51 protein-coding genes and 1 pseudogene (1 of these 52 running past the window's edge) are annotated in these 56921 nt (G+C 67.5%); 32 read left to right on the top strand and 20 right to left on the bottom strand.

Annotated elements, in window-relative coordinates:
• The 5 genes from metH to BCO18175_RS39335 form a co-directional block, all read right to left on the bottom strand.
• Positions 1-1381, bottom strand: the 5' portion of a protein-coding gene (metH, locus tag BCO18175_RS39355; RefSeq protein WP_174989069.1) for a methionine synthase. The gene continues 1337 nt to the left of window position 1, outside the view; only the first 1381 of its 2718 coding nucleotides appear in the window; its start codon is at positions 1379-1381; its stop codon lies off the left edge, out of view.
• Between the two features lie 42 nt (positions 1382-1423).
• A complete protein-coding gene (locus tag BCO18175_RS39350; protein ID WP_174989067.1) occupies positions 1424-2494 on the bottom strand; it encodes a homocysteine S-methyltransferase family protein in 1071 nt (356 codons plus the stop codon).
• A 201-nt stretch (positions 2495-2695) separates the two neighbouring features.
• On the bottom strand, positions 2696-2953 hold the full coding sequence (locus BCO18175_RS39345; RefSeq protein ID WP_006477667.1) for a BTH_I0359 family protein: 258 nt from the start codon (positions 2951-2953) through the stop codon (positions 2696-2698).
• Positions 2954-3207: 254 nt separating this feature from the next.
• Complete coding sequence (locus BCO18175_RS39340; RefSeq protein WP_174989065.1) at positions 3208-4500, bottom strand: DUF3108 domain-containing protein; 1293 nt, start codon at positions 4498-4500, stop codon at positions 3208-3210.
• 114 nt (positions 4501-4614) lie between these two features.
• On the bottom strand, positions 4615-5481 hold the full coding sequence (locus BCO18175_RS39335; RefSeq protein WP_174989063.1) for an IclR family transcriptional regulator: 867 nt from the start codon (positions 5479-5481) through the stop codon (positions 4615-4617).
• Between the two features lie 155 nt (positions 5482-5636).
• On the opposite strand from BCO18175_RS39335, the gene BCO18175_RS39330 reads away from it, so the two are divergent.
• The 6 genes from BCO18175_RS39330 (at position 5637) to rfaE2 (ending at position 11703) form a co-directional block, all read left to right on the top strand.
• On the top strand, positions 5637-6629 hold the full coding sequence (locus tag BCO18175_RS39330; RefSeq protein WP_174974717.1) for a fumarylacetoacetate hydrolase family protein: 993 nt from the start codon (positions 5637-5639) through the stop codon (positions 6627-6629).
• 137 nt (positions 6630-6766) lie between these two features.
• Entirely contained in the window at positions 6767-7594 is an 828-nt protein-coding gene (locus BCO18175_RS39325) for an enoyl-CoA hydratase/isomerase family protein (RefSeq protein WP_085042695.1), read from the top strand.
• 88 nt (positions 7595-7682) lie between these two features.
• Positions 7683-8435 (top strand): PhaM family polyhydroxyalkanoate granule multifunctional regulatory protein, encoded by a 753-nt coding sequence (locus BCO18175_RS39320; RefSeq protein WP_174989061.1) that lies wholly within the window; start codon positions 7683-7685, stop codon positions 8433-8435.
• 24 nt (positions 8436-8459) lie between these two features.
• Positions 8460-9686, top strand: coding sequence for a patatin-like phospholipase family protein (locus tag BCO18175_RS39315; protein WP_174989058.1), 1227 nt, complete (start codon positions 8460-8462; stop codon positions 9684-9686).
• Between the two features lie 465 nt (positions 9687-10151).
• Positions 10152-11030: a diiron oxygenase gene (locus BCO18175_RS39310; RefSeq protein ID WP_011353352.1), complete on the top strand. Its 879-nt coding sequence runs from the start codon at positions 10152-10154 to the stop codon at positions 11028-11030.
• A gap of 187 nt (positions 11031-11217) precedes the next feature.
• Positions 11218-11703: a D-glycero-beta-D-manno-heptose 1-phosphate adenylyltransferase gene (rfaE2, locus tag BCO18175_RS39305; protein ID WP_129513070.1), complete on the top strand. Its 486-nt coding sequence runs from the start codon at positions 11218-11220 to the stop codon at positions 11701-11703.
• 16 nt (positions 11704-11719) lie between these two features.
• On the opposite strand, the gene BCO18175_RS39300 is transcribed toward rfaE2, so the two are convergent.
• From BCO18175_RS39300 to BCO18175_RS39275, 6 genes are all read right to left on the bottom strand, one after another.
• A complete protein-coding gene (locus BCO18175_RS39300; protein ID WP_174989057.1) occupies positions 11720-11962 on the bottom strand; it encodes a hypothetical protein in 243 nt (80 codons plus the stop codon).
• A gap of 203 nt (positions 11963-12165) precedes the next feature.
• Complete coding sequence (locus BCO18175_RS39295) at positions 12166-12966, bottom strand: type III pantothenate kinase (protein ID WP_174989054.1); 801 nt, start codon at positions 12964-12966, stop codon at positions 12166-12168.
• On the bottom strand, positions 12963-13883 hold the full coding sequence (locus BCO18175_RS39290) for a biotin--[acetyl-CoA-carboxylase] ligase (RefSeq protein WP_174989053.1): 921 nt from the start codon (positions 13881-13883) through the stop codon (positions 12963-12965). The genes BCO18175_RS39295 and BCO18175_RS39290 overlap by 4 nt, the downstream gene beginning before the upstream one ends.
• Before the next feature lie 110 nt (positions 13884-13993).
• The gene (locus BCO18175_RS39285; protein ID WP_174989051.1) at positions 13994-14539 is read right to left on the bottom strand and encodes a hypothetical protein; all 546 of its coding nucleotides are present in this window, start codon (positions 14537-14539) and stop codon (positions 13994-13996) included.
• 228 nt (positions 14540-14767) lie between these two features.
• The gene (locus tag BCO18175_RS39280; RefSeq protein WP_174989049.1) at positions 14768-15613 is read right to left on the bottom strand and encodes a tetratricopeptide repeat protein; all 846 of its coding nucleotides are present in this window, start codon (positions 15611-15613) and stop codon (positions 14768-14770) included.
• An 8-nt stretch (positions 15614-15621) separates the two neighbouring features.
• The gene (locus tag BCO18175_RS39275) at positions 15622-17691 is read right to left on the bottom strand and encodes a bifunctional 2',3'-cyclic-nucleotide 2'-phosphodiesterase/3'-nucleotidase (protein WP_174989047.1); all 2070 of its coding nucleotides are present in this window, start codon (positions 17689-17691) and stop codon (positions 15622-15624) included.
• A gap of 290 nt (positions 17692-17981) precedes the next feature.
• On the opposite strand from BCO18175_RS39275, the gene BCO18175_RS39270 reads away from it, so the two are divergent.
• The 10 genes from BCO18175_RS39270 (at position 17982) to BCO18175_RS39225 (ending at position 27003) form a co-directional block, all read left to right on the top strand.
• Complete coding sequence (locus tag BCO18175_RS39270; RefSeq protein ID WP_174916234.1) at positions 17982-19106, top strand: MlaE family ABC transporter permease; 1125 nt, start codon at positions 17982-17984, stop codon at positions 19104-19106.
• Complete coding sequence (locus BCO18175_RS39265) at positions 19103-20017, top strand: ABC transporter ATP-binding protein (protein ID WP_174916233.1); 915 nt, start codon at positions 19103-19105, stop codon at positions 20015-20017. The genes BCO18175_RS39270 and BCO18175_RS39265 overlap by 4 nt, the downstream gene beginning before the upstream one ends.
• 18 nt (positions 20018-20035) lie before the next feature.
• On the top strand, positions 20036-20965 hold the full coding sequence (locus BCO18175_RS39260; protein WP_174974776.1) for an MlaD family protein: 930 nt from the start codon (positions 20036-20038) through the stop codon (positions 20963-20965).
• A 23-nt stretch (positions 20966-20988) separates the two neighbouring features.
• On the top strand, positions 20989-21627 hold the full coding sequence (locus BCO18175_RS39255) for an ABC-type transport auxiliary lipoprotein family protein (RefSeq protein WP_425128738.1): 639 nt from the start codon (positions 20989-20991) through the stop codon (positions 21625-21627).
• A gap of 19 nt (positions 21628-21646) precedes the next feature.
• On the top strand, positions 21647-22798 hold the full coding sequence (locus BCO18175_RS39250) for a VanZ family protein (protein WP_174989046.1): 1152 nt from the start codon (positions 21647-21649) through the stop codon (positions 22796-22798).
• A gap of 143 nt (positions 22799-22941) precedes the next feature.
• On the top strand, positions 22942-23259 hold the full coding sequence (locus BCO18175_RS39245) for a (2Fe-2S) ferredoxin domain-containing protein (RefSeq protein WP_006485233.1): 318 nt from the start codon (positions 22942-22944) through the stop codon (positions 23257-23259).
• 13 nt (positions 23260-23272) lie between these two features.
• Positions 23273-23917, top strand: a complete 645-nt coding sequence (locus tag BCO18175_RS39240; RefSeq protein WP_034198940.1) for an alpha/beta hydrolase — start codon at positions 23273-23275, stop codon at positions 23915-23917.
• A 489-nt stretch (positions 23918-24406) separates the two neighbouring features.
• Entirely contained in the window at positions 24407-25720 is a 1314-nt protein-coding gene (locus BCO18175_RS39235) for a D-alanyl-D-alanine carboxypeptidase family protein (protein ID WP_174989044.1), read from the top strand.
• Positions 25721-25768: 48 nt separating this feature from the next.
• Positions 25769-26695: a D-amino acid aminotransferase gene (locus BCO18175_RS39230; RefSeq protein WP_174989042.1), complete on the top strand. Its 927-nt coding sequence runs from the start codon at positions 25769-25771 to the stop codon at positions 26693-26695.
• Positions 26695-27003: an HP0495 family protein gene (locus BCO18175_RS39225; protein ID WP_011353335.1), complete on the top strand. Its 309-nt coding sequence runs from the start codon at positions 26695-26697 to the stop codon at positions 27001-27003. Before BCO18175_RS39230 ends, BCO18175_RS39225 begins: the two co-directional genes overlap by 1 nt.
• Here BCO18175_RS39225 and BCO18175_RS39220 read toward each other — a convergent pair.
• Positions 26987-27973, bottom strand: coding sequence for a transcriptional regulator GcvA (locus BCO18175_RS39220; RefSeq protein ID WP_174989040.1), 987 nt, complete (start codon positions 27971-27973; stop codon positions 26987-26989). The genes BCO18175_RS39225 and BCO18175_RS39220 overlap by 17 nt on opposite strands.
• Positions 27974-28075: 102 nt before the next feature.
• Here BCO18175_RS39220 and BCO18175_RS39215 point away from each other — a divergent pair, with 102 nt between their 5' ends.
• From BCO18175_RS39215 to BCO18175_RS39190, 6 genes are all read left to right on the top strand, one after another.
• Positions 28076-28402 (top strand): DUF2917 domain-containing protein, encoded by a 327-nt coding sequence (locus BCO18175_RS39215; protein ID WP_122946777.1) that lies wholly within the window; start codon positions 28076-28078, stop codon positions 28400-28402.
• 84 nt (positions 28403-28486) lie between these two features.
• The gene (lipB, locus tag BCO18175_RS39210) at positions 28487-29242 is read left to right on the top strand and encodes a lipoyl(octanoyl) transferase LipB (RefSeq protein ID WP_174989038.1); all 756 of its coding nucleotides are present in this window, start codon (positions 28487-28489) and stop codon (positions 29240-29242) included.
• Positions 29235-30227: a lipoyl synthase gene (gene lipA, locus BCO18175_RS39205; RefSeq protein WP_039346279.1), complete on the top strand. Its 993-nt coding sequence runs from the start codon at positions 29235-29237 to the stop codon at positions 30225-30227. The genes lipB and lipA overlap by 8 nt, the downstream gene beginning before the upstream one ends.
• A gap of 252 nt (positions 30228-30479) precedes the next feature.
• Positions 30480-31496, top strand: coding sequence for a taurine ABC transporter substrate-binding protein (tauA, locus tag BCO18175_RS39200; RefSeq protein ID WP_174916224.1), 1017 nt, complete (start codon positions 30480-30482; stop codon positions 31494-31496).
• Positions 31497-31522: 26 nt separating this feature from the next.
• Complete coding sequence (locus BCO18175_RS39195) at positions 31523-32320, top strand: taurine ABC transporter ATP-binding protein (RefSeq protein WP_174989036.1); 798 nt, start codon at positions 31523-31525, stop codon at positions 32318-32320.
• Positions 32320-33282: an ABC transporter permease subunit gene (locus tag BCO18175_RS39190; RefSeq protein WP_174989078.1), complete on the top strand. Its 963-nt coding sequence runs from the start codon at positions 32320-32322 to the stop codon at positions 33280-33282. Before BCO18175_RS39195 ends, BCO18175_RS39190 begins: the two co-directional genes overlap by 1 nt.
• Positions 33283-33336: 54 nt before the next feature.
• Here the strand turns inward: BCO18175_RS39190 and ggt are convergent, their stop codons facing one another.
• Together ggt and BCO18175_RS39180 are read right to left on the bottom strand one after the other, a co-directional pair.
• Positions 33337-35214: a gamma-glutamyltransferase gene (gene ggt / locus BCO18175_RS39185; protein WP_174989034.1), complete on the bottom strand. Its 1878-nt coding sequence runs from the start codon at positions 35212-35214 to the stop codon at positions 33337-33339.
• Positions 35215-35286: 72 nt separating this feature from the next.
• Entirely contained in the window at positions 35287-36249 is a 963-nt protein-coding gene (locus BCO18175_RS39180; RefSeq protein ID WP_011353323.1) for a LysR family transcriptional regulator, read from the bottom strand.
• Positions 36250-36499: 250 nt separating this feature from the next.
• Here BCO18175_RS39180 and BCO18175_RS39175 point away from each other — a divergent pair, with 250 nt between their 5' ends.
• The 9 genes from BCO18175_RS39175 (at position 36500) to BCO18175_RS39135 (ending at position 49475) form a co-directional block, all read left to right on the top strand.
• Positions 36500-38632 carry a 3-hydroxyacyl-CoA dehydrogenase NAD-binding domain-containing protein gene (locus BCO18175_RS39175; RefSeq protein ID WP_174989032.1) on the top strand — a complete coding sequence of 711 codons (2133 nt, stop codon included), beginning with the start codon at positions 36500-36502 and terminating at the stop codon, positions 38630-38632.
• Positions 38633-38661: 29 nt separating this feature from the next.
• The gene (locus tag BCO18175_RS39170; protein ID WP_174989030.1) at positions 38662-39870 is read left to right on the top strand and encodes an acyl-CoA dehydrogenase family protein; all 1209 of its coding nucleotides are present in this window, start codon (positions 38662-38664) and stop codon (positions 39868-39870) included.
• A 14-nt stretch (positions 39871-39884) separates the two neighbouring features.
• Positions 39885-41021, top strand: a complete 1137-nt coding sequence (locus tag BCO18175_RS39165) for an acyl-CoA dehydrogenase family protein (RefSeq protein WP_174989028.1) — start codon at positions 39885-39887, stop codon at positions 41019-41021.
• 30 nt (positions 41022-41051) lie between these two features.
• Positions 41052-42257, top strand: coding sequence for a CaiB/BaiF CoA transferase family protein (locus BCO18175_RS39160; RefSeq protein WP_174989026.1), 1206 nt, complete (start codon positions 41052-41054; stop codon positions 42255-42257).
• A 95-nt stretch (positions 42258-42352) separates the two neighbouring features.
• The gene (locus BCO18175_RS39155; RefSeq protein ID WP_174916216.1) at positions 42353-42658 is read left to right on the top strand and encodes a DUF485 domain-containing protein; all 306 of its coding nucleotides are present in this window, start codon (positions 42353-42355) and stop codon (positions 42656-42658) included.
• 11 nt (positions 42659-42669) lie between these two features.
• Positions 42670-44364: a cation acetate symporter gene (locus BCO18175_RS39150; protein WP_174989024.1), complete on the top strand. Its 1695-nt coding sequence runs from the start codon at positions 42670-42672 to the stop codon at positions 44362-44364.
• A 357-nt stretch (positions 44365-44721) separates the two neighbouring features.
• A complete protein-coding gene (locus BCO18175_RS39145; RefSeq protein ID WP_174989023.1) occupies positions 44722-46011 on the top strand; it encodes a dicarboxylate/amino acid:cation symporter in 1290 nt (429 codons plus the stop codon).
• A gap of 4 nt (positions 46012-46015) precedes the next feature.
• Positions 46016-48025, top strand: coding sequence for a sensor histidine kinase (locus tag BCO18175_RS39140; protein ID WP_174989021.1), 2010 nt, complete (start codon positions 46016-46018; stop codon positions 48023-48025).
• Positions 48026-48119: 94 nt separating this feature from the next.
• Positions 48120-49475, top strand: a complete 1356-nt coding sequence (locus tag BCO18175_RS39135; RefSeq protein ID WP_174989076.1) for a sigma-54-dependent transcriptional regulator — start codon at positions 48120-48122, stop codon at positions 49473-49475.
• A 97-nt stretch (positions 49476-49572) separates the two neighbouring features.
• On the opposite strand, the gene BCO18175_RS39130 is transcribed toward BCO18175_RS39135, so the two are convergent.
• Complete coding sequence (locus tag BCO18175_RS39130; RefSeq protein WP_174971544.1) at positions 49573-50109, bottom strand: TlpA disulfide reductase family protein; 537 nt, start codon at positions 50107-50109, stop codon at positions 49573-49575.
• A 160-nt stretch (positions 50110-50269) separates the two neighbouring features.
• Between BCO18175_RS39130 and BCO18175_RS39125 the strand changes: the two genes are divergently transcribed.
• On the top strand, positions 50270-50842 hold the full coding sequence (locus tag BCO18175_RS39125) for a hypothetical protein (RefSeq protein ID WP_174989019.1): 573 nt from the start codon (positions 50270-50272) through the stop codon (positions 50840-50842).
• A 333-nt stretch (positions 50843-51175) separates the two neighbouring features.
• Here BCO18175_RS39125 and BCO18175_RS39120 read toward each other — a convergent pair.
• From BCO18175_RS39120 to BCO18175_RS39100, 5 genes and pseudogenes are all read right to left on the bottom strand, one after another.
• A pseudogene (locus tag BCO18175_RS39120) lies at positions 51176-51781 on the bottom strand (ATP-binding protein); the annotation flags it as partial.
• 256 nt (positions 51782-52037) lie between these two features.
• The gene (gene drt4, locus BCO18175_RS39115) at positions 52038-53693 is read right to left on the bottom strand and encodes an antiviral reverse transcriptase Drt4 (RefSeq protein ID WP_174989017.1); all 1656 of its coding nucleotides are present in this window, start codon (positions 53691-53693) and stop codon (positions 52038-52040) included.
• Positions 53694-53813: 120 nt separating this feature from the next.
• On the bottom strand, positions 53814-54593 hold the full coding sequence (locus BCO18175_RS39110; protein WP_174989015.1) for a hypothetical protein: 780 nt from the start codon (positions 54591-54593) through the stop codon (positions 53814-53816).
• Positions 54594-54601: 8 nt separating this feature from the next.
• Positions 54602-55471, bottom strand: a complete 870-nt coding sequence (locus tag BCO18175_RS39105; protein WP_174989013.1) for a hypothetical protein — start codon at positions 55469-55471, stop codon at positions 54602-54604.
• Positions 55472-55640: 169 nt separating this feature from the next.
• Complete coding sequence (locus BCO18175_RS39100; protein WP_174989011.1) at positions 55641-56858, bottom strand: UvrD-helicase domain-containing protein; 1218 nt, start codon at positions 56856-56858, stop codon at positions 55641-55643.
• Positions 56859-56921: the final 63 nt, after the last annotated feature.

Genomic DNA, 56921 nt, shown 5'->3' with positions numbered 1-56921 from the left:
TGCACGGGACCATCACGCCCATGTTGACGACTTCGAAGTTGTTGCACTGGAGCACGACCGACACGATGTTCTTGCCGATGTCGTGCACGTCGCCCTTCACGGTCGCGATGACGATCTTGCCCTTCGCGCGCACGTCGCCGCCCGCTTCCGCGAGCAGGCGCTTTTCTTCCTCGATGAACGGGATCAGGTGCGCGACCGCCTGCTTCATCACGCGCGCCGATTTCACCACCTGCGGCAGGAACATCTTGCCCTGGCCGAACAGGTCGCCGACGATGTTCATCCCGTCCATCAGCGGCCCTTCGATCACGTTGATCGGCCGGCCGCCGGCCGCGTCGATCTTCGCGCGCACTTCTTCGGTATCCTCGACGATGAAGTTCGTGATGCCGTGCACGAGCGCATGCGAGAGCCGCTTCTCGACCGGCTGGTTGCGCCACTCGAGGTTCTCTTCCTTCTTCGCGCCCCCCGCCTTGAACTTGTCGGCGATTTCGAGGAGCCGGTCGGTCGAATCGTCGCGGCGGTTCAGGATCACGTCCTCGACGCGCTCGCGCAGCTCGGCGTCGAGATCGGCGTACACGCCGAGCTGGCCCGCATTGACGATGCCCATGTCCATCCCCGCCTGGATCGCGTGGTACAGGAACACGGTGTGGATCGCCTCGCGCACCGGGTCGTTGCCGCGGAACGAGAACGACACGTTCGACACGCCACCGCTCACCTTCGCGTACGGCAGGTTCTGCTTGATCCAGCGGGTCGCCTCGATGAAGTCGACCGCGTAGTTGTTGTGCTCCTCGATGCCGGTCGCGACCGCGAAGATGTTCGGGTCGAAGATGATGTCTTCCGGCGGGAAGCCGACTTCGTTCACGAGGAAGTCGTACGAGCGCTTGCAGATCTCGGTCTTGCGCGCGTAGGTGTCTGCCTGGCCGGTTTCGTCGAACGCCATCACGACGGCCGCCGCACCGTAGCGGCGGATCAGGTTCGCGTGGTGGCGGAATGCGTCCTCGCCTTCCTTCAGCGAGATCGAGTTGACGATCGCCTTGCCCTGCACGCACTTCAGGCCCGCCTCGATCACCTCCCACTTCGACGAGTCGATCATGATCGGCACGCGCGCGATGTCCGGCTCCGACGCGATCAGATTCAGGAAGCGCACCATCGCCGCCTTCGAATCGAGCATCGCCTCGTCCATGTTGATGTCGATCACCTGCGCGCCGTTCTCGACCTGCTGGCGCGCGACGGCGAGCGCCTCGTCGAACTGGCCGTTGAGGATCATGCGTGCGAACGCCTTCGAGCCGGTGACGTTGGTGCGCTCACCGACGTTGATGAAGAGCGTCCCGGACGTGACGTTGAACGGCTCGAGGCCGGCGAGGCGCATCATGTGATCGGTCATGGCGGTGCGAATTCTGGTGATGAAGGGCGTGGGGCGGTCGGGTCAGGCGTTGTCGCTGTACTGGTTCGGCCAGCGGCGGCGCGGCTTCACGTCGGCGAGCGCCTTCGCGATCTCGGCGATGTGCTCGGGCGTCGTGCCGCAGCAGCCGCCGGCGAGGTTCACGAGCCCGGCCTGCGCGAATTCCTTCAGGAGGCCCGACGTGACGTCCGGCGTCTCGTCGAAGCCCGTCTCGGCCATCGGGTTCGGCAGGCCCGCGTTCGGGTAGCACGACACGTAGGTATCGCACAGCTTCGCGAGCTCGGCGATGTACGGGCGCATCAGCGCCGCGCCGAGCGCGCAGTTCAGGCCGAACGTGAGCGGCTTCGCATGGCGCAGCGAATTCCAGAACGCCTCGACCGTCTGGCCCGACAGGATCCGGCCCGACGCATCGGTGACGGTGCCCGAGATCATGATCGGCAGGCGCTCGCCGGTGTCCTCGAACAGCTCGTCGAGCGCGAACAGCGCGGCTTTTGCGTTCAGCGTATCGAAGATCGTTTCGACGAGGAACAGGTCGACGCCGCCGTCGAGCAGCGCCTTCGCCTGCTGGTAGTACGACGCGCGCAGCTCGTCGAACGTGACGTTGCGTGCGCCCGGGTCGTTGACGTCCGGCGAGATGCTGGCCGTCTTCGGCGTCGGCCCGATCGCGCCCGCGACGAAGCGCGGCTTTTCCGGCGTCGCGTATTTCTCGGCCGCTTCGCGTGCGAGTTTCGCCGATTCGATGTTCATCTCGACGACGAGATCTTCCATCTCGTAGTCGGCCTGCGCGACGGTCGTCGCGCCGAACGTGTTGGTCTCGACGATGTCGGCGCCGGCCGCGAAGTACTGGTCGTGGATCTCGCGGATGATCTGCGGCTGCGTGATCGACAGCAGTTCGTTGTTGCCCTTGATGTCGCGCGGGAAATCCTTGAAGCGCTCGCCGCGATACGCGGCTTCGTCGAGCTTGTAGCGCTGGATCATCGTGCCCATCGCGCCGTCGAGGATCAGGATGCGCGATTTCAGCAGCGCGGGCAGAGCGGCGCCGCGCGTGTAGGGTGCGTCGAGCGGGACGGAAGCGGCGAGAGGAGTCGCAGACATGGGCGAAAGACCGGCGAAGACGGGAAAACCGTCATTGTAGCCGGTGCGCATGGGCGCCGCCCGGCCTTGCGCCGCGCCGGCCGGCCCGCCAAATGAAAACCCCCGCCGGCGAACCGGACGGGGGCATGATCGGAGTGCTCGCGGCGCCGCATCGATGCGCGGCGAATGGCCCGGCCGCGTGAGGCGCCGGGCCGCGGGTCGTCAGTGCAGCACGACCGGCATCATCATCAGGCTGTCGAATTGTCCGAGGAATTCGTCGACTTCGTCGAGCGACGGCTCATCCTCGATCAACTGCTTCACGTGCGCGCGGAATCGTTCGGCAAGTTCGCCGTCGATGAAGATTTCGCGCTGCGCGTTCTTGTCGACGATTTCGTATCCGCCGGCATTCATCAGGTGGTGGCCGGCCTGCGGCGCGAATTCGACGACGCAGTAGTTGGGGCTGTTGTAGATCATTTGCATGGCGGCACTCCTCTTCGCAGTGGCATCTGGCCTTGTTGTCCCCTAGGTGGGGCGAGCCTTGCCGGTTTCAAGGGGCTTGCGCTGCACACCCCGTTCCCGTTTGCGTGGGGTGTATCGGTTAGAAGCCGATGTCTATGAAACGTTTCCCATTGTCTGCCGGTGGACTGAAATAGTTGTTAAAGAGTGTCATCGGCCATTTCACGGAAATCTGTAATCGGTCGAAATTGCCGAATCGCGTGCGTTCGCGCGCGAGTTCACTGTGTGACAGGCGATGTGACAGGCGGTGACGCGGGCGGTGCAGCCGGTACTGCGGCCGGTTGTGCCGGCGGTTGCACGGTGGCCGGCGGCGCGGGTTGTGCCGGTTCCGTGGTCGGTGCGCCCGATGTATCGGGCGTCGGTGTACCGGCGGGCGCACGCGTGGTGGCGCCTGCCGGCTCTTCGTCGGACGGCGCGCCCGGCGCCGCGAGCCGGCCATGCCACAACAGCTCGATCTGCGCGCCGTTCGGTTCGGACTGCACGAGCCGCGCGGGCAGCCAGCCGAGCGACGGCGCGAGCCACATGTCGATGCGGCGCGTGTCGCCGTCGCGCCGCGGCAGGCGCATGAAGTGCCGTGCGCCGATGATGCCGGCCTGCGTCTGCACCTGCTCGTCGCCGATCACGGTGATCGGCCAGGTCTCGCCGCTGTTGTTGTCGATCACGAAGAACTGCTGTGTGACGCCCGGCTTGTACGCCGACGGATTGCCGCGCACGAGCCCCGACAGCTGCATCAGCATGCTGAAGCGATCCTGTACGCCGTCGGGCAGCGGCGCGTTGTTCGGCGTGCGGGTGAACACGACCTGCCGGATCTCGCGGTTGAAGATCGCGATGTCTTCCGGCCGCTTGCCGCGCTTCTCGACGTAGCGGTCGGGCGCGACGCCGAACGCGTCGATGCGGCCTTCGCTGCGATAGGTGAACGGGCCGACGAACGGCACGGGCATCGACACCGACAGGTCGTAGGTGCGCCCGTCGGTGCGCCAGTGGATCGTGCCGATCATGTTCTGCATGCCGTTGTAGAACGTGTCGTACTGCAGGTCGCCGGAGGGCGGCGCGGTGAACTTCACGCCGTTCGTCGCGGGGCCCGGCGTCGCGGCACTGGCGGCGCCGGCGGCCGACGCGGCATGTGCGCCCGACGCGTCCGGCACGCCGCTCGCCGCGGACGCGGCGGCCGGCGGCTCGCCGTGTTCGGCCGTTTGCGTCGATGTGAGGACCGGCTCAGGCGCGGGTTTCGGTGCGGCGGCCTTCGGGGCAGCCGGGGCGGGCGCGTCCGGCTGCTCGACGGGCGTCGGCGCAGGCGGCGCGGGCTGGCGCTCGATCGGCTGCGGTTTCAGCAGCTCGATCTGCACGGGGACTTCGGCGGGCGCGGGCGGCGTGAACGCGTCGCGGTTGCGCATCAGCCAGAACGCGGCGAGCGCGTGCAGCACCAGCACGATGACGAGCGCAACGCCCACGCGCAGCCAGTGGCGGGGCAAAGCGTGACTCGGGCGGGTGTCGGCAGGCTGCATGGGCATCGGAACAGGATCGGGGCGCTCGCATGACGTCGGGCGCGCGGCGCACGCCACAGGAATCGGACTGTCGAATGCGCCGCGCGTTCGCGCTGCGTGACGTGGCGGGTACCGGATGCGTCAGGCGTCGCGCGCGTCCGGACTATAGCCGAGTTCGTAAGACAGTTTCTGCGCGTATGCGCGCAGCGCGGTGTCGATCTCGCCGCCCCATGCAATGTCGAACGAGCCTTCCTGGCCGAGCGCGACGATCGCGAGCGCGAGTTCGCCGACCGCATCGAACACGGGCATGCAGAACGCGTGGATCGTCGGCAGCAGCATCCCCTCGACGCGCGCGGCCTCGTGCTTGCGCACGTCGGCGAGCACCGTGTCGACCTCGTCGAGCGTGCGCGGGCCGCCGTGGTGCGGCGAGCGGCGCGTATCGGCGAGTTCGCGCTCGAGCATCGCGGCGGTCTTGCTGCGCGGCAGGTACGCGGCGAACAGCAGCCCCGTCGCGGAGCCGAGCAGCGGCATCACGTCGCCGAGCTTCAGCGACGCCTTCGCCGGGTGGCTCGATTCCATCCAGTGCACGATCGTCGGCCCCTGGTTGCCCCACACGGCGATGCCTACCGTCTGGTCGAGGCGGTCGCGGAATTCGGTCAGCGCGATCCGCGCGAGCTTCACGCCGTCGACGCGCGCGAGCCGCGCGAGCCCCATCTGCAGCGCGAAGCCGCCGAGCTCGTAGCGGCCCGAGACGGGATCCTGCGACACCACGCCGAGCCGCGAGAAGCTGACCAGGTAACGGTGCGCCTTCGCGGGACTCATTCCCGCTCGTTGCGCGAGGTCGCGCAACATCATCGCGCGCGGCTCGCTCGTCAGCACGTCGAGCAGGCGGAAGCCGACCTCGATCGACTGGATGCCGGAACGGACCTTCTCGCCGTTCTCGCCGGAAGCGGCGTCGTCGGTGTCGGAGTCGGCGAGATCGTCGTCGGGAAGCGGGCTGGCAGGCATGGGCGGCAGGTGCGCGAAAATGCGGCAGGGATCGGTCTGAAAATCGGGCCGAAAAATCGGGGCGAAAACGGCGCGCATAATCGCGGCGCGCCGCAGGGATTCACCATCGTAAAATAGATTCCCTCCATCGTCACTACAACGGCAGAGTCCCCCTTATGAAACTTGCTTCGCTGAAGGACGGCACGCGCGACGGCCAGCTGATCGTCGTGTCGCGCGACCTGCACACCGCGGCGATCGCCGACGCGATCGCGCCGACGCTGCAGCGCGTCCTCGACGACTGGGCGTTCTACGCGCCGCAGCTGCGCGACCTGTACGACGCGCTGAACCATGGCCGCGCGCGCAATGCCTTCGCGTTCGATCCGGCCAACTGCATGGCGCCGCTGCCGCGCGCGTTCCAGTGGGCCGACGGTTCCGCGTACGTGAACCACGTCGAGCTCGTGCGCCGCGCGCGCGGCGCGGAGATGCCGCCCGAATTCTGGACCGACCCGCTGATGTACCAGGGGGGTAGCGACGATTTCCTTGGGGCCCGCGACGACGTCGTGTGCCCGTCCGAGGAATGGGGCATCGATTTCGAGGCGGAAGTCGCGGTGATCACCGGCGACGTGCGGATGAGCGCGACGCCCGACGAAGCGCTGAAGGCCGTGCGGCTCGTCACGCTCGTGAACGACGTGTCGCTGCGCAACCTGATCCCGGCCGAGCTCGCGAAGGGCTTCGGCTTCTTCCAGAGCAAGCCGGCCACCGCGTTCGCGCCGGTCGCCGTGACGCCCGACGAGCTCGGTGACGAATGGCGCGAAGGCCGCGTGCACCGGCCGATGATCGTCCACTGGAACGGCAAGAAGGTCGGCCAGCCCGATGCGGGCACCGATATGGTGTTCCACTTCGGCCAGCTCGTTGCGCATGCGGCGAAGACGCGCAACCTGCGCGCCGGCTCGATCGTCGGCTCGGGCACGGTGTCGAACAAGGATGCGAAGCGGGGCTACTGCTGCATCGCCGAGAAGCGCTGCCTCGAGACGATCGAGCACGGCGCGCCGCAAACCGAGTTCATGCGCTACGGCGATACCGTGCGCATCGAGATGTTCGACACGGCCGGCAAGTCGATCTTCGGCGCGATCGAGCAGTCGGTCGCGCCGCCCGACGGCGCGGCGTAAGTCACGCGGAGCACGCAGCGCTCCGCTTTCGCGAAACCCGGGCACGGCCCGCGCGCCGGGTTTCGCCTGATGTTTGCCCGCGCGGGCTTGGCTACACTCGATTCAGGGGTTCGAGAACCTCGAGCAAGGAGCAGCGCATGGCCAATCTCGCCGCGTACGGCGGTTACGAAGCACTGAAGGTGACGCGCCGCGATCATGGCGTGCTCGACATCGTGATGAGCGGCGAGGGCGCGAACCGCAGCGGCCTCGCGACCGCGAACGCACGCATGCATCGCGAGCTCGCCGATATCTGGCGCGACGTCGACCGCGATCCCGACACGCGTGTCGCGGTGATCCGCGGCGAAGGCAAGGGCTTCTCGGCGGGCGGCGACCTCGCGCTCGTCGAGGACATGGCGAACGACTTCGACGTGCGCGCCCGCGTGTGGCGCGAGGCGCGCGACCTCGTCTACAACGTGATCAACTGCAGCAAGCCGATCGTCTCGGCGATGCATGGCCCGGCCGTCGGCGCGGGGCTCGTCGCCGGGCTGCTCGCCGACATCTCGATTGCCGCAAAGGATGCGCGCATCATCGACGGTCACACGCGGCTCGGCGTCGCGGCCGGCGACCACGCGGCGATCGTGTGGCCGCTGCTGTGCGGGATGGCGAAGGCGAAGTACTACCTGATGCTGTGCGAGCCCGTGAGCGGCGAGGAGGCCGAGCGGATCGGGCTGGTATCGCTCGCGGTCGAGCCGGCCGACCTGCTGCCGAAGGCCTACGAAGTGGCCGAGCGGCTCGCGCACGGTTCGCAGTCGGCGATCCGCTGGACCAAGTACGCATTGAACAACTGGCTGCGCACGGCCGGGCCGACCTTCGATACGTCGCTTGCGCTCGAATTCATGGGATTTGCCGGGCCCGATGTGCAGGAGGGCATCCGCTCGCTGCGCGAGCGGCGCCCGCCCGAGTTTCCCGGCGACGCGCCGTTCTGACACGCGCCGGCGCTATGATCGATCCAGGCGCGGCTCGCGCGACGCATGGCGGCCGCCTCGCTCTCACCCAGTCAACCAGGATGCCCGTATGACCACCGATGCCTCCGGCTCCAACCCTTTCGCCGGCTTTGCCGGCTTCAAGCCCGCCGACATGATGGACCGCATGTGGGACATGATGCGGATGTCGCCGTTCGGCGGGATGACGTCGTTTCCTGGCGCTACGCAAGGGCTGCCGCCGTCGCTGTCGAGCATGTCCGACATGATGGCGCCGCTCACGAGCGTCGAGGAGCTCGACAAGCGGATCACCGATCTGCGCGCGGTCGAGCAGTGGCTGAAGCTCAATCTCGGAATGCTGCAGTCCGCAATCCAGGCGCTCGAGGTGCAGCGCGCGACGCTCGCGACGCTGCGTGCGTTCGGCGCGTTCGCGCAAAGCTCGATGTCGGCGGCCGAGGAAGCGGCCGTCGCGGCCGCGCACGCGGCGAAACACGCGTCGGGCGACGCATCGCCGGCACCGGATGCCGGCGCGTCGGATGCGGCGGCGGGCGACGCCGCGCAGCAGGCCTTCGACCCATCGGGCTGGTGGAACCTGCTGCAGTCGCAGTTCAACCAGCTCGCGAGCCTCGCGATGGCGCAGCCGGGCATGCAGCCCGCCGCGCCGGGCGATGCGCCGGCGGACGCGGCCGCTTCGCCGGGGTCGGCCGCGAAGCCGGCTCCGGCCGCCGCCGCGCCGCGCAAGCCCGCCGCGAAGCGCGCGAAGTCTGCCGGTTCGGCCGGCTCGGCCGCGGCGCGTGCGGCAGCTGCTTCGTCGCCCGAAACCCGTCCGCCGAAGCGTTCGACGTGACGCGGCGCAGGTAGCAGGTCGATCATGCGGCTCGCGCTCGTTCTGATGGGAGGCGGCGCACGTGCCGCCTATCAGGTCGGCGTGCTGAAGGCGCTGGCCGAGATCGCGCGCGAGGCCGATCCGCAGCGGCACACGCTGCCGTTCTCGGTCGTGTGCGGCTCGTCGGCCGGTGCGATCAACGCGACGTCGATCGCGAGCCACGCAGACGACTTTTCCCATGGTGTGCGGCGCCTGCTCGAATTCTGGGAGCCGTTGCGCGCCGATTACGTGTATCGCACCGACTGGCTCGGCATCGCGGCCGCCGGTGCGCGCTGGCTCGCGACGATGACCTTCGGCTGGGCGGCCCGCCGTTCGCCGCGCGGGTTGCTCGACAACACGCCGCTCGCGCACCTGTTGCAGCGCGAGCTGAGTTTCCACCGGATCGAGCAGATGCTCGAGGCGCGCCTGCTGCACGCGCTTGCGATCACTGCGCTGAGCTATTCGAGCGGCCGGCACCTGACGTTCTACCAGGCGGCTCAGCCGATCCAGGCGTGGCGGCGCGCGCAGCGCACCGCGCGGCTCGTCGACCTGTCGGCGTCGCACCTGCTCGCGTCGTCGGCGATTCCGTTCGTGTTCCCGGCCGTGCCGCTCGTGCTCGACGGGCAGATCGAATACTTCGGCGACGGCTCGATCCGGCAGATCGCGCCGCTGTCGCCGGCGATCCACTTCGGCGCCGACCGGATCGTCGTGGTCGGTGCGGCCGACCCGCGGCCCGAGATTCCGGCTGCGAACGGCACCGGGCTGGTACGCGGCTACCCGACGCTCGCGCAGATCGGCCAGCAGGTGCTCGCGAGCGTGTTCCTCGACTCGATCGGCTCGGACATCGAGCGCATCGAGCACATCAACCGGATGATCGAGCACCTGCCGCACCAGGTCGAGGTGGACAGCGGCTGGCGGCACGTCGACGTGCTCGCGATCGCGCCGTCCGAGCGAATCGAGCTGATCGCGGCGAAGCACCTGAAGCAGATGCCGGCGACGATGCGCGGGCTGCTCGGTGCGATCGGCGGCAGCCAGCCGGCCGGCGCGTCGTTCGCGAGCTACCTGCTGTTCGAGGAGGCGTTCACGCGCGAACTGATCGAGCTCGGCTACCGCGACGGGCGCGCGCAGCGCGACGCGCTGGCCGGCTGGATCGCGCTGGCGGACGGCGGCAGCGCGTCGGCCGCCGGCACGCCGCCGGAAGACGGCCTCGCGACCGGCGAAATACGGGTCTGACGCGCCGAAATGGTGCATGGTTGCGTTTTCGCGACGGTCGGCCGCGACCGATCGCCGCACTGCGATTGGCGGAGCACGACCTGCCAGGCGTCTCGGAACCGTCATGGACGCGTGCTATCATGGCCGCCGCCGTATACACCATATCGAACAGCCCGCCGATCCGGCATCCGCACGGGACCCTTCGGGGAACCCGCCTGGGGCAGGGGACGGGCTCGTCAGCGAGCCGGCCAGCGCCGGCCCCCACTCAGGCAAGCGCAGCCGGTTCCGTTCGAGCGGAGCGCGGCTGCGGCATGCCGCAACGGCGGCGGCGCGGCCGCCCGGCTGCCGGACGAGCAATCAGCGTCCGGCCGGCCGGTTTCACGCGTAAAATTACAGTCTTGGCTGCAAAAAGCGCGCGTGGCGCGCCTTTGCGGCAACAGTCACGTTTAGAGAAGTCGCATTGCGCAGAACAGGGGTGGGACCATCATGAACACGATGCTTTATCCGGAACTTTACAGATCGCTCGAGGCTGTCCGCTGGGACATGGAGAAGGACATTCCGTGGGACAAGTTCGACGCTTCGCTGCTCACCGACGAGCAGGCGAAGACGATCAAGATGAACGCGATCACCGAATGGTCGGCGCTGCCCGCGACGGAAATGTTCCTGCGCGACAACCAGCACGACAGCGACTTTTCCGCGTTCATGAGCGTGTGGTTCTTCGAGGAGCAGAAGCATTCGCTCGTGCTGATGGAATACCTGCGCCGCTTCAAGCCGGAAATGGTGCCGACCGAGGAGGAACTGCACGCGGTGCGTTTCCAGTTCGATCCGGCGCCGCCGCTCGAGACGCTGATGCTGCACTTCTGCGGCGAGATCCGCCTGAACCACTGGTACCGTTGCGCGGCCGACTGGCACACCGAGCCGGTCATCAAGCAGATCTACGAAACGATCTCGCGCGATGAAGCGCGCCATGGCGGCGCGTACCTGCGCTACATGAAGAAGGCGCTGAACAACTGCGGCGACGTCGCACGTGCCGCGTTCGCGAAGATCGGCGTGCTCATGGCGTCGGCGCGCCGCACCGAGAAGCCGCTGCACCCGACCAACCTGCACGTGAACCAGGCGCTGTTCCCGCGCGACACCGTGCAGTCGCGCCTGCCCGATCCGGAATGGCTCGAGCGCTGGCTCGACGAGCAGATCCGGTTCGACGGCGAGTGGGAAAAGAAGGTCGTCGAGCGGATCCTGCACAACCTGTCGATCCTGTTCGAGCGCACGTTCGCGACCGCGCAGGAGCTGAACCGCTACCGCAAGGAAGTCACCGGCCGCCTGCAGGCTGAAAGCGGTCCGTCGTCGGCCGCGCAGCCGGCCTGAGGTCGGTTGGACGGCTGGCGCCGCAGCCGGTGCGCGTTGCGCCGGCCGCGTGGCCGGTTGGTCCGGTTCGCATTCGTTGCATGAAGCCCGCCCGGCCGGTCCGGCGGGCTTTTTATCTGGCGCCGCCGCCGCGTTCTGCCGTCCGGTCCGCCGCGCGCGCCGTTGTTCATTCCGTCCAGCTCCCACCATGTCCGCTACCTTCGAACGCAAGCTGATCACCCGTGATGCCCTCGTCGCCCTGCGCGCGTCGCTGCCGTCGCCTGTCGTGTTCACCAACGGCGTGTTCGACATCCTGCATCGCGGCCACGTCACGTATCTCGCCGACGCGAAAGCGCTCGGCGCATGCCTGATCGTCGGCGTGAACAGCGACGCGTCGGTGCGCATGCTCGGCAAGGGCGACGACCGCCCGATCAACCGCGAGGACGACCGCGCGGCGCTGCTCGCGGCGCTGGAAAGCGTTGACTGGGTCGTGAAGTTCGAGGAAAAGACGCCCGTGTCGCTGATCGAGGCCGTCCGGCCGGACATTCTCGTGAAGGGCGGCGACTACGACATGGATGCGTTGCCGGAATCGGCGCTGGTGCGCGGCTGGGGCGGCCGTGCGCTGGCGATTCCGTTCGAGCACGATCGCTCGACCACCGCGTTGCTGAAGAAGGTGCGCGCGCAGCAGTCCTGAGCGCGGCCCGGCGCCGTCAGGGCGCGGACGCCGCGAGCGGTTCGGCCGTGACGGCCGGCGGCGCGATCGGGCCGCCGATGACGGGCTGGTCGGTTGCGCGCGCGAGCGGCGTCACGCGCAGCACATCGGGCCGTACCTGCCGCGCCAGCACGCCCGGTTCGCGCGGGCCGGCCGCCGGCAGCGGCCCGAACACGCCGCGCGCCACCACGAACGCAAGCATGTTGGCGAGAAAGAGAACAGCGATCAGCCAGCGCAGCATCGTCGACACTCCTCGTCGTCATTGACGTGGTTCACGTCATTCAATCGGGCCGGCCGCATCGCCGGCTTTTTCATTCCTTCCGTTCTTCCGTTGACCGTGCGCGCGGGCGGCTGTCGTCGCGCGCCCCGCCTTTCACCGTCATCGTGACGCAGGCCGCCCGGGCATGCGTTGCCGTGCGCCGGCGCGATGCCGGCGCCTTTCCGTCACTCCTGCGCTGCCGTAGCGGTGGCCGCTTCCGCGGCAATCAGCGCGAGCCCGGACAGGATCAGCGCATCGTGCCGCGTATGCGGGAGCGTCAGCGCACGCGCGACGTCGTCCGCCGCGCCGCCGGCCAGCACGAGCCGCACGGGCGCTTGCCACGCATCGCCAAGATCGCGCCACGCGCGTTCGATCAGCCCGGCCTGCGCGTACAGGCAGCCGGCTGATAGCGAGCGCGGTGTGTCGACCTGGAACGGTTCTGCCTGCGCACCCGCGAGCAGGCCGCTCGCGATGTCGGTGGTCAGTGTCGGCAACTGAGCGGTGTGCGTGCCGAGCGCGCGCATCATCAGCGCCCAGCCCGGTGCGATCAGCCCGCCCGTGAAGCGGCCGTCCGCGCGCAGCGCCTCGAGCGTCGTCGCGGTGCCGAACGTCGCGATCAGCAGGTGCTCGCCGGGAAACGCCGCGTGCGCGCCGATCAGGCCGGCCCAGCGGTCGCTGCCGAGCTGGTCGGGCGTCGTATAGCCGTTTGTCACGCCGCATTGCGCGGGCTGCGAGCGGATCGTCGTGCGCGGCAGGCCCGGCCAGCGCGCGTCGAGCAGCGCGTCGAGCCGGGCGGCCACGTCGGCGCCCGCGACGTTCGAGATCCACGCGCCGCGCGGGCGCGCCAGGTTCGACCAGTCCGGATCGGCACCGCCGTCGCGTGTGTGGCCGAACGCGCCCGTCTCGACGAGCGTGCGCTGCGCATCGGCGAGCGCCCACTTGATCCGGCTGTTGCCGGCGTCGATCAGCAGGTGCGGCTCGTTCATTGCACTTCGCGCAGCGACACGTCGCCGGCGGCGATCGCCTGCACGCCGTCCGGCGTGTCGAGCAGCAGCTGGCCGGTCGCGTCGATGTCCGTCGCGATGCCGCGCGCGCGTTCGACGCCCTGTTCGAGCAGCACGACTTCGCGCCCCGCGTACGCGTGCAGCGCATGCCAGCGCGGCAGGAACGGTGCGAGCCCTTCGGCGCCGAACTGCGCGAGCGCGGGCGTGAGCGCGTTCAGCGACGCGGCGAGCGTATCGGTGAGGTTGGCTGATGCGCACGCGATCGACAGCGCGGCGGGCGGCAGCCCGCTCGCGAGCGCCGCTTCGCGCGCGCGCAGCGCGTCGACCTGTGCGGCGACGGCTTCCGCGCCGCGCACGTTGATGCCGAAGCCAATCACGACGGCGGTGGCGTCGGCGCTGGCCCACGCGGTTTCGATCAGGATCCCGGCGAGCTTGCCGACGATGCGCGGCGTACCGTCGTCGGTGGCCGTCAGCAGCAGGTCGTTCGGCCATTTGAGCGCGACGCGGGAGCGGGCGTCGAGCGGCAGGGTGGCCAGCCCTTCGGCGAGCGCAACGCCGATCGCGATGCTGAGGCCGCCGAGCGCGTCGACGGGGCGCGGCACGATGCAGCCGACCGAGCACAGCAGCGCATTGCCGGGCTGCGCGAACCACGGGCGGCCCTGCCGGCCGCGGCCGGCCGTCTGCTCGAACGCGACGCGCACGAGCGGCGCGGGCAGCGCGTTCGCGTTGCGCGGCAGCGCCTTGAGCCGGGTGGCGACGTCGGCGTTGGTCGAGCCGGTGGCGGCGACGATGTCGAGCGGCCACGCACGCGGCGCGGCGTCCAGGTGCGCCTCGAGCCGGTTGCGCGCGATGTGCGCGTCGCCGGAATCGGGCGTGTCGGAGGAGGTGGGGGCGTTCATGGCGCCTATTGTAGCGACAGGGGGCGGTGGCGCGCGTCGGACGACACGCGCGGCTGAGGAGGGCGGCGCGCGGCGGCCCGCATGCGAGCGGCGCCGCAGCGCCGCGCGCCTCAATGCTTTTCCATCCGCTCCAGCGCCTTGATGTCCTCCTCGGACGTCATTTCGCAGGCGAGCAGCGTCTTGCCCTTCAGCGCCGGGCCCTGGCGGGCCGACACGAGGATCAGCGCACCGCCCGGGCCACGGACCGTCAGCCGGCGCGAATAGCCGACGGACGACGCGCCGAGCAAGTGGCCCTTCTCGAGGGTGAGCTGGTAGCGTTTCGCGAGCTGGTCGGCGACCTCGCCGTCCACGAGCACGCCGATTCCGGTACTGACGAACACGACCTGCTGCGTCGTGAAGCCGTCGCGGTGGATCGGCTCCGGCAGGCGATAGACCGCGGCACCCAGCATCGACTCGTCCGGTTTCGGATCGGCCGCCTTGGCGGTGTTGTAGATCGAGTCCATCAGGTCCGACGTGAACGGCGGCTTGCAAAGCGCGGCATTGAAGATGTCGGTCTGGGCGGGCGGCGCGGCGAGTGCGGTGAGCGGCGCGCCGGCAATGGCAATAGCAACGGCGCCGACGGCAGCGGCACCAAGCCTCGAAAGGCGATGGGACATGGATGCAGTTCTCTCAGGTTTTATTGTGAGGCTGCATGGTAATGCATCGCCGCATGCCGAACGGTCGGCGTGGAGCGGCCGGATGGCGGCAATGCAACCGGCGCGCACGCCCGCGCCCCGCGCTCGATTCCGTTGCCGGGTGATCGATGCGCGGGGCGTCGGGGCATGCGCGTCATGCAGCCGGTGTGATGCCGGTTCGTGCGCGCGCGCTTGTGTGCGGAAGAACCGTTACGGCGCGACGACCGGGTGCTTCAGCGCGTGCGCGGTCTCGATCCACTGCGCGTGGAATTCGTCCGCGTCGGGCTTGAGCCCGAGTTCGCCGTTGCGATAGGCCATCGCGAGCGTCTGCACGGCTTCCGGCAGCTCGTGCTCGGCGGCGCGGCGATACAGCGCCAGCGCGCGCGCCTCGTCACGCGGCACGCCGCTGCCTTCGCGGTACGCGTTCGCGAGCATGAAGTCCGCGGCCGGGATGTCCGCGTGCGACGCGATCTCGAACCAGTGCGCGGCCTGCACGGGATCGGCGGCGATGCCGTAGCCGCTCCGATAGATCAGCCCGAGGTAATACGCGGCGGCCGGGTCGCCCTGCGCGGCCGCTTCGCCGAGCAGCGTGCGGGCGCGTGCGTAGTCCTTCGGCATGTCGCTGCTGCCGAGCAGCAACGCCTTGCCGAGCGCGAGCTGCGCACGCCGGGCGGCCGGCGCGTCGGCCTTGCTGTCTGCCGTCGCGGCCGTTTCCAGCCAGCCGCGCCCCTCGTCGCGCAGCCCCGGTTCGCGCGCATCGACGAGCGCGATGCCGAGGGCCGCCTGCGCGTCGCCCGAGCCGCGCCGCGCCAGCGTGCGCAACTGCGCGAGCGCGTGCGGCTCGGTGGCCTGCGTGACCATTGCCTGCCACTCGTCGAGCTGCGCGGCGCTCGGCGCGGGGCCGGCGCCGCGCAGGCCGGTCGCCGCCACGACGGCCGCGACGGTCACGGCCGCCGCCGCGAGCAGCGCGGCCGGCGGGAGCTTCGCGCGCAGCAGGCGCCGCGTGGCGGCGGCGAGGCCGGTTTCAGCCGGCCGCATCGTCCGGATCGGTTGCATCGCGTGTCTCATTGCGTGAGGTCGATTTCGTAGGTGGCGAGATTCTTGCCCGAGCCGTCGTCGGCCGTGACCTGCGTGATGCCGATCAGGCCGGCCGCCGCCGCGTCGCCGAGGCGGTTCGGCGCGGACGCGAACTGCACGTGCGCGACCGAGCTCGCGAGCTTCGTGAAGCGCCAGCTGCGCTGCGCACCGTCGGCCGCGCGCGTGATCGCGCCGCGCTTTTTGATGAACGCGATCAGTACGTCGCGGTTCGCATCGGGCGACGCGAAGATCGTCTTGCTGCCGTCGAGGCCCGGGAAGTTGCCGCCGCCGCTCGCGCGGTAGTTGTTGGTCGCGACGATGAACTGCGCGTTCGGGTCGAGCGGCACACCCTTGTACGTCAGGTTCTTGATCCGGCTGCCGACTGCCTGCGTGACGTCGATTTCATACGCGAGATCGGCCGACGTGAACATGTCGAAGTTGTAGCCGGGGAACGTACTGACGAGCGGCTGCACGGTCGCCTTGGTCGGGTCGATGCGGTTGAAGCGCTTTGCAGCGGTTTCGAGCCAGTTCTTCACGTCGGCGCCGCTCACCTTCACCGCGTACACGGTGTTCGGGTACAGGTACAGGTCGGCCGCGTTGTTGATCGCGAGCGCGCCCGGCGCGACGTCGGTGTAGTCGGTGCCGCCGCCGAAGCCGCTCTTGAACGGCGCGCTGACCGACAGCACCGGCAGCGACGCGTATTGCGGCAGGTTCGCCTGCACGTAGGTCTTCACGTAGTCGGCCTGCGCCTCATTGACGATCTGGATCGCGCCCGGGTCGCCGACATCGGCGAAGTACGAGTTCATCCGGTAGTCGGTCGAGCCGATCGGCGTCTTCACGTAGTCGATCGTCGCCTGGTGCTCGGCGGCGATCGCGGCGGAGACCGAAGGATCGGCCGCGACATAGCTCTTGTCGGCGTTCTGGATCGGCCGCGCCTCGACGGTCGTCAGCGACTTGTCGACGCTCCACGTCTTGCCGTCGAACTTCAGGCCGAGCTTGATCACGCCGAGGTGCTTGCCCCAGTAGTTGGCCATCACGGTCGGCACGCCGTTGACGGTGCCCTTGACCTTGTCGACACCCGGCAGGTTGAATTGCGACACGGTGCTGTTCGCGTCCGGGAACACCTGGTGCGAGTGGCCGATCAGCATCGCGTCGATGCCGGTCACCTTCGACAGCCACCAGCTGCCGTTCTCCATCGTCGGCGAATACGCGGAATTGTCGAGGCCGCCGTGCGAGATCGCGACGACGAGATCGGCACCCTTCGCGCGCATCTCCGGAACGTACTTCTCGGCGGCTTCCTTCAGGCCGGTCGTGTAGACCTTGCCGTCGAGCCAGCGCTTGTCCCAGTTCATGATCGCGGGCGGCGTGAAGCCGATGATGCCGATCTTCACGGGCGCGCTGACCGTCTTGCCGTCCGGCGTCGTCGCGGTCACGGTGCGGGTCAGGATCGTGTACGGCGTGAACAGCGGCGCGTTGGTCTTCGCGCTGATCACGTTCGCGAGCACTTGCGGGAAGTTCGGGCCCGCGCACTTCTTCTGCTGGGCCGGCGCCGGCAGGCCGTCGACCTCGAACGTGTTGCCGGTCACCTGCGACAGGTACGGCAGCCCGTAGTTGAATTCGTGGTTGCCGATCCCGCCGCCGTCGAATTTCGCGGCGTTCATCACCTTGTAGATCGCGAGCGTCTGGTCGCAGCCGATCGGCTTCACGAGCGCCTGGTAGTCCGACAGCGCGGTGCCCTGGATCGTGTCGCCGTTGTCGAGCAGCAGCGTGTTCGGATACTGCGCACGCGCTTGCGCGATCAGCGTCGACACGCGCTCGAAGCCGAGCGAGTTGTCGGCGGCGAGCTTGAAATAGTCATACGACAGCACGTTGGTGTGCAGGTCGGTCGTCTCGAGCAGGGCGAGCGTGGCCGTCGTGCCGACGGGCGCCTGGGCTGCCGGAGGTGTCACCGGCGGCGAGGTGACGTCGTCGCCGCCACAGGCGGCGAGGATGAAGGCGAGGCTGGCGAGCGCGGCGATGGCCGGCATGCGACGGCGGGAAAGCAGGGGGAGACGCATCGGTTGTCCTGTTCGGTGTTCTGTTTTTGAAATGCGAGTACGCAACGAATGGCGGCGCGGGGCGCCGACGGCCTGATGTGCGGCGCGTGAGAGTATCGAAAGGAATCGTGACGGAAGAATGAAAGGTGATGACGCCGGCAACGGGCAGGGGGCGGCGGCTTCCACGCGCCCCCGGGCGGGCGCCCCCGGCCCGGCGCCCCCAGCTGGGCGCCCTCACGGAAATCCTCACGTCGCGTCGCCGGGCGGTTCGCTACAATGACCTCTGTCACCTTTTTGCAAACAACCTGCCCTTGGACTTCGAGACTCCTCCCGGCCTGTCGGTCGACGCCGGCGGCCAGGGCCAGACGGTGCGCCTGACCGGCCAGTGGACCGCGCTCGCGCTTGCACGCAATCGCGGCGCGGTGGCGCGCCGGGTCGCGAGCATCGCGTCCGGGCGCGTGAGCGAATGGGATCTGTCCGGCATCGAGCGGCTCGATCACGTCGGCGGCCAGGCGCTGTGGCGCGTGTGGGGCCGCAAGCTGCCGGCCGGCGTCGCGCTGAGCGCCACGCAGCGCACGATCTTCGAGCGCATCGAGCGGCTCGACAGCGAGCGCGAGGCGCCCGAGCGCGTGGTGCGCTTCGATCCCGTCACACGGCTTGGCCAGGCGATCTTCCGGTTCGGCGAACACCTGCAGGGCGGCATCGCGATGTTCGGCCTCGTGATCCTCGATGCGCTGTCGGTGCTGCGCCGTCCGAAGACGATGCCGTGGAAGGAAACCTCGGCGAACATCTACAGCGCCGGCGCGCAGGCGCTGCCGATCACCGCGCTCGTCGCGTTCCTGATCGGCATCGTGCTCAGTTACCTGTCCGCGCAGCAACTGCAGATGTTCGGCGCGAACCGCTACATCGTGAACATCCTCGGGCTGTCGGTGATCCGCGAGCTCGGCCCGGTGCTGTCGGCGATTCTCGTCGCGGGCCGCTCGGGCTCGGCGATCACCGCGCAGATCGGCGTGATGCGCGTGACCGAGGAGCTCGATGCGATGCGCGTGATGGGCATCCCGCACGGGCTGCGGCTGATCCTGCCGCGCGTGCTCGCGCTCGGCATCGCGATGCCGCTGCTCGTGATGTGGACCAACATCATCGCGCTGACGGGCGGCGCGCTCGCCGCGAAGCTCGTGCTCGGGATCGACGTCAACTATTTCGTGCGCTCGCTGCCGGGCGTCGTGCCGATTGCGAACCTGTACATCGGGGTCGGCAAGGGCATCGTGTTCGGCATGCTGATCGCGCTGGTCGCCTGCCATTTCGGCTTCCGGATCAAGGCGAACTCGCAGAGTCTCGGCGAAGGCACGACCACGTCGGTCGTGTCGTCGATCACGGTCGTGATCCTCGCCGACGCGGTGTTCGCGATCCTGTTCCAGAACGTGGGGCTCGGATGAACGCATCGAACGAAACGACCGCGCATGCCGCGGCCATCGGCGCAGGGTCGGTCGGCACCCGGCCGGCAGCCCCGGCCGATGGCGGCGACCTCGTGATCGAGGTGCGCAACCTGACCAAGCGCTACGGGCGCAACATCATTCACCAGAAGCTCGACTTCGACGTGCGGCGCGGCGAGATTGTGTCGATCGTCGGCGGCTCGGGCTCCGGCAAGACCACGCTCGTGCGGCAGATCCTCGGCCTCGAGCGGCCGACGTCGGGCACGATCAAGGTGTTCGGCCAGGATACGGCGACGATCGACGACGCGAGCGCGCGGATGATGCGCACGCGCTCCGGGATGCTGTTCCAGCAGGGCGCGCTGTTCTCGTCGATGACGGTGTTCGACAACGTCGCGCAGCCGCTGCGCGAGCTCGGCCGCGTGCCGCCGGATCTGCTGCACGACATCGTGATGCTCAAGCTCGAGATGGTCGGGCTGCCGTGCAAGCACGCGTCGAAGATGCCGGCCGCGCTGTCGGGCGGGATGGTCAAGCGGGTCGGTATCGCGCGGGCGATCGCGCTCGAGCCCGAGCTGCTGTTTCTCGACGAGCCGACGGCCGGCCTCGATCCGCAGGCGTCGGACGAATTCGTCGAGCTGATCGCGACGCTGCATCGCACGCTCGGGCTGACCGTCGTGATGGTGACGCACGATCTCGACACGATGGTCGCGCTGTCGACGCGTGTCGCGGTGCTGGCCGACCGCAAGGTGCTGGTCGCGGCGCCGGTCGAGGAGGCCGCGAACGTCGACCATCCGTTCATCCACGAATATTTCCTGGGGCTGCGCGGGCGCCGCGCATTGCAGGCGCTGCCGCCCGAGCGGCGCGCGAAGCTGCCGAAGGCGGCCCTCGAACCGGCGCTGTCGAGCGTCGAGCTGTAGGCACGAAGGAATCCGCGAATGGAAAACAAATCACATGCGTTCTGGGCCGGCCTGTTCACGATCGCGCTGACGCTCGCGATCGCGGGCACCGTGTTCTGGTTCAACGTCGACCGCACCGTGCGCGTGCCGTACGACCTGCTCGCGCGCACCAACGTGACGGGGCTGTTCCCGGACGCGGCCGTGCGCTTTCGCGGCCTCGACGTCGGCAAGGTGCAGTCGATCGGCTTCGATCGCGCGCACCCGGGCCAGATCCGGATCCGCATCCTCGTCGACCACGACGCGCCGATCACGCAGTCCACTTACGGCAGCCTGGGCTTCCAGGGCGTGACGGGCATCGCGTTCGTGCAGCTCGAGGACACGGGCCGCGACCTGGCGCCGCTGCCGTCGTCGACGAAGGCGATCGCGCAGATCCCGATGCGGCCGAGCCTGTTCGACCAGATCCAGGAGCGCGGCGACGTGCTGCTGCGGCAGCTCGAAATGGCCGCGAAGAGCGCGAATGCGCTGATGTCGCCCGAGATGCGCGAGCAGTTGCGCGCGACCGCCGAAAGCCTGCAGCACGCGGCCGACGGCGCGGCCACGCTGACGAAGCAGCTCGGCCCGGCGGTGACTGCACTGCCGGAAACGATGCACGAGGTGAACCGCGCGATGGCGTCGGCGAACACGCTGCTGCAGCCGAACGGGCCGCTCGTGTCGAACCTGAACAAGGCCGGCACGGCCGCGGATCAGATCGGTGTCGCGCTGAACGACCTCAACGCGCGCGTGCAGTACGACACGCTGCCGCGCTTCAATGCGCTGGCCGGCAGTGTCGGCGACGCGTCGCGGCAATTGAAGGACGTGGCCGGTGAACTTGGCCGCAATCCGCGCAGTCTGTTGTTCGGTTCGCCCGGCGCGGCGCCGGGCCCCGGCGAGCCGGGCTTCGCCTGGCCGGGTGCGACGGCCGGGCAGTGACACCCATCGAAACCGGAAACATCATGCAGGAACACGCCATGCCACGAATCCTTGACCGCGCGCTGCGTCCCGCCGCGGCCGCGCTTGCCGTGCTGACACTGTCGCTCGCGGCCGGCTGCGCCGGCAACAGCGCGGTGCTGTCGAATGTCCGCTATGACCTCGGGCCGGCCACGTCGGTCGTGACCGCAGGCCCGGGCCCCGCGCTGAAGGTGCTCGACGTCGCCGCGCCCGACGCGCTCGATTCCGACAAGTTCGCCTACCGCCTCGCGTACGTGGATGCGCAGCACGTGGCCGTCTATCGCGACAGCCGCTGGACGGCACCGCCCGCGCAGCTGCTCACGCAGCGGCTGCGCGGTGCGCTGTCGTCGCGCGGCACGGTGCTCGAGGGATCCGACGGCGTGCGCGCGCCGACCCTCAAGGTCGACCTGAACGAATTCGAACAGGTGTTCGACGGCCAGTCGCAGAGCCACGGCGCCGTCACCGCGCGCGCGACGCTGACGCTGGACGGCAAGGTGCTCGGCCAGCGCACGTTCGTCGCCCGCGCGCCGTCGAGCACGCCCGACGCGGCGGGCGGTGCCCGCGCGCTCGCGACGGCGAGCGACCAGCTCGTGTCGCAGATCGCCGCGTGGGTCGGCATGCAGGCGTACGCGGGCACGCCGTGACGCGTGCCGCGCAGCCGCGATGAGCGCGACCGGCACCCCACGTGCATCGCCGCTCGCACGGCAGGCCTTTGCCGCTTACGCGGCGCTTATCGTCTACGCGTCGCTGTATCCGTTCGGAGGCTGGGTGTCGCTCGGCATCGGGCCGTTCGACTACCTGTTCGCGCCGATGCAGCGCTACGTGACCGCATTCGACGTGGTCACGAACGTGCTCGGCTACATGCCGTTCGGCGCGCTTGCCGTGCTCGCGCTGCACCCGCGCTGGCGCGGCGTGGCCGCGACGCTGATCGCGGCCGGGCTCGGCGTGCTGCTGTCGGGCTCGATGGAAGCGCTGCAAACCTACCTGCCGACGCGCGTCGCGTCGAATCTCGATCTCGCGGCCAATGCGCTCGGCGCGCTGCTGGGCGCGGCGCTCGTCGCGCCGGCCACCGGTGCGCTGCTCGATCGCGGCGCGCTGCGCCGGCTGCGCTTCGCGTGGTTCGAGAACGACGGCGCGACGCCGCTGCTGCTCGCCGGGCTGTGGCCGTTCGCGATCCTGTTCCCGTCGCCGTTCCTGTTCGGCATCGGCGACTGGCCGGCCGCGCTGTGGGAGCGTGCGGACGTGTCGATGCAGGACGCGCTGCTTGCGTGGCTGCCGGCCGCGTGGCGCGTGGGCGAATGGCCCGAGCGCGTCGACGGCTGGCTGTCCGACTCCGGGTGGGAGGCCGCGCTCGGCGGGCTGATGCTGTTCGCCGCGCTGACGATCGCGTCGCTCGCGATGCGGCCGCGCGCGCCGCGCATCCGGCTCCTGATCGCGCTTGTCGCCGCGACGCTCGTGCTGAAGGCGGCCGCGACGTTCATGCAGTCGGCCACCGGCCTCGTCGTCGTGTGGGCGACACCCGGCGCGCGGCTCGGGATCGAGCTCGGGTTCGCGGCCGCGCTCGTCGCGCTGCACGTGCCGGCGACCTGGCGCGCGACGCTTGCGGCGCTCGCGCTGCTGGCCGGCGTGGCGCTCGTGAACCTGCTGCCCGTCAATCCGTTCTTCGATTTCACGCTGTCGGGCTGGCGGCAGGGCCGCTACGTGCACTTCAACAGCCTCGCGCGCTGGCTCGCATGGATCTGGCCCTACGCGGCGCTGATCTGGCTCGGCCAGCGCGTCGAGCACGCGTGGCTGCCGGCTGCCTTGCGCCGCTGACGCGGGGCTGCGGTGGCGCGGCGGCGGTATCGCAGGCAGTGGCGCGTGCCGCTCGCTATAATCGTCCGCATCCTCCGTTGCCCCGCGCAGCGGCAATCGCTCCTCTTTCCGCACGGCTTCGCGCCGGGCCGCTCGTCACCATCATGGATTCCTACTACCAGCACCACGTCTTCTTCTGCCTGAACCAGCGCGATCCGGGCGCCGAACGCCCGAGCTGTGCGCAATGCGACGCGCAGACCATGCAGGAATACGCGAAAAAGCGCGTGAAGGAGCTCGGCCTCGCGGGGCCCGGCAAGGTTCGCATCAACAAGGCTGGCTGCCTCGACCGCTGCGAGGAAGGGCCCGTGATGGTCGTGTATCCGGAAGGCACGTGGTACACGTACGTCGACCAGGCCGACATCGACGAGATCGTCGAATCGCACCTGCGCGACGGCAAGGTCGTCGACCGCCTGAAGATCTGAGCGGGCCGGCCGAATGAACGTTCATACGCAGAAGTCGCTGATCGCGGGCCCGGTCGGGCAGATCGAAATCGCGGTCGACCTTCCCGACGCCGTGCGCGAAAGCGGCGCCGCACCGCGCGGCATCGCGCTCGTCGCGCATCCGCATCCGCTGTTCGGCGGCACGATGGACAACAAGGTCGCGCAGACGCTCGCGCGCACGCTCGTGCAGTTGAACTACGTCGTGTTCCGGTCGAACTTCCGCGGCGTCGGCGCGACCGAGGGCGTGCACGACAACGGCACCGGCGAGGCCGACGACCTGCTTGCGGTGCTCGCGCACATGCGTGCGCAGCCCGCGTATGCCGACCTGCCGCTCGTGCTCGCGGGCTTCTCGTTCGGCACCTTCGTGCTGTCGCACGTCGCGAAGCGGCTGCGCGACGCGGGCGAGACGATCGAACGGATGGTGTTCGTCGGCACGGCCGCGAGCCGCTGGCAGGTGGCCGACGTGCCCGAGAACACGCTCGTGATCCACGGTGAAACCGACGACACCGTGCCGATCGCGTCGGTGTACGACTGGGCGCGGCCGCAGGAACTGCCGGTCGTCGTAATCCCCGGCGCCGAGCATTTCCTGCATCGCAAGCTGCACGTGCTGAAGCGCATCATCGTCGACGCCTGGCGCTAGCCGGTACGCGGGCGCCGGCGTAGCGCCGGTAGCCCGCGTCACATCTCACGCACGACCTCCGGCACGCACCGGACGCGCGTTCTCCCTTCGCGCGACATCGCGCCGCACCGCGCGGCGCATCCCGACTTCCACCTCGCCTGCACATGCCTTTCGCACACCTTCGCGTGCGATGACGTGCAGCTTGCCGACCCCCTGCGCCCGATGCCGATGTGCGGCCGTCCGGCGCCAGGTTCGCGAAAACGCCCTGCGCGGCCACGTATAATGGCCGGATTCCGCGTCGCCCGCGGCCCGGCTGGGCCCATGCGGCGCTCGTTTCGCCGCCTGTCCGCCCGCTCGCGACGGCCGCGAACCGAACGCGTCCGCACGAGTCCAACCGGCGCGTTTCGCGTCGCCCGACGATTTTCGGGCGAGTGCCCGAAACGCCCGCCGCCTTGCCGTTCAACCCTGCGCGTTTCGCACCGCACTTTCTGCCATCAGCCTGAATCGATCATGCGTCTGTCTCCCCAAGGCCTCAAGTCCCTCGCTTCTTCCATCGCCTTCGGCACCGCTGCGCGCAACGTCGCGCTCGGCGTGATGCTGCCCGTCGCGCTCGCGTCGACGATCGTCGTCGCCGAGGCGAAGCCGGCCGCCAAGGCCAAGGCCGCGCATGCGGCACCGGCCGCCACCGAGCAGTTCACCGGCGCGCCCGCGACCTACATGCCGGGCGCAGTGCCGCCGCCGGGCGTGAACGCGCGCTCGTGGGTGCTCGTCGATGCGACCAGCAACACGGTGCTTGCATCGGGCAATGCCGACGAACGCGTCGAACCCGCGTCGCTGACGAAGCTGATGACGGCGTACCTCGTGTTCGAGGCGCTCGACAAGAAGAAGATCTCGATGGAGCAGATCGTCACGCCGAGCGAAGCCGTGCGCCGCGTCGGCCGCGACGAGTCGCGCATGTTCATCGAGGCGAACAAGCCGGTGTCGGTGCACGACCTCGTGTACGGGATGATCATCCAGTCGGGCAACGACGCCGCGATCGCGCTGGCCGAACTCGTCGGCGGCAGCGAAGGGCAGTTCGTCACGCTGATGAACGACGAGGCGCAGCGCCTTGGCATGAAGGGCACGCACTTCGCCGACGTGAACGGCATGCCCGACCCGAACCACTACACGACGGCCGGCGACCTCGCGAAGCTGTCCGCCCACCTGATCCGCGATTTTCCGCAGTACTACAGCATCTTCTCGGAGAAGGAATTCAAGTACAACAACATCCGCCAGGGCAACCGCAACCGCCTGCTGTGGCTCGACCCGACGGTCGACGGCCTGAAGACGGGCCATACGCAAGCGGCCGGCTACTGCCTGATCGCGTCGGCGAAGCGCGCGATCCCGGGTGTGGACGGCCAGCGCCGCCTGGTGTCGGTGATGATGGGCGAGCAGAAGGAAGGCGAGCGCACGCAGGACAGCATGAAGATGCTGAACTACGGCTACAGCGCGTTCGATTCGGTGCGCCTGTTCAAGGGCGGCCAGGCGATGTCGACGCCGCGCATCTACAAGGGCAAGGAAAACACCGTGCAGGTCGGCGTGAAGGGCGACCAGTGGGCGACCGTGCCGCGCGGCCTCGGCGACAAGATCAAGACGGAAGTCGACGTCAACGCGCCGCTGATCGCGCCGCTCGCGGAAGGCCAGCAGGTCGGCACCGTGAAGATCGTCGCCGACGGCAAGACGCTGTCCGAATTCCCGGTCGTCGCACTGCAGGCCGTGCCGGAAGCGGGTATCTTCGGACGTATCTGGGACTCGATCCTGCTGATGTTCAGCAAGAAGAAGTAAGCACGACGGGCCTTTGTTTTCACGACTTCATCCCCATCTGTCATAGCTATGAGCCAAGCCGAATTTGAACCGATCGTCTACCTCAGCGTGTCGTCGCAGGAGGAAATGGTGCCGCTGTCGGAAGCCCGTGTACCGGTGCTCGACCGCGGGTTCATCTTCGGCGACGGCGTGTATGAAGTTGTCCCCGTTTATGCGCACGACGGCGCGCACGTGCCGTTCCGGATCGAGCAGCATCTGGCACGGCTCGAGCGCAGCCTGAAGAAGATCGGCATCGCCAACCCGCACGACGACGCGGGCTGGCGTGCGCTGATCGAGCGTGTGGTCGCGGCGAATGCCGAAGGGCTCGGCGACGGCAACGCGCTCGTGTACCTGCAGGTGACACGCGGCGTCGCGAAGCGCGGCCACGCGTTTCCGGCGAACGCGGTGCCGACGGTGTTCGCGATGACGAGCCCGCTGCGCCTGCCGTCGGCAGAGGAGCGCGCGCAGGGCGTGCGCTGCGTGACGGCCGAGGATCGCCGCTGGCTGCATTGCGACATCAAGTCGATCTCGCTGCTCGGCAACGTGCTGATGGCGCAGCATGCGGCCGAACGCGATGCGTTCGAGACGCTGCAGCTGCGCGACGGCAACCTGACGGAAGGATCGTCGTCGAACGTGTGGATCGTGAAGAACGGCGAGCTGCTCGCGCCGCCGCGCAGCAACAAGATCCTCGAGGGGATCCGCTATGCGCTGATCGAGGAGCTGGCCGACGAATGCAAGATTCCGTTCGTCGCGCGCGAGATCAGCGAAGTGGAATTGCGCGCAGCCGACGAAATCATGATCACGTCGGCCACCAAGGAAGTGCTGCCCGTCACGTCGCTCGACGATCTGCCCGTGCAGGGCGGCAAGCCGGGCCCCGTGTTCGCGGCGTTGTATGACGCGTACCAGCGCGCGAAGTCGCGCGAGTTTGAACAGTTTGACCTAACCCGGAGAAAGTGATGAGCGAACCGACCAAAACCATCGAGGTGACCGGCGCGATCGATACCCGGAAGGAGTCGCTGCTGGAGTTCCCGTGCGATTTCCCGATCAAGATCATGGGCAAGGCGCACCCCGAGTTCAAGGACACGATCTTCAAGGTCGTCGCCGTTCACGACAACGAGATCGATGTCGAGAAGATCGAGGAGCGTGCGTCGAGCGGCGGCAATTACACGGGCCTCACGATCACCGTGCGGGCGACGAGCCAGGAACAGCTCGACAACATCTACCGCGCACTGACCGGCCATCCGATGGTCAAGGTTGTGCTCTAAGCGCCCGCCATCCTCCTTCCTGCGCGCACTCGGCGGGGGTCTTCCCCGCCGCGCGCCGCGCGTCCAGCTCGTCGCACAGCCGCTTGTATTCGGCGACTTCCTGAAGCAGCCAGGTCCTGAACGCCTGCACGCGCGGCGTGTTCAGGAGCGGCGGCGGACACACGAAAAAATAGTGCCACGGGCTCGGCCCGTCGATGTCGAACAGGCGCACGATGCGCCCGTCGAGCAGGTCGTGCACCGCGAGTGAGCGGCGCACCAGCGCGATGCCCTGGCCGTCGATCGCGGCCAGCAGCAGGTTCGACGAATCCTGATACAGAATCCCCCGCTTCGGCTCGGTCAGCGTCTTGAGCCCGGCCGCGTCGAACCACGGCCGCCACAGCTCGTCGTCCGAGCGCAGCAGGTTGTAGTGCACGAGATCGGAGGGCGTTTGCGGCAGCTTGCCGCCGTTCAGCGTCGGCGCGCACGCCGGAAAGAACACCTCGTCGAACAGCGGCTCGACGTGCAGCCCCGGATAGTTGCCATGGCCGAAGCGGATCGCGAGATCGACGTCGTCGCGCGCGAAATCGGTGAGCGAGTTGGTCGACTGCAGCTCGACGTCGATTTCCGGATGCCGCTCGATGAACGAGCCGATGCGCGGCGTGATGAAGCGCGCGGCGAACGACGACAGCATCGACACCACGAGCCGCCGGTCGCGGTCGCTCGCGCGCACGTCGCGGGTCGCATCGGCGATCACCATCAACGCGGTGCGGATCTGCTGCGCGTAGCGCATGCCGGCGTCGGTCAGGCACAGCCGCTTGCCGTTGCGGGTGAACAGCTGCACGCCGAGCTCCTCCTCGAGCGCGCGTACCTGGTGGCTGACCGCGCCGTGCGTGACGTACAACTCGTCGGCGGCGCGCGAGAAATTCTCGTGACGGGCGGCGGCTTCGAACGCGCGAATCGCGTTCAGCGCAGGTAGCTGGCGGAGGTCCATTTGCTAATTTTCCTCACATCGACGTGAAAATTGGTCGTTTTGTCAGACGCCTTGAAGTGACTACGATTGTAGCCATCGAAGCACTTATTGGCGGAGTCGATCATGCAAGAAATTTCTTCAAGCATCACGTTCGAAATCCCCGCGGGCGAAACCGTGCCGATGAAGGTACAACGCAGCACGCGGCTGGTGGTTCAGTGCGGGCCGGTGTGGGCGACGCGCAGCAACGACGTCAACGACTACTTCCTGGTCGACGGCGAGACGCTGAAGCTGCGCCGCGGCGAGCGGCTGTGGCTCAGCGCGGAAGGCCGGGAGGGCACGCGCGTGGCGTTCTCGGTGTCGCGTCCGCCCCGGGAAGTCGCGCTCGGCGGGCTGGCACGGCTGCGCGAACGCGTGACTGCGCTGCTCCACGACGGATGGCGCACCGTCTGACCATCATTTCCTCCGACGGATACCGGCGATCCGTCCCTCTCCCAAGGCCGGCGAGACCCACGGGTTTTCGGTAAACTACCGCCCATGTCCGTTTCGCCGGTTTCCATTGTGTCCACGCCTGTTGCCGTTTCCGCATCGCCCGCCGGGTCCCCGGATCAGCCGGCCCCGCCGGTCACCGTGCGCTGGCGGGGCGTCGAGACCTACGAGACGAGCTTCGACGCGATGCGCGCGTTCACCGACACGCGCACGGCCGACACCGGCGACGAGATCTGGCTGGTCGAGCACCCGCCGGTCTACACGCTCGGCCAGGCCGGCGACCCGGCCCACCTGCTGGTGGCCGACAGCGGCGTGCCGCTCGTGAAGGTCGACCGCGGCGGGCAAATCACTTACCACGGCCCCGGCCAGATCATCGCGTACCTTCTGTTGGACCTGCGCCGGCGCAAGCTGATGGTGCGCACGCTGGTGACGAAGATCGAGGAGGCCGTGATCGAAACCCTCGCGGCGTATAATCTCGCTTCGGTCCGCAAGGCGGGTGCGCCCGGGATCTACGTGGCATCCGGCGTGCACGAGGGCGCGAAAATCGCGGCCCTCGGCCTGAAGATCCGCAACGGCTGCAGCTATCACGGGCTGAGCCTGAACGTGAAGATGGATCTGCGCCCGTTTCTTGCGATCAACCCGTGCGGCTATGCCGGACTGGAAACTGTCGACATGGCGAGCCTCGAGGTTGCCGCCGACTGGAACGACGTCGCCCACACGCTGGTGCGCCGTCTGATCGCCAACCTCGACGGCGCATCCGCGGCCGCCGACAAGCCGCAGGCACTGGAACAATCGAATGACTGACGTTACCGCTTCTCCCGCACCGGCCGATTCGGCCGCGACCCCTGCCTACGATCCGACCGCCAAGCAGAAGGCGCAGGCGAAGACGGCGCGCATCCCGATCAAGGTCATTCCGATCGAGAAGCTGAAGAAGCCCGAGTGGATCCGCGTGAAGGCGGCCACCGGCAGCTCGCGCTTCAACGAGATCAAGACGATCCTGCGCGAGCACAACCTGCATACGGTGTGCGAGGAAGCGAGCTGCCCGAACATCGGCGAATGCTTCGGCAAGGGCACCGCGACGTTCATGATCATGGGCGACAAGTGCACGCGCCGCTGCCCGTTCTGCGACGTCGGCCATGGCCGCCCCGATCCGCTGGATCCGGACGAGCCGAAGAACCTCGCGCGCACGATCGGCGCGCTGAAGCTGAAGTACGTGGTGATCACGAGCGTCGACCGCGACGACCTGCGCGACGGCGGTGCCGGCCACTTCGTCGAGTGCATCCGCGAAGTGCGCGAGCAGTCGCCGGAAACGCGCATCGAGATCCTGACGCCGGACTTCCGCGGCCGTCTCGACCGCGCGATCTCGATCCTGAACGCCGCGCCGCCGGACGTGATGAACCACAACCTCGAAACGGTGCCGCGCCTGTACAAGGAAGCGCGCCCGGGTTCGGACTACGCGCACTCGCTGAAGCTCCTGAAGGACTTCAAGGCGCTGCATCCGGACGTCGCGACGAAGTCGGGCCTGATGGTCGGCCTCGGCGAAACCGAAGAGGAAATCCTGCAGGTGATGCGCGACCTGCGCGCGCACGACGTCGACATGCTGACGATCGGCCAGTACCTGCAGCCGTCCGAGCACCACCTGCCGGTGCGTGCGTACGTGCATCCGGATACCTTCAAGATGTACGAGGAAGAGGCGTACAAGATGGGCTTCACGCACGCGGCCGTCGGCGCGATGGTGCGGTCGAGCTATCACGCCGATCTGCAGGCGCACGGGGCCGGGGTGGTCTGAGCGCCGTTGCTTCGCCGTCTTCCGGCGAACCCGAAAAAAGCCCGCAGCGATGCGGGCTTTTTTGTTGATGCGGACGCCATTCCTGCGTTCGCATGGCAATCGCCACCCGACCGGACGCGCAATCCAGTGGAGCATGGAAAGCAAAGCTGAAACGGCATCGATAGCTTCGCAGGATAAGTTCGCTCCCGCCCCGCGCAAAGCTCCTATAGTCGGCTCTCCCGCAGCAATACCCGCATTCCGAAGGAGAGCCGCATGTCCCGTTTCAGCTTCATCCGCCGCGCCGTCGTCGCGCTGACCGCCTTTGCCGCGCTCGGTGCGGCGCACGCCGAAACGCGCGAAGTCGTGATCGCGTACCAGGACATGGTGGTGCCGTGGCGCTACGCGCAGGCGAGCGGTGAAGTCGAAAAGGCGACCGGCTACAAGGTCACGTTCCGCAAGCTCGACAGCGGCGCCGACGTGATCCGCGCACTCGCGTCGGGCTCCGTGCAGCTCGGCGAAGCCGGCTCGAGCCCGATCGCGGCCGGGCTGTCGCAGGGGCTCGACATCTCGCTGTTCTGGGTGCTCGACAACATCAACGACGCCGAGGCGCTCGTCGCGCGCAACGGCTCGGGCGTCACGAACGTCGCATCGCTGAAGGGCAGGAAGATCGGCGTGCCGTTCGTGTCGACGTCGCATTTCCACACGCTCGTCGCGTTGCAGGCCGCGGGCGTCAATCCGAACGACGTGAAGATCGTCAACCTGCGCCCGCCCGAAGTCGCGGCGGCGTGGGCGCGCGGCGACATCGACGCGACCTACATCTGGGATCCGGTGCTCGCGAAGGTCAAGCAGTCGGGCACCGTGCTGACGACGTCCGGTCAGGTTGCGAAAGAAAGTGGCAAGGCGACCTTCGACGGCTTCGTCGTGAGCCGCAAGTTCGCGCGCGAGAACCCCGAGTTCGTCACGCGATTCGTGAAGGTGCTCGCAGCCGCCGATGCCGACTATCGCGCGCATGCGGCGGCGTGGAAGGTCGGCTCGCCGCAGGTCGCGGCGGTCGCGAAGGTATCGGGCGCGAACGCGCAGGACGTGCCGGCCAGCCTCGCGCTCTACGCCTTCCCGACGGCAGCCGAGCAGGCGTCGCCGACGTGGCTTGGTGGCGGCGCGCAATCGGGCGCCGCGAAGTCGCTCGCGGCGACCGCCACGTTCCTCAAATCGCAAGGCACGATCCAGACGGTGCTCGCCGACTACTCGGCCGGCGTCGATCCGCAGTTCGTGCAGAAGGCCGCGCGCTAAGCGGCGATCATCGCGGAGTCCTGACCATGAGCACGCTGGAAGTCCGTCAGGTATCGGTTGCCTATCCGGGCGAGCGCGGCAGGCCGACGACGCAGGCGCTCGCACGCGTCGACCTGCGCATCGATGCCGGTGAATTCGTCGTCGCGCTCGGCGCGTCCGGGTGCGGGAAGACGACGCTGCTGAACTGCATGGCCGGTTTCGTCGCGCCGACGACCGGCGAGGTGTGCGTCGACGGCGTGCCGGTCACGGGCCCCGGCGCCGATCGCGGCGTCGTGTTCCAGAAGTACGCGCTGCTGCCGTGGCTCGACGTGCTCGACAACGTCGCGCTCGGGTTGCGGTTCGCGCGCGTGTCGAAAGCCGAACGCGACGCGCGGGCGCGGGAGATGCTCGCGCTCGTCGGGCTCGACGGTCATGCGCATGCGCGCGTGTACGAGCTGTCGGGCGGGATGCAGCAGCGTGTCGGCATCGCGCGCGCGCTCGCGAGCGACCCGCGCGTGCTGCTGATGGACGAGCCGATGGGCGCGCTCGACGCGATGACGCGCGGCACGATGCAGGCGCTCGTGCTCGACGTGTGGGCGCGCACCGGCAAGACGGTGTTCTTCATTACGCACGATGTCGAGGAGGCGCTGTTCCTCGCGACGCGTCTCGTCGTGATGACGCCCGGCCCCGGCCGGATCGCGGAAACCTTCGAGCTGCCGTTCGCGCGCCGCTACGTCGAATCGCGCGATGCGCGCGCGGTGAAGTCTTCACCGGATTTCATCGCGTGGCGCGAGCGGCTGATCGCGTACCTGCATCGCGACGAAGCGGCCGAGGTGGCCGCGTGATGCATGAACTCGCGCGACAGGGCGCGTCGGTCGGACGCGGTCGGATCAGCACTTTGCACAGGCAGGACAGCATGAGCACGCAGGATTCGTGGGCGGCCGACGGGACGGCCGCAGGTTTCGAGCAGGGTGATCGCACGCGGACGCATGCGGCAGCGCGACGTGCGCCGTCGTCACGCCGCTACCGGTTGCCGGGGGAGGGGAAGACGGCGGCCTTGAGCACGGCGACGGTCGCGGTGCTGGCCGTGCTGTGGTGGGTCGCCACGCATCGCCAGTGGCTGCCGCCGCTGTTCCTGCCCGCACCGGAAGCCGTGTGGACGGCATTCGTCGATGCTTGGCACGGGCGCATCCAGGGCGGCCTGCCGCTTTCCGAGCACCTGCTGTGGAGTGCGGCGCGCGTGTTCGGCGCGTTCCTGCTCGCGACCGCGATCGGCGTGCCGGCCGGCATCCTGATGGGCGTGAGCCGCATTGCACGCGGCGTGCTTGATCCGCTGCTGGAGTTCTACCGGCCGCTGCCGCCGCTCGCGTATCTGCCGCTCGTCGTGATCTGGTTCGGCATCGATGAAACGGCGAAGCTCGTCGTGATCTTCCTCGCATGCTTCGCGCCGATCGCGATGGCCGCGCGCGCCGGCGTACGAGCGGCAACGGTCGAGCAGATCAACGCCGCGTATTCGCTCGGCGGCAGCTTCGCGCAGATCGTGCGCCACGTCGTGCTGCCGGCCGCGCTGCCGGAGATCCTCACCGGGTTGCGGATCGCGATCGGCTTCGGCTGGACGACGCTCGTGGCGGCCGAGATGGTCGCCGCGACAGCCGGGCTCGGGCAGATGGTGCTCAACGCATCGAGCTTCCTGCGTACGGACATCGTCGTGATGGGGATCCTGATCATCGGCGCGATCGCGTGGCTGTTCGATCTCGCGATGCGATGGGTCGAACGGCGGATCGTGCCGTGGAAGGGGAGAGGCTGACGTCACGCAGGCGCATGGGCGACGTTCACGCGCCGCCCCGGCCTGCTGCCGCCCTCAATCCCCCATCGCGATCCCTTCTCGCCGCGGATCGGCCCCGCCGAACCACACCGTCTGCCCCTGCACGTTCAGCCGCTGGATCCCCTGCAGCCCCGAGTTCATCTCGACGACCTGCACGTCGTGCCCGCGGCCCTTCAACCCGTCGGCGAGTGCGTCCGACACGCGGCCGCGCTCGAGCTGCGTCGGCCCGTTCATCGACCCGAAGTTCGGCAGCGCGATCGCCTGCTGCATCGTCATCCCCCAATCGAGCACACCGACCAGCGTCTTCGCGACGTGATTGATGATCGCGGGGCCGCCGGCCGAGCCGACGATCATCGTCACCTGCTTCGTCTTCTTGTCGAACACGAGCTCCGGTGACATCGCCGAACGCGGCCGCTTGCCGGGCTGCACGCGGTTCGCGACCGGCCGGCCGTTGTCGTTCGACACGAACGAAAAATCGGTGAGCTGATTGTTCAGCATGAAGCCGCGCACCATCAGCCGCGAGCCGAACGCGTCCTCGATGCTCGTCGTCATCGACAGCGCCTGGCCGTAGCGGTCGACGATCGCGATGTCGGACGTCGACGGCAGTTCGGGGCTGCGGTCGTCGGCCATCGCGAGCGTCGCGCCCTGCGGCGTGCCGGCCTGCGCGACGCCCATGCTGCTGTCGCCGATCAGGTGCGCGCGCTGCGCGAGATAGGTCCTGTCGGTGAGGCTCGCCCAGCTGCCGCCCGGCAGCGGCACGAAATCGGGATCGGCGACATAGCGCGCGCGGTCCGCGTACGCGAGGCGCCCGGCTTCGCTGAACAGGTGCGCGGCGAACGGCGTCGGCTCGTAGCCGACGTCGTTGCGCACCGGCTTCTGCGCGCCGATCTGCTGCCAGTCGGGCATCGCTTCTAGGATGCCGAGCATCTGCGCGATCGCGAGGCCGCCCGACGACGGCGGCGGCATCCCGCACACGACCGAGCGCCGGTAATCGGCGCACAGCGGCGCGCGCACCTTCGCCTTGTAGCGCGCGAGATCCTGGAGCGACAGCAGGCCCGGGTTGGTCGGGTGCTTGCGCACCTTCGTGACGATGTCGCGTGCGATCGCGCCGCTGTAGAACGCATTCGCGCCGCGGTCGGCGACCTGGCGCAGCACGGTCGCGAGCGCGGGGTTCTTCAGCACCGTGCCGGCCGCCTTCGGCGTGCCGTCCTGGTTGTAGAAGTACGCGCGCGCGGCCGGGTCGTTCTTCAGGTACTTGTCGTTCGCGATCAGCGTCGCGAGCCGCGGGCTGATCGTGAAGCCGTGTTCGGCGAGCCGGATCGCCGGCTGGAACAGCCGGCGCCACGGCAGCTTGCCGTGCGCGCGGTGCGCGGCGTCGAGCATGCGCAGCACGCCCGGCGTGCCGACCGAGCGCCCGCCGACGACACCTTCGTAGAAACTCATCGGCTGGCCGGTCGGCCCGTAGAACAGGCGGTCGGTCGCGGCGGCCGGTGCGGTTTCGCGGCCGTCGTAGGCCTGCGTTGCCTTGCCGTCGAAATACAGCATGAACGCGCCGCCGCCGATCCCCGACGATTGCGGCTCGACGAGCGCGAGCACCATCTGCGTGGCAATCGCCGCATCGATCGCGGTGCCGCCGGCCTTCAGCATGTCGTAGCCGGCCTGCGTCGCGAGCGGGTTCGCGGCCGCGATCATGACGTGCTGCGAGGTCCAGCCCGGCTTGTCGGTCCAGCCGGACGACAGCTCCGGCGCGTGGAAGCCGGGCAGCGGCACGGCGGCGCCGGATGCGGCGGCGACGGGCACCACCGCGCCCGACGGCGGCGTGGACGGGGACGTGCAGCCGGCGTTGAACGCGACGAGCGCGACGGCGGCGAGCAGCGTCCAGGAGCGCGAATGCGGACGAATCCGGTCGAACATTGAACCCTCGGCAGCAGTGAATTCGAAGGAGGCGACGGTGCCGGCGCAACGCGGCTGCCCGCCCCGGGCGCGCTATTGTCGCCGCGCGGCCGGCGGCTTGTCACCCGACAGGAAACCCTGACGCATCGCGCCGGGCCCGCCCCGGCCGGTCTTCCCGGCCTGTTCGAGGATGAACTCTATGAACGTCGACGTCGCACGCGTGTGGTGCCGGTTCGGCATGTAGAGCATGTACATGTGCGTGCCGAAGATGCTGAGCCGGTACGCGTCGAGCGACGTGACGACCGTGCCGCGCCGGATGTCGTCCTGCATCACGTAGTCGGGCACGATGCCGACGCCGATCCCGCCGAGGATCGCCTGCCGCAGGAACAGGAAGTTCTCCGAAATCAGCGTGGGCTCGAGCAGCACCTCGTGGCGCTCGTCGCCGAGATACGCGGCGATCCTGAGCTGCCGGCCCATCACCGTCGCGGTGACGACGGGGGAGGCCGACAACGCGCCGAGGCTCGCCGGCATCCCGTGCTCGGCCGCGAATGCGGCCGATGCGCACGCGACGTAGCGCACCGCGCCCATGTCGCGCGCGACGAGGTTCTGCGGCGGCTCCGGCATCACGCGCACCGCGATGTCGATTTCGTCGCGCATCAGGTCTTCCACGCGGTTCTCGAACACGACGTCGAGCACGATGCCCGGATGCAGCCGCTTGAACGCGAGCAGCCAGTCGGACATCACCATCTGCCCGTAGCCGCTCGGCACCGACAGCCGCACGCGGCCCTGCAGGTCCTGGCCGAGCGTCGTCACCGATTCCTGCGCGGCGAGCAGTTCGTTGCGGATGCGCCGGCCGTGCTCGTACAGCTTCAGCCCGATCTCGGTCGGCTCGATGCGCCGCGTCGTGCGCCGCACGAGCTGCTGGCCGATCGAGCGCTCGAGCTGGTTCAGCCGGTAGCTGACGTTCGCGCGGCTCATCTTGAGCCGCTGCGCGGCCTTGCTGAGATTGCCGGCGTCGAGGATCTCGACGAGCAGCGTCAGCGCGTTCAGGTCCATGCGGCGCGTCTCCTGATCCGGCCCGTTTAACGGTCGGAAAGCATTCAGTGTCAAGTCAGACTTGACAGCTTGTAAAGGCGGGAGGGAATTGTCAATGAATCTCGATCAATCGAGAATCGGGTCATGCCCGGCGTACGGCCGGATCTTGTCCCGCTTCGTGCGGGACCGGGGCCGGTGCCCCGGCGCCGCTCGCGTGGCCGCGAGCCACGAACCGGCGTCGACGCACCTGCCGCCGCGTCAAGGAGACACGATGAACTCACCCGCTTCCCCCACCGGCCCGGCCGGCACCGTCACGCGCGAACGGCGCGACAAGGTGCTCGTCGTCACGATCGACCACCCGCCCGTCAACGCGCTGTCCGCCGACGTGCGGCGCGGCCTCGCCGACGCGCTCGACGCCGCGCAGGCCGACGACGCGATCCGCGCGGTGCTGATCGTTGGCGCCGGCCGCAACTTCATCGCGGGCGCCGATATCCGCGAATTCGGCAAGCCGATCGTGCCGCCGTCGCTGCCCGACGTGTGCGAGCGGATCGAATCGGGCACGAAGCCGGTCGTGGTCGCGCTGCACGGCGCGACGCTCGGCGGCGGCCTCGAGGTCGCGCTCGCCGCGCATTACCGGCTCGCGGTGCCCGGCGCGAAGCTCGGGCTGCCTGAAGTCACGCTCGGCCTGCTGCCGGGCGCAGGCGGCACGCAGCGCGCGCCGCGCCTGATCGGTGCGAAGGCCGCGCTAGACCTGATGCTGACGGGCCGTCACGCAAGCGCCGACGAAGCGCTCGCGCTCGGCCTCGTCGACCGCGTCGCGCACAGCGACGACACGCTCGCCGAAGGTCTCGCGTACGCGCAGGAACTCGTATCGCTCGGCGCACCGGTGCGCCGGACGCGCGATGCGCAGGGGCTGGCCGACCGCGCGGCCGCGCAGGCCGCGATCGATGCGGCGCGCGCGGAACTGCCGAAGAAATCGCGTGGCCTGTTCTCGCCCGCGAAGATCGTCGACGCGGTCGAGGCCGCGCTCACGCAGTCGTTCGACGCGGGGATGAAGCTCGAGCGCAGCCTGTTCCTGCAGTGCATCGACAGCCCGCAGCGTGCGGGCCTCGTGCATGCGTTCTTCGCGGAGCGCGAAGCGGCGAAGGCGCCCGAGGCGCGGCGCGCGAGCGCGCGGCCGGTCGAGCGGATCGGCGTGGTCGGCGGCGGCACGATGGGCGCGGGCATCGCGGTCGCGGCGCTTGATGCCGGGCTGCCGGTGACGATGATCGAACGCGACGAAGCATCGCTCGCGCGTGGCCGAGCGCACGTCGAGAAGGTGTACGACGGCCTCGTCGCGAAAGGGCGGATGACGCCGGCCGCGCACGCGGCGCGGCTCGCGCGCTTCAAGGGCAGCACGTCGTACGACGCGCTCGCGCAGGCCGACGTCGTGATCGAGGCCGTGTTCGAGGACATGGCCGTGAAGCAGGCCGTGTTCGCCGAACTCGCGCGCGCGTGCAAGCCGGGCGCAGTGCTTGCGACCAACACGTCGTATCTCGACATCGACGAACTGGCCGCGAGCATCGACCGGCCGGCCGACGTGATCGGCCTGCATTTCTTCTCGCCGGCCAACGTGATGAAGCTGCTCGAGATCGTCGTGCCGGCGCGCGTGAGCGCGGACGTCGTCGCGACCGCGTTCGCGCTCGCGAAGCAGCTGAAGAAGACGCCGGTGCGCGCGGGCGTGTGCGACGGCTTCATCGGCAACCGGATCCTCGCGGTCTATCGCACGGCGGCCGACACCCTGATGGAAGACGGCGCGTCGCCGTACCAGATCGATCGCGCGGTGCGCGAGTTCGGCTTCCCGATGGGGCCGTTCCAGGTCGTCGACCTCGCGGGCGGCGACATCGGCTGGGCGACCCGCAAGCGCCGCGCGGCGACGCGCGACCCGCGGGCGCGCTACGTCGAGATCTCCGACCGGCTGTGCGAGCGCGGCTGGTTCGGCCAGAAGACGGCGCGCGGCTACTACCTGTATCCGGACGGCGCGCGTGTCGGCACGCCGGACCCGGAAGTCGACGCGATCGTCGCGGAAGAGCGCGCGAAGAAGGGCGTCACGCCGCGCACGTTCACCGACGACGAGATCATGCGCCGTTACCTGGCCGCGATGATCAACGAAGGCGCGAACGTCGTGCACGAGAAGATCGCGCTGCGCCCGCTCGATGTCGATGCGGTGTTCCTGTACGGCTACGGTTTCCCGCGCTATCGCGGCGGCCCGATGCATTACGCGGACACGGTCGGCCTCGCGAACGTGCTCGCCGATATCCGCGCGTTCGCGAAGGAAGATCCGCTGTTCTGGAAGCCGTCGCCGCTGCTCGTCGATCTCGTCGCGCGCGGCGCGGATTTCGCGAGCCTGAATCGCATCGACTGAACGCCCACCGCATTCGCCACGGACCGAAGATGGACCTCAATTTCACTCCCGAAGAGGAAGCCTTCCGCACGGAAGTGCAGCGCTTCCTGCAAGCCGAACTGCCCGAGCGCATCGCGCGCAAGGTGAAGGGCGGCCTGCATCTCACGCGCGACGACATGCGCGAATGGCATGCCATCCTCAACGCGCGCGGCTGGCTCGCGAGCCACTGGCCGCGCGAATACGGCGGCCCCGGCTGGAGCGTCGCGCAGAAGTTCCTGTTCGACAACGAATGCGCGCTCGCGGGTGCGCCGCGCATCGTGCCGTTCGGCGTGAACATGCTCGGCCCCGTGCTGATCAAGTACGGCAACGAAGCGCAGAAGCGCCACTGGCTGCCGCGCATCCTCGACGGCACCGACTGGTGGTGCCAGGGCTACTCGGAGCCGGGCGCCGGTTCCGATCTCGCGGCGGTGAAGACGAGCGCGGTGCGCGGCATCGACGCGCAGGGCGAGCACTACCTCGTGAACGGCCAGAAGACGTGGACCACGCTTGGCCACTACGCGAACATGATCTTCTGCCTCGTGCGTACCGCGACCGACGTGCGCAAGCAGGAAGGCATCAGCTTCCTGCTGATCGACATGAACACGCCGGGCGTCGAGGTCCGCCCGATCATCACGCTCGACGGCGAGCACGAGGTGAACGAGGTGTTCTTCACCGACGTGCGCGTGCCGGCGGCAAACCTCGTCGGCGAAGAGAACCGCGGCTGGACCTACGCGAAATACCTGCTCACGTACGAGCGCACCAACATCGCGGGAATCGGCTTCTCGACGGCCGCGCTCGACCGGCTGCGCGCGGTTGCCGCGAAGGTCACGAAGAACGGGCGGCCGCTCGCGGACGATCCGTTCTTCGCGGCGCGCGTCGCACGTGTGGAAATCGAACTCGAGAACATGCGTACGACCAACCTGCGCGTGCTGGCCGCGGTCGCAGGCGGCGGCGCGCCGGGCGCGGAAAGCTCGATGCTGAAGATCCGCGGCACGCAGATCCGCCAGGAGATCACCGCGCTGATGCGGCGCGCGATGGGGCCGTATGCGCAGCCGTTCGTCGAGGAAGCACTCGATGCCGACTACGACGGCGAGCCGGTCGGCCCGGACGAAGCCGCGAGCGCCGCGCAGCAGTATTTCAACAACCGGAAGCTGTCGATCTTCGGCGGCTCGAACGAAATCCAGAAGAACATCATCGCGAAGATGATGCTCGGGCTGTAACGAGGGACGCGACGATGGATTTCCAGCACACAGAAGACCGCCGGATGCTGGCGGATACGTTGAACCGCTTCATCGCCGAACAGTACGCGTTCCCGGTGCGCGATCGCATCGCGCAGTCGGCCGAAGGTTTCGATCGCGCGATGTGGCGGCGCTTTGCCGAACTCGGCACCGTCGGTGCGCTGTTTTCCGAAGCCGACGGCGGGTTCGGCGGCGCGGGCTTCGACATCGCCGTGGTGTTCGAATGCCTCGGGCGCGGGCTCGTCGTCGAGCCGTTCCTCGGCGCGCTGCTCGCGGGCCGCGCGCTGTCGCTTGCCGGCGCCGCCGCGCATCGCGACCGGCTCGCCGCGTTGATCGACGGCAGCGCGAGCGCCGCGTTCGCGCACGACGAGCCGGGCTCGCACTACGAACTGACGACCGTGCGCACGCGCGCCGAACGCTCGGGCGACGGCTGGGTGCTGACGGGCGCGAAGGGCGTCGTCGACCAGGCCGCGCAGGCGGCGTTCTTCGTCGTCAGCGCGCGCGTGTCGGGGCACGACGACGATGCGGCCGGTATCGGCCTGTTCGTCGTGTCGGCCGACGCGCCGGGCGTATCGCTGCGCGACTACAAGAAGATCGACGGCGGCCGCGCGGCCGAAGTGCGCTTCGAGCGCGTCGCGCTGCCGGCCGATGCCGCGCTCGGCGCGCACGACGGTGAAGCGGGCTCCGAGCTGCTCGAACGCGTGCTCGGCTATGGATTGCTCGCGCTGTCGGCGGAAGCGCTCGGCGCGATGGACGTCGCGAAGGAGTACACGCTCGACTACCTGCGCACGCGCAAGCAGTTCGGCTTGCCGATCGGCAGTTTCCAGGCGCTGCAGCACCGGATGGCCGACCTGCTGCTCGAAGTCGAGCAGGCGCGCTCGGCCGTGATCAACGCGGCCGCACAGCTCGATGCGCCGCGCGTGGTGCGCGAACGCGCGCTGGCGGCGGCGAAAACCAGCATCGGCCGGATCGGCACGCTCGTCGCGGAGGAGAGCATCCAGCTGCACGGCGGGATCGGGATGACGTGGGAGCTGCCGCTGTCGCACTACGCGAAGCGCCTCGTGATGATCGATCACCAGCTCGGTGATGAAGATCACCATCTCGCGCGCTACATCGCGCTGTCGAAACAGTAAAAGCGAACCACGCGAATGGAGGAGACAAGGATGACGAACGAATCGCGCGCATTGCCGCTGGCCGGCGTGAAGGTGCTCGATTTCTCGCGCGTGCTCGCGGGCCCGTGGTGCGCGATGGTGCTCGCCGATTTCGGCGCGGAAGTGATCAAGGTCGAACATCCGGCGCGCGGCGACGACACGCGCGACTGGGGCTTGAGGATAGGCGACACCGAGACGACCTACTTCAACAGCGTGAACCGCAGCAAGCGCTCGATCTGTCTCGACCTGCAGACGGAAGAAGGGCGGCGGCTCGCACGCGAGTTGGCCGCGCAGGCCGACGTGGTGCTTCACAACTTCAAGTTCGGCGGCGCGGAAAAGCTCGGGCTCGGCTACGACGCGCTGGCCGAGCTGAATCCGCGCCTCGTGCATTGTGCGATCTCCGGCTACGACCGTTCGGGCGCCGAGGCCGCGCGGCCCGGCTACGACCTCGTCGTGCAGGGCGAGGCCGGGCTGATGGCGCTGAACGGCGAGGCCGGCCAGCCGCCGCTGAAGTTCGGCGTCGCGGCGGTCGACCTGTTCACCGGCATGTATTCGGCTCAGGCGATCCTCGCCGCGCTGTACGAGCGCCATGCGACGGGGCGCGGGCGGCGCGTCGAGATGGCGCTGTTCGATTGCGGGCTGATGATCACCGCGTACTACGGGCTCGACGCGCTGTTGATGGGCGAGGACCCGCCGCGCTACGGCAACGCGCATCCGTCGATCGTGCCGTACGGCGTGTTCGACGCGGCCGACGGCCCGCTCGTGATCACGGTCGGCAACAACACGCAGTTCGCGCGCTTCTGCGACGCGATCGAGCGGCCCGATCTCGCGGCCGATGCGCGCTACAAGACCAACCTTGGCCGGTCGGAAAACCGCGCCGACCTGCTGCCCGAGATTCGCGGCGAACTCGCGCGCCGGTCGCGCGCGACGTTGCTCGCGGCGCTCGCGGATGCGGGCATTCCGTGCGGCGAAGTGCTCGGGCTGCACGAAGCGCTGAAGTCGGAGCGCGCGACGAGCGCGGGGCTCGTCACGCGGCAGCCGCATCCGGTCGCGGGTGGCGTCGACGTGCTTGCGCCGCCGTATCGGTTCGACGGCGCGCGGTTGCCGGTGCGCGGTGCGCCGCCGGTGCTCGGTGCCGATACGGACGCGGTGCTCGGCGGCTGGCTCGGGATGTCGGCCGACGAGGTCGCGCGGCTGCGTGCAGATCGCGTCGTGTAAGTCGTTCTTGACCGCCGCGGCGCGGGCGGATTCGGATTGCGCGCCGACTATCCACAAAATACGCCTCGCAACGACGAGGTGAACATGGAGACACCATGGAGCTTTCCGTCATCGAATCGGTCACGGCGCGCCGTGACTACCAGCAGCTCGTGCGTGCGCGGCGCCGCTTCAGCTTCACGCTGACGGCGCTGATGATCGCCACGTACTACGGCTTCATCCTGCTCGTCGCGCTCGCGCCGCACGTGCTTGCCGCGCCGCTGTACCAAGGTGCGACGACGACGGTCGGGATCGCCACGGGCGTCGCGATCATCCTGGTCGCGATCAGCCTGACCGCGTGCTACGTGGTGCGCGCGAACCGTGCGTTCGACCGCCGCGTCGACGCGATCCTGCAGCGTTCGTGACGGAGGCAGACATGCGACTTACCTCGATCGCGCCCGGTGCGCTTGTTATTCCATTCGCTCTCGTTTCTTCCACCGCGCATGCCGTATCGGTCGCGGGCCCGATGCCCGACAAGGTCGAACTGAACCCGGTCGCGATCGGGATGTTCTTCGCGTTCGTGTTCGCGACGCTCGCGCTCACACGCTGGGCCGCGCGCCGCACGCGCTCGACGCGCGACTTCTACACGGCCGGCGGCGGCATCACCGGGCTGCAGAACGGGCTCGCGATCGCGGGCGACTACATGTCGGCCGCGTCGTTCCTCGGGCTCTCCGGCATGGTGTTCATGTTCGGCTTCGACGGGCTGATCTACTCGATCGGCTTTCTGGTCGGCTGGCCGTTCGTGATGTTCCTGATCGCCGAGCCGCTGCGCAACCTCGGCAAGTTCACGTTCGTCGACGTCGTCGCGTACCGCTTCGCGCAGCGGCCGATCCGGCTGCTGACGTCCGCGAATTCGCTGACCATCGTCGTGCTGTACCTGGTCGTGCAGATGGTCGGTGCGGGCAAGCTGATCCAGCTGCTGTTCGGGCTGTCGTACGGCACGGCCGAGCTGATCGTCGGGGTGCTGATGGTCGTCTACGTGTTTTTCGGCGGGATGACCGCGACCACCTGGGTGCAGGTGATCAAGGCCGTGCTGCTGTTGTGCGGCGCGACGCTGCTCGTCGTGCTCGCGCTCAGCGAATTCGGCTTCAGCGTCGACGAGATGTTTCGCCGCGCGGTGGCCGTGCATCCGGGCGCGCTGTCCATCATGGGCCCCGGCAAGCTGATCCGCGATCCGGCCAACGCGCTGTCGCTCGGCATCGCGCTGATGTTCGGCACGGCCGGCTTCCCGCACATCCTGATGCGCTTCTTCACGGTGCCGAACGCGAAGGAGGCGCGCAAGTCGGTGCTCTATGCGACCGGCTTCATCGGCTACTTCTACCTGCTGACCTTCGTGATCGGCTTCTCGGCGATCGTGCTGCTCGCGCAGCATCCGGAGTTCTTCAAGCTCGGCGCGAACGGCACGTTCAACCTGACGCACGACCTGCTCGGCGGCTCGAACATGGTCGCGGTGAAGCTCGCGCAGGCGGTCGGCGGGAACTGGTTCTACGGGTTCATCGCGGCCGTCACGTTCGCGACGATCCTCGCGGTGGTCGCGGGCCTGACGCTCGCCGGCGCGACGACGATCTCGCACGACCTGTACGCGCAGATGTGGGCGCGCGGCAAGCCGGACGAGCGCGTCGAGATGCGCATCTCGCGTGCGGCGACGATCGCGCTGTCGGCGGTCGCGATCGGGCTGTCGATCCTGTTCGAGCACGTGAACGTCGCGTTCATGGTCGGCCTCGTCGCGGCGGTGGCCGCGAGCGCGAATTTCCCGGTGCTCGCGATGTCGATCTTCTGGCGCGGGATGACGACGCGCGGCGCGGTGCTCGGCGGCGGCCTCGGCCTCGTGTCGGCGGTCGCGCTCACGGTGCTGTCGAAGTCGGTGTGGGTCGACGTGCTGCACCACGCGCACGCGCCGGTGTTCCTCGACAACCCGGCGCTCGTGTCGGTGCCGCTCGCATTCATCGGGATCGTCGTCGGTTCGCTCGCGGATCGCGGCGAGCGCGCGCGGCGCGAGCGCGAGGCGTTCGCGCAGCAGGAGTTCTACGCGCAGACGGGCGTGCTGGCCGGTCGCGCCGTGCAGCACTGATTAATCATACAAATAAGCGTATCCGTCCGGATCGCCGGACGGATATTTTCCGGAAATCCGGAATCCCGGATTTCCTTGCCTGCCGCATTATGAGAAATACAATGAAAACAACGGTTTGAGGGGTTCGGGAAACCTGGCATCGACCTTGCGATATAAAACGCACGGCCATCCCCCGGCCGAACTACTACAGCAAGCAAGGAGACAATCGATGACCACTGCCTTCCTCCCCCTCCGGACGTCCTGAGGCATCGCTTGTTGCGGCACGGCAGCCGCGCGGGCGAGTGAATCTCCCCTGTGACATTCGTCCGCGCGCGTGACGCCGTTTCCATCGGCTCATCTACTTCTGCAGGAACCATCGTGAAGAAGAAACCCTTCTACAAAGTGCTCTATGTGCAGGTGATCTTCGCCATCATCGTCGGCGTGATCCTCGGCCACTACTACCCGGCGCTCGCCACCGACATGAAGCCGCTCGGCGACGGCTTCATCAAGCTGATCAAGATGGTGATCGGCCCGATCATCTTCTGTACGGTCGTCACCGGCATCGCCGGCATGGAGGACATGAAGAAGGTGGGCCGCGTCGGCGGCAAGGCACTGCTGTACTTCGAGATCGTGTCGACCTTCGCGCTGGTGCTCGGCCTCGCGGCCACGCACATCCTGCGTCCGGGCGTCGGCTTCAACATCGATCCGGCGACGCTCGACGGCAAGGCCGTCGCGTCGTACGCGGCGAAGGCGCACGGGCAGTCGACGGTCGACTTCCTGATGCACATCATCCCGAACACGATGGTCGATGCGTTCGCACAGGGCGAGATCCTGCAGATCCTGCTGATCGCACTGCTGTTCGGCAGCGTGCTCGCGCACCTCGGCGAGCGCGGCAAGGTCGTGACCGACTTCATCGACGGGCTCACGCGCGTGCTGTTCGGCATCGTGCACATCGTCACGAAGCTGGCGCCGATCGGCGCGTTCGGCGCGATGGCGTTCACGATCGGCAAGTACGGCGTCGGCTCGCTGGTGCCGCTGCTCAAGCTGATCGGCACGTTCTACCTGACGTCGGTCGTGTTCGTGCTCGTCGTGCTCGGCACGATCGCGCGCTTCACGGGGTTCTCGATCATCCGCTTCGTGTCCTACATCAAGGAAGAGCTGCTGATCGTGCTCGGCACGAGCTCGTCGGAAGCCGCGCTGCCGCAGCTGATGGAAAAGCTCGAGAAGGCCGGCTGCTCGCGTTCGGTCGTGGGCCTCGTCGTGCCGACCGGCTATTCGTTCAACCTCGACGGCACCAACATCTACATGACGATGGCCGTGCTGTTCATCGCGCAGGCGACCAACATCGAACTGACGTGGATGCAGCAGCTCACGCTGCTGGCCGTCGCGATGCTGACGTCGAAGGGCGCGAGCGGCGTCACGGGTGCGGGCTTCATCACGCTGGCCGCGACGCTCGCCGTCGTGCCGACGATCCCGCTGTCGGGCATGGTGCTGATCCTCGGTATCGACCGCTTCATGAGCGAATGCCGCGCGCTGACCAACATCGTCGGCAACGGCGTCGCGACGGTCGTCGTGTCGGCCTGGGAGAAGGAGCTCGACCGCAACAAGCTGCGCCAGGCGCTGAAGGGCGGCGGCGAAGTTACGCCGACCGAGACGGCCGGCGTCTGACGCCATGAAGGAGCAGGCGGCGGCACCGCCCGCCGGCGGCGCGGCCCGCGGCGGTCGAGGCGGAGAGGCGGAGGCCTATGACACAATAGGCGATCCGCATCGCCAGGAAGCCTCGACCGTGACGCGCCGTCTGCTCATTCTCGTCGTGCTTGCCGCCGCGCTCGCCGCGGCGTGCACGCTGACGTGGACGATCACCTGGCGGCGCGGCGTCGCCGAGCTGCAGCGCAACGCCGCGGTGCGCGTCGACCGCACCACCAACGCGCTCAAGAGCACGCTCGACCGCTACGAATCGCTGCCGTATCTGCTCGGCAGCCATCCGTATGTGCAGGACCTGCTCGCCGAGCCGAAGCGCGCCGACTACACCGCGCGCGTCAATCGCTATCTCGAAGACCTCAACGAACACGCGCACGCGACCGTCACCTACGTGATCGGCGCGGACGGCCTGTGCGTCGCCGCCAGCAACTGGCGCGCGCCCGACAGCTTCGTCGGGATCGAATACCGCTTTCGCCCGTATTTCCTCGATGCGATGAACGGCCAGGTCGGCCGCTTCTTCGGGATCGGCACGATCTCGCGCGACCCCGGCTACTACATCTCGCAGCCCGTGTGGCGCGACGGCAAGATCGCGGGCGTCGTCGTCGTGAAGCTCAACCTCGAATGGTTCCAGGGCGCCGATGCGTCGGAGCCGCTCGTCGTCGCGGACGATCACGGCGTCGTGTTCCTGTCGTCGGTGCCCGCATGGAAGTACCACACGCTGCGGCCGCTCACGGGGCCCGTCGCCGCGTCGATCTACGAGACGCGCCAGTACGCGCAGCAACCTGTCACGCCGCTGCCGCTGCGCATCGAGCAGGTGCTCGGCCCCGATGCGGAGATCGTGCGCCTCGGTCCCGGCCTGCGCGCGCCGCGCTACCTTGCGAGTAAACGCCGGATCGGCGAGCCCGACTGGCTGCTCGTCACGCTCGCGCCGATCGCGCCCGTCGACGCCGATGCGCGCAACGCGACGATCGTCACGGGTTTCGGCTTCGTGTCGGTCGCACTGCTCGCGTTCTACTGGCGGATGCGCCGCGCGCGCGTGCGTGAAATGATCCGCGGCCGCGCGCTGCTGCAGCAGGCGTACGCGGAGCTGAACCGGCGCGTCGAGGAGCGCACGGCCGACCTGTCGGAAGCGAACGAGCAATTGCAGAAGGAAGTCGGCGACCGGATCCGCGCGGAGCAGGAGCTGCGCGCCGCGCACGACGAGCTGATCCAGGCGAGCAAGCTCGCCGCGCTCGGCCAGATGGCGGCCGGCATCACACATGAACTGAACCAGCCGCTCGCGGCGCTGCGCAGCTTCTCGGACAACACGCGCGTGCTGCTCGATCGCGGCGAGCAGGCGGCCGCGCGCGAGAACCTCGAGGCGATCGCCGCGCTCACCGAGCGGATGGGCAAGATCACGAACCAGCTGAAGCTGTTCGTCGGCCGCGCGAAGCCGCGCAACGAGCGGGCGCTCGTCGTGCGCGCGCTGCGCAGCGTGCTGTCGCTGCTCGACGAGCGGCTGCGCGGCGTCACGCTCACGCTGACGCTGCAGGACGCGACCGTGTCGCCCGCGCAGGATGCGCCGCTCGACCTGGCGCGCGACTATCCCGAACTCGTCGCCCGTTGCGAGGACCTGCGCCTCGAACAGGTGCTGATCAACCTGCTCGGCAACGCACTCGACGCGGTCGCCGGCGTCTCGGCACCGGCGATCGAGGTGACGATCGCGGTGTCGGCGGCCACGCTCGCGGTCGAGGTGCGCGACAACGGAAGCGGCATTGCCCCCGACCTGCTGCCGCGCCTGTTCGAGCCGTTCTTCACGACCAAGGAAATGGGGCGCGGGCTTGGCCTTGGTCTTGCGATCTCGTCGTCGATCGCGAGTGACGCGGGCGGTGCGCTGACCGCGCGCAACGCGCCGTCGGGCGGCGCGCTGTTCGTCTTGACGCTGCGGCGCGCCCGCACGCATCATCCGGACTCCGTGTCCGAGCCGGCGGGCTCGCGCTAGACGCGCCACGCCGCCCGCCCGATCGGCGCACGATCGGTATCAACGACGCCGCGCGCGCTGCCGCCGCGCGGCCCGTCAGGAGCAAGTGAGTACGATGGCCAACCGGCTGCAAGTGATCTATATCGAAGACGACGCGCTCGTTCGCCGGGCAAGCGTGCAGAGCCTTCAGCTGGCGGGGTTCGACGTCGCCGGCTTCGAGTCGGCCGAAGCGGCCGAGAAGGCGATCGTCGCGGATACCGCCGGCGCGATCGTCAGCGACATCCGGCTGCCCGGCGCGAGCGGGCTCGACGTGCTCGCGCAGTGCCGCGAGCGCGTGCCCGACGTGCCCGTGATCCTCGTCACGGGGCACGGCGACATCTCGATGGCCGTGCAGGCGATGCGCGACGGCGCGTACGACTTCATCGAAAAGCCGTTCGCGGCCGAACGCCTGATCGAGACGGTGCGCCGCGCGCTCGAGCGGCGCGAGCTCGTGCTCGAGAACCACGCGCTGCGGCGCGAGCTGGCCGGGCAGAACGTCGTCGCGCCGCGCATCATCGGCCGCAGCCCCGCGATCGAGCAGGTGCGCAAGCTGATCGCGAACGTCGCGCCGACCGATGCGTCGGTGCTGATCAACGGCGATACCGGTGCGGGCAAGGAGCTGATTGCGCGCAGCCTGCACGAGCTGTCGCCGCGTCGCGACAAGCCGTTCATCGCGGTGAATTGCGGCGCGCTGCCCGAGCCGATGTTCGAGTCGGAGATGTTCGGCTACGAGCCCGGCGCGTTCACCGGCGCCGCGAAGCGCCGCGTCGGCAAGCTCGAATATGCGTCCGGCGGCACGCTGTTCCTCGACGAAATCGAAAGCATGCCGCTCGCGCTGCAGGTGAAGCTGCTGCGCGTGCTGCAGGACGGCGTGCTGGAGCGGCTCGGCTCGAACCAGCCGATCCGCGTGAACTGCCGCGTCGTCGCGGCCGCGAAGGGCGACATGAGCGAACTCGTCGCGGCCGGCACGTTCCGGCGCGACCTGCTGTACCGCCTCAACGTCGTGACGATCGCGCTGCCGCCGCTCGCCGAGCGCCGCGAGGACATCGTGCCGCTGTTCGAGCACTTCATGCTCGATGCGGCCGTGCGTTACGCGCGGCCCGCGCCGGTGCTGACCGACCGGCAGCGCGCGAGCCTGATGCAGCGCGACTGGCCCGGCAACGTGCGCGAGCTGCGCAACGCGGCCGACCGCTTCGTGCTCGGCGTGGCCGACATGCCGCAGGAGACGGGCGCGAGCGGCGACGAGGCCGACAACGAGCAGACGCTGAAGGAGCGCATCGAGCAATTCGAGCGCGCGGTGATCGCCGAGGCGTTGAACCAGACGGGCGGCGCGGTCGCCGCGACGGCCGACCGGCTGCATGTCGGCAAGGCGACGCTGTACGAGAAGATGAAGCGCTACGGGCTGTCGGCGAAAGGCGAAACCGAGCGCTGAAAAGCAAACGGACCGCGGAACCGGGTTGCCCGGTCGTGCGGTCCGTCGTGCGGGGAAGGGCGCGGTGCGCGGCCCTTCGAGCCGGATCGGGCGGCGCTCAGGCCGCGTTGCTGTCGAGCGCCTTCTTGAGCAGCGCGTCGAGTTCCGCGAACTGCGGGGCGCCGACATAACGCTTCAGGATCTTGCCGTCCTTGTCGACGACGAAGGTCGTCGGCGTGAGCTGCACATTGCCGAACTGCTTCGCGACGCTGCCGTCGTCGAGCGCGACCTTGAACGGCAGCTGGCGCGTTTGCGCGTAGTTCGCGACGTACATCGGCGGATCGTAGTTCATCGCGACCGCGACGAATTCCAGACCCTGACCCTTGAAGCGGTTGTAGGTATCGACCATCTGCGGCATTTCCTGCATGCAGGTCGCGCAGCTCGTCGCCCAGAAGTTCACGAGATAGACCTTGCCTTTCAGGTCGCCTGCAGTCGAGACCTTCTGGCCCGACAGCAGCGTGAACGTGGCGTCCGGCACGGTGGACTTGCCGTTGAACGCGAAGAAGCCGGCGACGGCGATCGCCGCGACGACAACGGCGGCGACGATGTAGCGGACGGGGCCGGCGCTGCGGCGGGCGGGGGGCGTGGTGTTCATCTGGTGCTCTCGGAGTCGGTCGATGACGCGGATCAATGCAAAGGACATCGAAATTCGGCGCTCATTTTAGCGCGAATGCGGCGCGCGTACCGGCGGCGGCCACGCATCCCGGAATTCACGTTCGGCGGATAATGCCCGTTTTGCCTGCCCGATCCACGCCATGCCGAAGGAAGTCACCGTTTCGTTGCGCCCCCTTTTTCGTCCGCTGCGACACTTCGCCGCGCTCGCGTGCATGAGCGTCGCGCTGGCCGCGTGCTCGCCGTCGTACGACTGGCGCACGCTGCACAACGACGCCGGCTATACGATCGACCTGCCGGCGAAACCGACCGTCGAGGAGCAGCCGGTGGCGATCGGCGGCGTGTCGATGCCGATGCGGATGCAGGCCGCGCACGTCGACGGCGCGGTGTTTGCAGTCGGCACGCTGACGCTGTCGGACGACCGTGACGACACGCGCCGCGCGGCGCTCGAATTCCTGCGCGCCGGGTTGTCCCGCAACCTCGAAGGCGCGCCGCAAACGGCGTCGGTGCCCGTGCCGCTCGCGGCCGGCGGCGCGGTGAACGGGCTCGAGCTGCGTATCGCGGGCGCGGCCGCGGGCGGCGATCGCACGCACAAGACGATCGTCGCGCGGCTCGCCGCGCGCGGCCGGCACGCGTACCAGGCCGTCGTGATTGCCGACGGGCCGCTCACACAGGAGCAGCTCGACCAGTTTTTCGGGTCGTTCAAACTCGACTGACGGCGGTCGGCGAGGGCGCTGAGACACTCTGTGACAACTGAAAGTTCATTCGCAGCTTTCGACGCTAGTCGCCGGATTTTGCGAGGTTTTTTCGGCTATCCACAGCGCATGTGGATAACTTTGTTGAAAAGTTGCCCGGATTGCCCGCCAAGCCGCGCGGGTCGGCCTTCCGGCCCGTTTGGTCGCCCGCTCGCGTTTTGAGAAAAATCAATTAAAACAACGAGATACGGATTCCGTGCCGCAAAGGTCCCGTCGAGCCCCGATCCGGGGCCGGATTCGCGGAATTGTGCATAAGTCAAGTCTTGACAGCCGGATTTTGTCCTCCGAGGGCGTTCAGAGCGCCGTCAGCGCGCGCCGGTAGCGGATCGCTTCGGCGATCTGCGCGGCCGTCGGCAGCGGGTCGCCGGCCAGGTCGGCGATCGTCCGCGCGACCTTCAGCACGCGGTAATACGCGCGCGCCGACCAGCCGAAGCGCTCGCCGGCCTCGCGCAGCAGCCGTTCGCCTTCGTCGGTCGGCCGGCACAGGTCGTCGGTCTCGCGGCCGCTCAGCATGTGATTCGTCTTGCCCTGCCGATCGAGTTGCAGCGCCCGCGCCCGCGCAACGCGCGCGGCGACCGTGGCACTCGGTTCGCCGGGCGCCGTGACGCGCGTCGCCAGCTCGGCCGGCGACAGCGCGGGCAAGTCGATCTGGATGTCGATGCGGTCGATGAGCGGCCCCGACAGCTTGCGCAGGTAGCGCGCGGCGACGTCGGGCGAGCAGCGGCAGCGTCCGGACGGATCGCCGTGCCAGCCGCACGGGCACGGATTCATCGCGGCGATCAGCTGGCACGCGGCCGGAAAGTCGGCTTGCTGGGCCGCGCGTGAAATCGTGATGCGGCCGGCCTCCAGCGGCTCGCGCAGCATCTCGAGCACGTGACGGTCGAATTCCGGGAGTTCGTCAGCGTTTATATTTCGGAGAGTAATAGCTGTAGTATGCAACGTATTGATTATTTTACATATTGTTCTCTGGCTATGGTGTGTGGCATAGCGGTAAGTTGGTGGTTGTACTCGATGATTTACGTTACGGCTTGTATGTTGCTCGGCGCAACGATGCCGTTTCGGCATACGAAAACAGCTTCTAGTTCAAATAGCTGCAAGAACTTAGCGCGACATCCCAAAAAAGCAGTCTAGCGAACCGCAAGCAGAGGACCCGCCATCATTCCTGGAGTGGGTCCCGTGCTTGCGCGTGAGCGGCATTTTGCTGATTCCTCTCTGCGACCCATTCCGGTAGCGTCAGTATCGGCTCGATATCGTCTCGAAATGGATTGTCGATATATTGACAATACTCTTCCGCATCAGTCAATTTCGAGTCGGTTGGGATGAAGTTTACATTGTGTTGGCGCAAAATATCGAAGCTTAATTCGTCATCGGGTCGTTGGATGGTCTCGTGATAGTAAAGCTGATAAAGCAGTAACCATTGTTGGTCGCGCTCGTGATACCCCGAATTTAATACTTCTCTTGCGAACCCAGTAACCGCGTCATCTGCCTGATGAAGCTCGAAGAGTAATGTACACGCGACACAATCTCTCGACGCTATGACGCTCGCTATCGCTTCCGGGCTAAGCCGAATGTTCGCTCGCTTGGCCAAATGCAGTGGCCAAGCCATGCCATCCGACCGACGGTGTTTAGCGTTTTCAACAATAATCGCGCTTATATGTTCGCTATATGGAGCGAGCAACTCACGCTCGTCTTGCACTAAGAATTCGAGATAAGGCAATAGTGCAGGGTAATGCCAGCTCAAATTTACAAGGTAGTTTGCTACGCTGGAAAGTCCGTCGTCATCGAGGTGTGGAAGTAGCGAACCAACAGCGTACTTAAGGACGCTGCCATCGCGAGTTTCATTGTTTAGGCGTGTCGCAAAATCAAGATACTGGATGGCGTCGGAAACGAATATGCGGGTCGTGCCGTCGTCAGAACGTGCGACTCTACTATTGAGCTCCGAGCCGAGCGCAACGACCCAAGGTTCCACGAGCGGTTCCGGGAGTGCGACGATAGTAGTCTTTTGCAAATTCAGTCGCAGTCGGTACGCGGCGAGCTCCGCCCCGAGTATAGTCAAAAATTCATTTGCCTTCTCGTGCGTTTCACAATATCCGATGTAATCGTCAATATATCGACGAAAAACAAAGCCGGCTTGGCGAAGCTTGTCGTCAACGCGACCAAGGATTAGTTCGACGAGAATACTTGAGGTGCCGGGTCCGATAGCCAAACCCACCGTTTCTCCCCGTCGAGCGACCATCTGGAGGCTGTCTAGCTCATTGCTCCAATGCTGAGGGCCGTTGTCCCGCACTCGGGCTTTCTCGATTTCAAATCCGACGGTCGCCCACGGAATCGAGTGAGAGTAGATGCTGTGAAAGCAGCCGGCAATATCCGTTTCCACGCGGAACCGCTTCGCGAAGCTTGTCTCAAGCGCAGTTGCCGTACGGGTTTGGGCGTCCTCGTAATTCATGATGAACATGCGACCGTCCTGGTGCTGTTCGGGCTTGATGGCACTGTTCTCACTGTCCGTAAGCGCACCTAGCTCATCCCAGTGTTCCCATATTTTGCTGGCTAACCGAGCATACGGGCGAGGGTGAATTAGAGCGAGTTCGCGCGGGACGTTGTTGTGGCGCGTCATCAAATACGAGACGTCGTCGTAGCGAAAACCTCGTCGGCCCCTAGGTTCTTCGTAGGAGGCGACCAGTGCCGCTACTTCAGGCGTGAACTGTCGCGTCGATACGCTCGGAGGAAGTTCTCCCACCGGCGCTTTCTGGTTCGGAAAATAGTTCCACCGGGTGAGACCTTCATAGATGTGACGGTGCTGAATGATGGGCATCTATTGCTCAAATGCGCTGTTATAGGGATTCGGGCGAACGCGTAGCCAAATGAGACTACACGACCGCTGTTGGGCCGAAAACGGCGGTGGCGGTATGCGGCGCCACATACAAATGGTGACTTAAGCCGCCTGCGGCTCTCGCTTTTTCTTTTTACGAGAGGGCGCGGGCGGAAGCTTCTTGTACAGCGCGTCGGCAAACTTGCTCTTAAGCGAGAATACGTCGAGCAGAAGAGGCGTGCCGCCGGCGCGCTCACAAATGGCGCGCGCGAGGCGCTGCTGCGTCCGGTACATCGATTCAGTCGCGACGTTGCCCATGCTAAAGTTCTTGCCTACGCTGATGCCGCTGAATGCCGCACTGATGACCGCTAGGCTTTTGCGGTCCAGCGGAATATGTCCGAACTCGAAGCAATGCCGAGCGAGCTCTGGATGCTCGGTTCCTTGGACGCGCAGGTAGCGCACAAAGAGGTCGACCATCTTGTACCGGTGCGCGACGCTCAGCTCCGGATTTACAGCAATGAACTCGACGCCTTCGCGACTCTCAAGCTTCATGTTGTTCGCCGTGACGCGCTTCCGCCAGTAAGCAACGAGCGTGCTGGTAAGGTGACGATGCCACTCTTCGAATCCATCCCTGGTGCCCAACCCTGCTACCAGTCCCGGGCTTTCTGTGGCATGGAGCAGTTGGCTCTTGGCCCACGCGTTGTAAATTTGGATAGGACCGTCCTCGCCCCGGAAGCCGGTGGACATTGCACGCGCCGTTGAGCCGTCGAGGCCGAGGGTGGATGTCTCCTTCTCCGTGGTCCACTTGTTCAGCGCCTCAGGCTGATAGGCCGTGTACGCCTGCAGCACTTCCTCATCGAGGTAGGTGTCCAAGTCAAACAGCTGGTCGTGGCTCGTATGCATGAGATTCGTCAAAGGAAGTCTGCGCTGCGGCCAACATCTCGCGAGAACTCGTTGGAAAGTTTGCTCGGCGGAAAGGCTTCGAGAAATCGCTGACCGTTCATCGGACGCGTGGAGATGGCGTTGCCTTCACGCAACGTGAGTGCTTCGCGAATTGCCGCGGCCCCCACTGCTCCAAACTCCTGTACGGCCATGCCAGAATTGGCGTAGTCGACGAGCTGTGACCGGTCCTTGAACTCCAACTGACGCAGGAACATCGTCCACAGTTCGACGTTGGTCGATTTCGGAGTCTCATACAGTGTGCTCAAGGCACCCTCGCCGTTCACGCTCGCGAGCAGAATTTCGCGCAATGTGTAGCCTGGTGGTTGAAGGCTTTGCGGATAACGGCCTTGGTTATCGAGACGATAGTGAAAAATGCTATAGGCTCCGACCAGGAAGTCTTCGCGTGTACCGAAGTCGACGGCTATCGTAGTCTGGAGTTCTTCTATGAGCGAGCGCGGCGTGTTGGGCACTCCAGCCGGCGGCGACAAGAACCAGCCGTCTACCCGCAGGCCGGGCGCCCATGTGCGCACTAATTCGTATTTCACCTCCGCATCGCGGAAGCCTGCGCTCTGCTTTGCTACTGGTCTGGCCAGTAACCGATAGACGTTCCCCCGGTAAGCCACCTCATAGAACGGCAACTCGGCGCCAATGCGCATATGAGCGCGGCACGTTACCCCGAGATTGTCTAAAGTTGGGCCGTTGTAATAGGCATCCGCGAGGACGTCCTCCGCATGAATCAGCCCGGACTTGAGGTCTGTCTTGTCCCGATAGCCGGGTAGTAACACAGCGGTATGGGGCGTGGCTTTGCGCTCGATTCCCGGTGTACTGATTGCGGGCACTATGGCGACTCCTCGGCTAATACCAGATGGCGACGTAACGAAAATAAACGGGGTACGAGCAAAGCGCAATGAGATTTTGTCCACTCCATCGCCGAGTACCTAGCTTTGTTATGCTCCGACGCACGACCAGAAAATCAAGGTCGAGTTGACCGAACTGGACGTGTGCTGGTTAGGTGCTGAAGTTCTCGCTCGGCGCCAAGACGCGAACTGACCTTGTTCCGCGAGTGAGAGCGACGTACCAATGATGGCGATTCTCGCAGGCGTCCGGCGTAATGACGACATGGTCGAATTCCAGACCCTTTAGAAGCAGAGTGCTGCCTACAGACCTATTGCGGAGGATTCGTCCTTTCTCGCGACGAGCGCTTGCAACTTGGAATGCCGCGTCGTCGAGCTGTAGCGCAGGATTTTCTGCACACAGTTGCAGTGCCGATTTGACCGAGTACATCAGTTCTGGTCGCGCCATATTCACACCGTTCTCGCTTTCAACGCACCGGATTGCATCGAGAACGTTTGTCAGCGAATCACTCCGGGCAACTGTGCTCAAGGCGAGCTCCGCTGGCGTTGCAGGCGTTCGGATGCGGTTAGGGTTTGTCAGCAACGATTCGACGCGCTTTCTCTTGTTCGCCGCTCCAACACCCACGTAGGCTGTTCCCATTAGGTCGAGAACGGCATTGACGCGCTCGATACCGCTTCGTGTCCTGAGGCTCTCGTAAAAGTTGCACTCTGTTTTGCCTCCAATAGGTTCAACCGTAGTCGCATGGATGGCTTTGGCCAGCTCCGCGCGTCGCACCTCATCGACGCTTGAGTGAATAATCGCGAGCGTCTCTCCGTCGGGAGCCCGAATCGAGCAAGAGCCGGCGAGCTGCTGGGCGGGGAGCCTTGGAGCGCAAAGCTGCCATTCTAGGCAGCTCGGTGCGCCGCGGAAATCGAAGACGCCGGCTTGGAAATTTGCCCGCTGGTCGATGAGCCACGCACCAAGGGCGGCATTACCGGTGCGAATCCATCTTTGAGGCGTATCTAGTACGCCGGCTGGAGGAAAGACTGCCAAGGTGTCCGTGTGCCAGTTTGCCAGCGGACGAAAGCCAAAAATTGCCTGCAGTGGGTCGCCAAAGACGTAGCAAGGCAGGTGGTGCGAAAGCGCGCGCACGAGTCCATGGTGTGCGACGGTGCAGTCTTGGTACTCATCCACAAGTACGCCGCTATATGACGCGCTGAGTATGCTTTGCACTGCGCCGCTGTCAATCAATGCCGTCGCAGCGACCATGACCGCATCCCATTCTTGCGACCGCGCCGACCAGTTGGCAGCCAAGCCTGACCCTTTTGGAAAGGCGCGCGCCCATCGATGCGCCCATGCTGACAATGTTTCAACTTGAGTGTTGATTTCCACCGAGTCTTAACCCACCGATTTCATCTAAATCTGACCCACCCTGAGACAGCGTAGTACATCTAT

Source organism: Burkholderia lata, from assembly GCF_902499335.1.
In the GTDB taxonomy this organism is placed as follows: Bacteria; Pseudomonadota; Gammaproteobacteria; order Burkholderiales; family Burkholderiaceae; genus Burkholderia; species Burkholderia lata_B.
Note: the sequence above shows the minus strand (reverse complement) of the source record. Positions and strands in the feature narration are given on the sequence as shown.

Excerpts from the sequence above, each read along its gene's own strand:
- BCO18175_RS39350 (WP_174989067.1), bottom strand. The coding sequence starts at position 2,494 with ATGTCTGCGACTCCTCTCGCCGCTTCCGTCCCGCTCGACGCACCCTAC.
- BCO18175_RS39345 (WP_006477667.1), bottom strand. The coding sequence starts at position 2,953 with ATGCAAATGATCTACAACAGCCCCAACTACTGCGTCGTCGAATTCGCG.
- BCO18175_RS39340 (WP_174989065.1), bottom strand. The coding sequence starts at position 4,500 with ATGCCCATGCAGCCTGCCGACACCCGCCCGAGTCACGCTTTGCCCCGC.
- BCO18175_RS39335 (WP_174989063.1), bottom strand. The coding sequence starts at position 5,481 with ATGCCTGCCAGCCCGCTTCCCGACGACGATCTCGCCGACTCCGACACC.
- BCO18175_RS39330 (WP_174974717.1), top strand. The coding sequence starts at position 5,637 with ATGAAACTTGCTTCGCTGAAGGACGGCACGCGCGACGGCCAGCTGATC.
- BCO18175_RS39325 (WP_085042695.1), top strand. The coding sequence starts at position 6,767 with ATGGCCAATCTCGCCGCGTACGGCGGTTACGAAGCACTGAAGGTGACG.
- BCO18175_RS39320 (WP_174989061.1), top strand. The coding sequence starts at position 7,683 with ATGACCACCGATGCCTCCGGCTCCAACCCTTTCGCCGGCTTTGCCGGC.
- BCO18175_RS39315 (WP_174989058.1), top strand. The coding sequence starts at position 8,460 with ATGCGGCTCGCGCTCGTTCTGATGGGAGGCGGCGCACGTGCCGCCTAT.
- BCO18175_RS39310 (WP_011353352.1), top strand. The coding sequence starts at position 10,152 with ATGAACACGATGCTTTATCCGGAACTTTACAGATCGCTCGAGGCTGTC.
- rfaE2 (WP_129513070.1), top strand. The coding sequence starts at position 11,218 with ATGTCCGCTACCTTCGAACGCAAGCTGATCACCCGTGATGCCCTCGTC.
- BCO18175_RS39300 (WP_174989057.1), bottom strand. The coding sequence starts at position 11,962 with ATGCTGCGCTGGCTGATCGCTGTTCTCTTTCTCGCCAACATGCTTGCG.
- BCO18175_RS39295 (WP_174989054.1), bottom strand. The coding sequence starts at position 12,966 with ATGAACGAGCCGCACCTGCTGATCGACGCCGGCAACAGCCGGATCAAG.
- BCO18175_RS39290 (WP_174989053.1), bottom strand. The coding sequence starts at position 13,883 with ATGAACGCCCCCACCTCCTCCGACACGCCCGATTCCGGCGACGCGCAC.
- BCO18175_RS39285 (WP_174989051.1), bottom strand. The coding sequence starts at position 14,539 with ATGTCCCATCGCCTTTCGAGGCTTGGTGCCGCTGCCGTCGGCGCCGTT.
- BCO18175_RS39280 (WP_174989049.1), bottom strand. The coding sequence starts at position 15,613 with ATGCAACCGATCCGGACGATGCGGCCGGCTGAAACCGGCCTCGCCGCC.
- BCO18175_RS39275 (WP_174989047.1), bottom strand. The coding sequence starts at position 17,691 with ATGCGTCTCCCCCTGCTTTCCCGCCGTCGCATGCCGGCCATCGCCGCG.
- BCO18175_RS39265 (WP_174916233.1), top strand. The coding sequence starts at position 19,103 with ATGAACGCATCGAACGAAACGACCGCGCATGCCGCGGCCATCGGCGCA.
- BCO18175_RS39260 (WP_174974776.1), top strand. The coding sequence starts at position 20,036 with ATGGAAAACAAATCACATGCGTTCTGGGCCGGCCTGTTCACGATCGCG.
- BCO18175_RS39255 (WP_425128738.1), top strand. The coding sequence starts at position 20,989 with ATGCAGGAACACGCCATGCCACGAATCCTTGACCGCGCGCTGCGTCCC.
- BCO18175_RS39250 (WP_174989046.1), top strand. The coding sequence starts at position 21,647 with ATGAGCGCGACCGGCACCCCACGTGCATCGCCGCTCGCACGGCAGGCC.
- BCO18175_RS39245 (WP_006485233.1), top strand. The coding sequence starts at position 22,942 with ATGGATTCCTACTACCAGCACCACGTCTTCTTCTGCCTGAACCAGCGC.
- BCO18175_RS39240 (WP_034198940.1), top strand. The coding sequence starts at position 23,273 with ATGAACGTTCATACGCAGAAGTCGCTGATCGCGGGCCCGGTCGGGCAG.
- BCO18175_RS39235 (WP_174989044.1), top strand. The coding sequence starts at position 24,407 with ATGCGTCTGTCTCCCCAAGGCCTCAAGTCCCTCGCTTCTTCCATCGCC.
- BCO18175_RS39230 (WP_174989042.1), top strand. The coding sequence starts at position 25,769 with ATGAGCCAAGCCGAATTTGAACCGATCGTCTACCTCAGCGTGTCGTCG.
- BCO18175_RS39225 (WP_011353335.1), top strand. The coding sequence starts at position 26,695 with ATGAGCGAACCGACCAAAACCATCGAGGTGACCGGCGCGATCGATACC.
- BCO18175_RS39220 (WP_174989040.1), bottom strand. The coding sequence starts at position 27,973 with ATGGACCTCCGCCAGCTACCTGCGCTGAACGCGATTCGCGCGTTCGAA.
- BCO18175_RS39215 (WP_122946777.1), top strand. The coding sequence starts at position 28,076 with ATGCAAGAAATTTCTTCAAGCATCACGTTCGAAATCCCCGCGGGCGAA.
- lipB (WP_174989038.1), top strand. The coding sequence starts at position 28,487 with ATGTCCGTTTCGCCGGTTTCCATTGTGTCCACGCCTGTTGCCGTTTCC.
- lipA (WP_039346279.1), top strand. The coding sequence starts at position 29,235 with ATGACTGACGTTACCGCTTCTCCCGCACCGGCCGATTCGGCCGCGACC.
- tauA (WP_174916224.1), top strand. The coding sequence starts at position 30,480 with ATGTCCCGTTTCAGCTTCATCCGCCGCGCCGTCGTCGCGCTGACCGCC.
- BCO18175_RS39195 (WP_174989036.1), top strand. The coding sequence starts at position 31,523 with ATGAGCACGCTGGAAGTCCGTCAGGTATCGGTTGCCTATCCGGGCGAG.
- BCO18175_RS39190 (WP_174989078.1), top strand. The coding sequence starts at position 32,320 with ATGCATGAACTCGCGCGACAGGGCGCGTCGGTCGGACGCGGTCGGATC.
- ggt (WP_174989034.1), bottom strand. The coding sequence starts at position 35,214 with ATGTTCGACCGGATTCGTCCGCATTCGCGCTCCTGGACGCTGCTCGCC.
- BCO18175_RS39180 (WP_011353323.1), bottom strand. The coding sequence starts at position 36,249 with ATGGACCTGAACGCGCTGACGCTGCTCGTCGAGATCCTCGACGCCGGC.
- BCO18175_RS39175 (WP_174989032.1), top strand. The coding sequence starts at position 36,500 with ATGAACTCACCCGCTTCCCCCACCGGCCCGGCCGGCACCGTCACGCGC.
- BCO18175_RS39170 (WP_174989030.1), top strand. The coding sequence starts at position 38,662 with ATGGACCTCAATTTCACTCCCGAAGAGGAAGCCTTCCGCACGGAAGTG.
- BCO18175_RS39165 (WP_174989028.1), top strand. The coding sequence starts at position 39,885 with ATGGATTTCCAGCACACAGAAGACCGCCGGATGCTGGCGGATACGTTG.
- BCO18175_RS39160 (WP_174989026.1), top strand. The coding sequence starts at position 41,052 with ATGACGAACGAATCGCGCGCATTGCCGCTGGCCGGCGTGAAGGTGCTC.
- BCO18175_RS39155 (WP_174916216.1), top strand. The coding sequence starts at position 42,353 with ATGGAGCTTTCCGTCATCGAATCGGTCACGGCGCGCCGTGACTACCAG.
- BCO18175_RS39150 (WP_174989024.1), top strand. The coding sequence starts at position 42,670 with ATGCGACTTACCTCGATCGCGCCCGGTGCGCTTGTTATTCCATTCGCT.
- BCO18175_RS39140 (WP_174989021.1), top strand. The coding sequence starts at position 46,016 with ATGAAGGAGCAGGCGGCGGCACCGCCCGCCGGCGGCGCGGCCCGCGGC.
- BCO18175_RS39135 (WP_174989076.1), top strand. The coding sequence starts at position 48,120 with ATGGCCAACCGGCTGCAAGTGATCTATATCGAAGACGACGCGCTCGTT.
- BCO18175_RS39130 (WP_174971544.1), bottom strand. The coding sequence starts at position 50,109 with ATGAACACCACGCCCCCCGCCCGCCGCAGCGCCGGCCCCGTCCGCTAC.
- BCO18175_RS39125 (WP_174989019.1), top strand. The coding sequence starts at position 50,270 with ATGCCGAAGGAAGTCACCGTTTCGTTGCGCCCCCTTTTTCGTCCGCTG.
- drt4 (WP_174989017.1), bottom strand. The coding sequence starts at position 53,693 with ATGCCCATCATTCAGCACCGTCACATCTATGAAGGTCTCACCCGGTGG.
- BCO18175_RS39110 (WP_174989015.1), bottom strand. The coding sequence starts at position 54,593 with ATGCATACGAGCCACGACCAGCTGTTTGACTTGGACACCTACCTCGAT.